Origin of the sequence: Sphingomonas sp. UYEF23, from assembly GCF_040546165.1 — a bacterium.
GTDB lineage: Bacteria > Pseudomonadota > Alphaproteobacteria > Sphingomonadales > Sphingomonadaceae > Sphingomonas > Sphingomonas glacialis.
In genome coordinates this window covers 166,034-223,704 of record NZ_JBEPNG010000005.1, presented here as the reverse complement: position 1 = coordinate 223,704, position 57,671 = coordinate 166,034, and the positions used below count along the sequence as shown (strand labels likewise).

Sequence of the window (57,671 nt, the reverse complement as noted above, 5' to 3'; positions counted from 1 at the left end):
CGGCGGATCGTTGACCGGCGTCACCGTGATGGCAACGGTCGCGCTCGCGGTGCCGCCCTTGCCGTCGCTGATCGCATAGGCGACCGTCGCTACGCCGTTGAAATCGGCATTGGGGGTGAAGGTGATCGTGCCGTTGGCGTTGAGTGTCACGCGGCCGTCCGGCGAGCTCGCCGACGTCACCGTCAGCGTGTCCGCGTCGACGTCGCGGTCGTTGGTGAGGACCGACACCGTGACCGGCGTGTCCTCGTTCGTGGTCGCCGTATCGTTGGTCGCGACCGGCGGATCGTTGACCGGAGCGACGATCACGGTTGCCGTGGCGCTCGCGGTGCCGCCGGCGCCATCGCTGATCGTGTAGGTGATCGTCGCCGTGCCGTTGAAATCGGCGTTGGGCGTGAAAGTGATCGTCCCGTCGGAATTGATCACGACCGAGCCGTCGGGCGAGGTGGCCGTGGTGACGGTCAGCGGATTGCCGTCGATGTCGCGATCGTTCAGCAACACCGCCAGCGTCACCGGGGTGTCCTCGTTGGTCGCGGCGGTATCGGCCACAGCCACTGGCGGATCGTTGGCCGGCACGACGGTGAGCGCGACCGTCGCTGTCGAAAATCCGCCGTTGCCGTCGCTGATCGTATACGTGATCGTGTCCGTGCCATTGAAGTCGGCGCGCGGCGTGTAGGTCAGCGTCCCGTTCGGGTTGATGACGACGGTGCCGTTGTCGGCCGCGGCAGTGGCGACGCTCAGCCGATCCCCGTCGGGATCGCTGTCGTTGGTCAGGACCGCGATCGTGACCGGCACATCCTCGGTGGTCGAGGCGCTGTCGTTCGCGGCACGGGGCGCAGGGTTCGTCACCGTCCAGTTGAACGATGTCGACACGGTTCCGCCGGCCCCATCGCTGGCGGTGACGGTAACGGTGTAGACACCTCCGGTGCCGCCCTGACTTGCAGACCGATCGATCGTTCCACTGATGACGCCGGTCGCGGCATCCATGGTCAGGCCGACCGGTAGATTGGCCGCGCTGTAGGTCAGCGTATCGCCGTCTACATCGCTGAACGATGCGGCTGTGGGGAGCGTAACGGACGCGCCGTCGGCGTTGACCTGTGGCGCGAGCGCGGCGACCGTCGGCGCGTCATTGGCCGGAGCGACCGTGATCGTGACGGTTGCGGTCGAGAGGCCGCCTTGGCCGTCGCTGATCGTATAAGTGATCGTGTCGCTGCCGTTGAAGTTCGCGGCCGGGACGTAGGTCAGCGTGCCGTCGATATTGATCGTGACGGCACCGTTTGCTGCTCGCGCGGACACCACCGAAAGGCTGTCGCCATCAGGATCGCGGTCGTTGGTGAGCACCGAGATGGTGACCGGCACGTCCTCGGTCGTCGCCGCCGTATCGTTCGCTGCGACAGGCGCTGGATTGGTGATGACCCAATCGAAGCTCGTCGATACCGTCCCGCCATTGCCGTCGCGGGCGAAAACCGTGACGCCATACACGCCGCCGACTCCGCCCTGGCTCGCAGCCTTGTCGATCGTGCCCGCAATCACACCCGTGTTCGGATCTATCGAAAGGCCCGACGGCAGTCCCGTCGCCGTGTAGTTTAGCGCATTGCCGTCGACGTCACTGAAAGCGACAGCGACCGGGACGGACACGGCAGCGGCATCGACGTTGGACCGCGCCGGCAGCGCTGCCGCCGTGGGTGCGTCGTTGACCGGCGTGATGGTAACCGCGACCGTCGCGGTTGATGTCCCGCCCTGTCCGTCGCTGATCGAGTAAGTGATCGTGTCTGTGCCGTTGAAATTGGCCACGGGCACGTAGGTCAGCGTGCCGTCTGGGTTTATCGTGACGGTGCCGTTGCCCGCACTTGCCTGCGTCACGCTCAGCGGATCCCCGTCCGGGTCGCTGTCATTGGTCAGCACCGTCACCGTCACCGCCGTATCCTCTGCGGTGGAGGCCGTGTCGTTCGTGGCGGTCGGTGCCGGATTCGTCACCACCCACACGAAAGTCTGGGTAATCGCCAGCCCGCCGGGATCGGTAGCGGTGACGCTGACCGAGTAGACCCCGCCCGCCACCTGGCTGGCGCTGCGATCGATCGTCCCGGAAATGACCCCGGTCGCTGAATCGATCGACAAGCCGTCGGGAAGACTGGCGGCTGTATAGCGAAGCACGTCACCGTCGCGATCGCTGAAGAAGCCGGACGTGGCCAGCGAAACGCTGGCACCGTCGATGTTGCTGCGATCGGGAAACGGCCGAGCGTTAGGCGCATCGTTCGTCGGGGTAACGGTGATCGTCGCCACCGCAGTCGAGAAGCCGCCCTTCCCGTCGCTCACGCGATACGTGGCCGTGGCGATTCCGTTGAAATCGGCGTCGGGCGTGAAGGTCAGCGTGCCGTCATTGTTGAACGCAGCCGTTCCGTGCGTCGCGGACAATAGCGTCGGGGTCAGCGGGTCGAGGTTGGGGTCGGTATCGTTGAACAGCACGTTGAGCGTGACCGGTGTATCTTCCGCAGTGGTGGCCGCGTCGTTGTTCGCCTGCGGTGCGACATTCTTCACCGTCCACGTAAAGCTGCTCGTGACCGTTCCGCCATTCCCGTCGGCTGCGGTCACGAACACCGTATAGACGCCGTTCGCGTTCGGTCCCCCGGTCGACGCGTTTGCAGCCAGCGTGCCGCTGATCGTGCCGGTGGCCGGGTCGATCGTCAGGCCGGCAGGCAGCCCACTGACCGAAAATACCAGCGGATCGCCCTCGAGGTCGCTGAAGGCAGGTCCGACGGGGAAGGATACGCTGCCCGAATCGACGCTGAACAGGCCCTGCAGGCCCGCGCTGACCGGCGCATCGTTGACCGGATTGACCGTGACCGCGACCGTCGCCGTGGCGATGCCGCCCTGCCCGTCGCTGATCGAGTAGGTAATCGTGTCAGAGCCATTGTAATTCGGATTTGGCGTGTAGGAGAGCGTCCCATTGGCGTTGATCGTGACGATCCCATGCTGCGCGATCGCGCTGGTGACGGTCAGCGCGTCGCGGTCGGGGTCGCTGTCATTTGCCAGCACCGCGATGGTGACAGCGGTGGCCGGATCCTCGTTCAGCGTAATCGCATCGTTCGCGGCCACCGGCGGCGGATTTGCAATCATCCATACGAAGGTCGAGGTGGCGCTGCCCCCGGCCCCATCATTGGCGGTGACGGAAACCCGATAAATCCCGCCGCCGAGCTGGCTTGCGTTGGCGGCGAGCGTGCCGCTGATCACGCCAGTCGCCGGATCGATCGTCAGCCCTGCGGGCAGACCGGCGGCAGAGAAGGTGAGCGTGTCGCGGTCGAGGTCCGAGAAATTGCCCGCGGTCGCGACCGAGACCAGCGTCCCGTCGAGATCGGACTGGTTGGGCAGCGGCGTATCGACGACCGGCGCATCGTTAACCGGCGATACGGTGACGGTAACGATGGCCGTCGATGTCCCGCCCTGGCCATCGCTAATCGCATAGCTGATCGTCGTCGTGCCGTTGAAATTGGCGGCCGGCAAGAAGGTGATCGTTCGGTCCGCGTTGATGACGACGGTACCGTCGGGTGAATAGGCACTGGAGATCTGAAGCGGATCCCCGTCCGGATCGGTGTCGTTGGCCAACACCGCGATCGTGACGGGAGTATCTTCCCGCGTCGTGGCGCTGTCGTTCACGGCGGTTGGCGCAGGATTGCTCGCGCGGAAGGTGAAGGTCGATGAGGTGGTCCCGCCCGCCCCATCGTTCGCCGTGACGGTGACGCTGTACACACCGCCGTTTAGCTGGCTGGCCGAACGGTCGAGCGTGCCGCTGATCACGCCGCTCGTCGGATCGATCGCAAGGCCCGCTGGCAAGCCTCCAGCACTGAAGGTAAGCGTGTTGCCATCGACGTCGGAAAAGCTGCCCGCGGTCGCCAGATTGACCGGCGCGCCGTCAGCCTTGTCTACGTTGGGAAGCGGCGTACCAACGACCGGCGCGTCATTCACCGCAGTGACGGTCACCGCCACCGTTGCCGACGCAACCCCGCCCTGGCCATCGCTGATCGTATAGCTGATCGTCGTTGCACCGTTGAAATTGGCGGCGGGGACGAAGGACAGTGTGCCATCCGGGTTGATCGTCACCACGCCATCGGGTGAGGTGGCGGACGTGATCCGAAGCGGGTCGGCGTCGGGGTCTCTGTCATTGCCAAGCACGGTGATGGTCACAGGCGTGTCTTCCGCCGTGGTCGCGCTGTCGTTCGTCGCGCTCGGCGCGGGATTGGTCACGGTGAAGCTGAAAGTGGTCGCGACCGTTCCGCCATTGCCGTCGCTGGCCGTAATGGTGACGGTGTAGACGCCGCCGCCAACTTGGCTGGCCGAGCGGTCGATCGTTCCGCTGATGACGCCGGTTGCCGGGTCAATCGCGAGCCCGGCCGGTAGGCCTGCCGCCGCAAAGGACAAAGTGTTGCCGTCGGGATCAGAAAATGCGCCCGCAACTGGCAGCGAGAAAGCAGAACCATCGGCCTGCGTGACGTTGGCCAACGGAGTCTTGACGACCGGCGCATCGTTGACCGGGTCAACCGTAATGCGCAGCGTCGCGGTCGAGGTGCCGCCCTGGCCATCGCTGATCGAATAGGTAACCGTCGCCACGCCGTTGAAGTTTGCGGCGGGCGTGAAGGTGATCGTGCCGTCGGGATTGATGGTCGCCACGCCATCGGGCGAAGTCGCGCTGACCACGGTCAGCGGGTCGCGGTCCGGATCGCTGTCGTTGGCGAGCACCGCCACGGTGACCGGGGTATCCTCGGGCGTGGTTGCGCTGTCGTTTGTCGCGGTCGGTGCGGGGTTGGTCACCGTCCAGCTGAAGGTCGTGCTGACCGTCCCTCCATTGCCATCGCTGGCGGTCACCACCACCGAATAGGTGCCGCCGCCAACCTGGCTGGCCGATCGATCGATCGTACCGCTGATCACGCCGGTCGCCGGGTCGATCGACAGACCGGCGGGCAAGCCGGTGGCGCTGAAGCTCAGCGTGTTACCGTCCACGTCCGTGAAGCTGCCCGCGACAGGCACGCGGATCGTGCTGCCATCTGCGCCGGTCTGCGGCGCGATTGGCGTCGCGGTGGGGGCATCGTTGACGGGGGTCACGGTGACCGTCACGGTCGAGGTCGAGAAACCGCCCTGGCCGTCGCTGATCGTGTAGGTGACCGTGTCGGTCCCGTTGAAATTGGCGTTTGGCGTATAGCGTACCGTGCCGTTGGCCAGGACCACAACCGTCCCGTTCGCGGCCGACGCCGATGTCACCGTGAGGGCATTGCCGTCGACATCGGTGTCGTTCGCGAGCACCGGCAAGTCGACCGGCGTATCTTCGGCCGTGGTGCCGGTCGACGGATTGGCGACGGGCGCATCGTTCACCGCGGCGACGGTGACCGCAACCGTTGCGGTCGAGCGACCGCCATTGCCATCGCTGATCGTGTAGCTGATCGTGGTGGCGCCGTTGAAATTTGCGGCAGGGGTGAACGTCAGCGTCCCGTCGGCATTGATCGTGACGGTGCCGTTGGGCGATGTCGCCGCGCTCACCACCAAAGTGTCCCCATCGACGTCGCTGTCGTTCGGCAGGACCGCGAACGTGACGGGTACGTCCTCATTCGTCGTGGTGCTGTCGTTTGCCGCGACCGGCGCGTCGTTGACCGGCGTCACGGTGACCGCGACCGCGGCGGTCGAGCTGCCGCCATTGCCGTCGCTGATCGCGTAGGTAATCGTGTCGGTGCCGTTATAGTTTGCATCCGGCGTATAGGTCAGCACACCGTTCGCGCCGATCGATACCGTGCCGTGCAGCGCGGTCGCGCTCGTCACCGTCAACGGGTCGGCATCGGGATCTGTGTCATTGGCCAGCACGACGACCGCGACCGCCGTATCCTCGGCCGTGGTCGCGGTGTCGTTGGTCGCGGTTGGGGCTGGGTTGACGATGGTCCAGGAGAAGGTGCGGCTGACGGTGAGACCACTCGGATCGGTCGCCGTGACCGTGACCGAATAGACCCCGCCCGCGCCGCCCTGGCTGGCGTTGGCCGCCAGCGTTCCCGACAAGATGCCCGTAGCCGGATCGATGCCGATGCCGGACGGGAGCCCCGCTGCGGAAAAGACGAGCGTGTCGCCATCGCGGTCGGAGAAGAAATCCCCGACATTGACCGACGTGCTCTGGCTGTCCTGATTGGCGAGCGGCGGAATGGTGACGGCATCGGGCGCGTCGTTGACCGGCCCGACCGTGATCGTCGCGGTCGCGGTAGAGAAGCCGCCATTGCCGTCGGTGATCGTATAGCTGACCACCGCGGTCCCGTTGAAGTCGGGGGTTGGCGTGAAGGTGAGCGTACCGTCGCGATTGACGACGACGGTGCCGTTGGTCGCGCTGGCCGACGTGATCGTCAACGGATCGCGGTTCGGATCGCTGTCGTTGGTCAGCACAGCGATCGTGACGGGCACGTCCTCGGGCGTCGAGACGTCATCATTGACCGCCGATGGCGGGAAGTTCTGCACCGTGTAGAGGAAAGTGGTGGTGACGGACGCGCCCGACGGATCGGTCGCGGTGATGGTCACGACATACGGCCCCTTCGCCGCCGTGCCCGACTCGAGCGCGCCGCTGATGACGCCCGTAACAGGGTCGAGCGTCAGCGTGGGGGGCAGATTCGTCGCGGTGAAGGTGAGTTTGTCGCCGTCGGGATCGCCGAACGACGATGCGATCGAGATCGAGACATTTGTCCCATCGTCACCATTTTGCGGCGGAATTCCGCTGGTGACCGGTGCATCGTTGACGGGATTGACGGTCACCGTGACGCTCGCCGTCGAAAAGCCGCCTTCGCGGTCGGTGATGCGATAGATGATCGTGTCGCTGCCGTTGAAATTGGGATTGGGCGTGTAGAGCAGCGATCCGTCGGCGTTGATCGTCACGGTGCCATTGCCCGCACTCGCCGCGGTTACGGTCAGCGGGTCGCCATCCGCATCGGGATCGTTGGCAAGCACCGGAATCCGGACCGAGGTATCCTCGTTCACGCTCGCGCTGTCGTCGGTCGCGACGGGTGCCGGGTTGGTGACCGCCCAGGTGAAAGTCTGCGAAACGCTGCCGCCCTTGCCGTCATTTGCCGTGACGGTGACCGAATAGACGCCGCCGTTCGACTGGCTGGCGCTATGATCGATCGTGCCCGAGATGACGCCGGTGGCCGCGTTGATCGTCAGCCCGGCGGGAAGCCCCACTGCGGTAAAGGCGAGCGCGTCGCCCTCGGGGTCGGCAAAGGCACCGCCGACCGGCAAGCTGATCGCTTGGCTGTCCAGATTGGTTTGGTTGCCGATGCTGCCCGACACGACCGGCGGATCGTTCACGGTTGCCACCGTGACCGTGACCGTCGCGGTCGAGGTTCCGCCTTGGCCATCGCTAATCGTGTAGGTGATCGTGTCGGTGCCGTTGAAATCGGCGTTCGGAACGTAGCGCAAGCTGCCGTCGGGGTTGATCGTGACCGTGCCATTGCCAGCGCCGGCCGTGATGACCGTCAGCGGATCGCGATCGGGATCGCTGTCGTTCGCCAACACGTCGATTCGGACCGGCGTGTCTTCCGACGTGCTCACCGAATCGTTCGTGGCGACCGGCGGCGGGTTGGAAACGGTAAAGCTGATCGTCTGCGAAACGGTTCCGCCATTGCCATCCGACACGCTGATCGTCGCGGTGTAGACGCCGGCGTTGGTCTGGCTGGCCGCGTTGGAGACCGTGCCCGATATCACTCCCGTGACAGGGTCGATGCTCAGCCCCGGCGGAAGGCCGGTGGCGGAAAAGCTCAGCGCATTGCCGTCGACATCGGAAAAATTGCCCGCAACCGGCACCGAGACCGCGGCGCCATCAGTGACGCTGCGCGGCGCTATCGGCGTCGCGGTTGGCGCATCGTTGACCGGGGTGACGGTCACGGTCAGCGTCGCGGTCGCCGTGCCCCCCTGGCCGTCGCTGATCCGGTAGGTGATCGTCGCCGTGCCGTTGAAATTTGTCGGCGGCGTGTACTGAATTTGGTTACCCGAAATGACCGCCGAGCCGACCGACGCAATCGCCGACACCACGGTCAGCGGATCGATGTCGGGATCGCGGTCATTGGCGAGCACGTTGACCGTGACCGAGGTGTCCTCGCTGATCGTCACCGCATCGTTCTGCGCGATCGGCGCCGGATTGGTGATGGTCCAGGCAAACTTCTGGTTCGCGCTAAGCCCCCCCCGCGTCGGTCGCCGTCACCGTCACCGCATAGACGCCGCCGTTGCCGCTCTGGCTCGCCGACCGGTCGATCGTCCCCGAGATAACGCCGGTCGTCGCGTTGATCGTCAAGCCCGCCGGCAAGCCGGTGGCGGCATAGCTCAGCGTGCTGTTGTCGACGTCGCTGAATGCGCCCGCGGTTGGCACGGTGATTCCGCTCTGGGCGTCCAGATTGGCCTGTGGCGGCAGCGCGCCGACTGCGACGGGTGCGTCGTTCACCGCGGCCACCGCCACCGTGACGGTCGCGGTCGAGCTGCCGCCCTGTCCGTCACTGATCGTGTAGGTGATCGTGTAGGTGATCGTGTCGGTGCCGTTGAAATTGGCGTTTGGAACGTAAAGCAACGTCCCGTTGGAATTGATCGTAACCGTGCCGTTCGCCGCGCTCGCCGAGACGACGGTCAACGGGTCGCGGTCAGGATCGCTGTCATTGGCGAGGACGTTGATCGTGACAGGCGTATCCTCGCTGGTCGAAGCGCTGTCGTTGGCCGCCGTCGGGGCGGGGTTGGTGACGGACCAGGTAAAGGTCTGCGTGGTTGCCAGCCCGCCAGCATCTGTTGCAGTGACGGTGACCGAGTACACGCCCCCGTTGCCGCCCTGGCTCGCCGAGCGATCGATCGTTCCCGAGATCACACCCGTCGCGGTGTTGATCGATAGGCCGGCCGGCAGGCCGGTCGCCGCATAGCGCAGCGTCGCATCGTCGATGTCGCTGAACCCGCCAGCGGTTGCGACGACGATGCCGGCCTGCGCATCGACATTGCTCTGTGGCGGCAAACTGCCGACGCGAACCGGCGCGTCATTGACCGCAACCACCGTGACCGCAACCGTTGCCGTGGCGGTGCCGCCCTGGCCGTCGCTGATCGTATAAGTGATCGTGTCGCTGCCGTTGTAATTGGCGTTTGGCGTATAGCTGATCGTGCCGTTGGCATTGACCACGACGCTGCCCTTGCCGGCCGAAGCCGAAACCAGGGTGAGCGGATCGCCATCGGGATCACGGTCGTTCGCAAGCACGTTCACGGTCGTGCCTGCGGTATCCTCGTTCACGATCAGCGCGGCGTCGTTCACCGCGACCGGAGGCGGATTGGTAATCGTCCAGGTAAAGCTCTGCGTGGTGGAAAGCGATCCATCCGAGGCCGTGACGCCGACCGTGTAGACACCTCCAGCGACCTGACTTGCCGATCGATCGATCGTGCCGGTGATAACGCCCGTGCTGCTGTTGATCGAAAGGCCGTTCGGCAGACCCACGGCGCTATAGGTCAGTGCCGGACCGTCGACATCGGCAAAAGCGAAGGCTGTGGCGACGCTGATGCCACTTGCCGCATCGACATTGGACCGTGGCGGGAGGACGCCGACCGGCGTCGGCGCGTCGTTGACCGCGGTGATCGTGATCGGGACGATCGCGCTCGACGTTCCGCCGCGACCATCGCTGATCGTGTAGCTGATTGTGTCGGTGCCGTTATAATTCAAGTTCGGCGTGTAGTTCAGCGTGCCATTTGCATTGATGGTGACGGTGCCGTTCGGCGCGCTCGCAGCGGTGACCACCACATTGTTGGTCGAGGTCCCGGGAACCGGCTTGTCGTCGATGTCGGTATCGTTGGTCAGCACCGCGATGTTGGTGATTGCCGTGTCTTCGGCGGTCGTCAACGGGCCGTCATTGACCGCGATCGGCAGGTCGTTGACCTCGATCACCTTGATCGTCGACACAGCCACGTTGGACGAGAAAGTGGAATTGGCAAAACTGACGTTGATAGTGCGGTCGACGGTGGCGGGCCGCTCGCTGGTGTTGCGGAAGGTCACTGCGCCGAGCGCAGCCTGATAGGACGCCGAACTGGCGGCGCCGGTGAAGGTGATTGTGCTGCCGGTGACCGCATAGGAAATGCCGCCGGAGACTGTGCCCGAGGTCGCAGTGGATCCGTCGATCAGCAGCTGATCACCGCTTTGCGCATTCGCAAGCGACACCGTCAGCGACGTGACCGAGCCGATCGGATTCATGATCGTTGCATCGGTATTGGCGATGCGGATACCGGTACCGTTTTCCACGAACGTGGTGAGATAGCTTGATCCGGTCGCGGTGCTATCGCCTGCGTCGAGATCGAGCCGCGGGATCGAGGTCGTCACCCCGCCCGAACCAAAGGCGAACTCGCTATTGCCGTCGTGCGTGAAGCCGGCCTGCGCCGATGCCGCGCGATCGACCTGATAGGTGATCGTCCAATTGCTGGTATTGGTCCAGTTGAACTTGGCCGCCGAGATCGGCAGCGGCGGAGCGGCAAGCTCGTTCTGCGTACCGAATGCCGTGACCCTGCCAGGCACGTTTGTCGTGAAGCGCACGTCGGTCACGGCCGCCGACTGGAACGACGTCAACGTATCGGTCGACACGACGACGCTTTCGCGCGTGATCGCGCTGGGGTTTGCGCCGGTGCCGTCGAGATCGGCAATCGTATAGCTGATGTCCGCCGAGATCGGCGTGTTCGTGCCAGCCAGCACCAGTTCCCAGCGCACCTGCGCCGAGGCCACGCCCGTCGTCGGCCCGCCCGCCGTCGCGAGCAGGAAGCCGGGATCGTTCGTCGTGTTTACGGGACGGTCGAAATTGATGACGTCGGTGGACAAGGTGCTCGACACCACCACCGCACGCAAATCGACCGCTTGTCCGCCGACCGTGCCGGCGTTCGTCCACACAGCATAGCCGGAACTGATGCCGACCGACCGCGATGCGCCGACGATGGTCGAAAAACCCGTACCGGTCGCGCTGTTCGCCACCTCCGTCCCGGCGGCGGTATAGACCTTGAGCACGGTCGAGGTCGGATTGATCGAGATCAGCGCAGTGGCGAGCACTCCATGCCAGTCGTAGGCGGTAAGGACGGTGCTCTCGACCGTGCCGAGCTTGGCTTCGAGGATCCAGTTGCCACCGCGCATCGCGGACCCGGTATCGTCGATCGAGGCCGCGACATCGGCGGCGGTCTTGGTGGCAATGGCATCGATCAAGTCCTGGCCCGACTGGCCCGCCCCGACGTCGCAGCCGTAGATCAGGATGTCGGCATCAGCCGAGAGATGCGTACCGATGGCGCTGAGCTGCCCGGCCAAGGCCCCCATCGCCGACGCGGCGTCCACCCGAGTCGAGCCAAGAAAGAACGCCCCCTCAACGCCGTGGCTGACGATGTGGATCGCGCCGACGTTGGTGTAGCCCGACAGCGTATCGCCGATCTGGCCAAGGCCGTCACCGCCCGCGTCGAGCACCACGACCGTGCCCTGCGAACGCCACTGTTCGACAAGCTGCTGATAATCGCTGATCGAGGAATCGATGAAGATGAAGCTCCGTCCGCCAGCATCTTCCAGCGTGGTGTCCGGCGACACGATCACCCCGGTCTCTCGCACCACCGAGCTTTGTAGCCAGACTCGCAGGTCGGTCTGGTCAAGGTTGTCACTGTGCGTGCTATCGACAGCTCGTGCGGGAAGCGCGGGATCGAACGCGGTCCACGCCGATTGTGCGGCCGCGGCGTCTGCAAATGCCAGTTTAGCCAGCAAGTCGCCGCCGCCAAATGCGTTGGTGTCGAAGGTCTGGGCATCGAGCGCGGTAATAATCGCTGCGCCATCGAACATCATTCGCGGTTCGAGCGCGATGAGGCATGCGTCGCTGCTTGCGCCGCCCAACATTAATCTTGCCGTGCGCACAATGCTCGACGCCATTATGTCATCTCCCCCAAAACACCGTGACTACGCAAACAGACACGCCGTGACACAATGGTGACAGAAGACACCGATCATGTTAGTTGGTATTTAAAACACCAATCAACTCCACTGCGCTATCTTAAAATTCTAACATTCGATTCTGATTATGCAATCTGTTATTTGTCTTCGGGAAACGTAAATATTTTGTATGAGAAATGCAGAGAAATACGACGAAGCGAGGCGGGTTTGAGCTTTCGGCACCGTCTCCACGCCCTACCCGACGGGCAATTGGAGCGAACTCGAGTGGCGCGCGCAGCACACCGCGTGCGGTGCCGGTCCAGAGCACAAAGTTCGTACATCTGCTGAGTTGCGTGATGCGCCGGGCGCAGTTCCGCCCGGGGGTCCGCTCTCACTCGCCCACGCGGCAGAGACCTTGGTCGGACCGTCACCATAAACGAATCCAAATGCAGATGCAGATGCGGGGAAAATTGACGGAACGATAGCAATCGGTACCGCATTGCCCCGACTGCTTCCTCATGACATGCTGCCACCCGAGATCGCTGCGGGAGAGTATGTTGAGCAACCATCGCAAGCCGGTGCAAGCGCGGTCACGCAAGACCTACGAACTGTTGCTCTCCGCCGCCGAGACGCTGCTCGAGGAGGTCGGCGTGGAGCGAATTTCGACCAATCTGATCGTCCAGCGCGCGAACCTGACCGCGCCCGCGTTCTACCGCTATTTCGATGACAAATATTCCGTGATCGAGGCGCTGGCCGAACGGCTGATGCAACGACAGAACACGGCGCTGACCGCGTGGGTCGCGCGCTATCGCGACAAAGGCTATGACGTGCTGGTCGATCGTGCCGAGGAACTGGTGCGCGAGATAGACACCATCACCCGGCAGCAGCCTGGCGCGATCTGGATCATGCGAGCGCTCCGCGCGGTCCCGCGGCTCGCGCATGTCCGGCTCGCCTCGCACCATTTCGTAACCGACCTGCTGACCGACGTTTACGCCACCTACTTGCCCAGCGTTCCGCGCGAACGGATCCGCCGCCGGACCCGACTTGCCGTCGAGATCGCCTATTCGGTCGACGAGATGCTCAAGGAGGATCGCAACGATGAGGCGGAGGTGTTCGAAGACCTGAGCTATATTTTCCGCTCGCTCTATTATCATCCCGACCTCGCGGTGCCGCCGCCTGCACGCGATGCGAGCGCGGAGACAATTCCCGCGCTGTCATAAAAACGATATTAAAGACTATCATACGCGGCCTCGACACGAATCAGTTGGGGCGCAGACATGATCCATTCCATCGCTCGTTCTGCGGTGTTCCCCACATTGTTGGCCGGCACCGCGATCACCACGCCGGCGTTGGCGCAACAGGCTAGCGACCCTAAAGCGGCAGAGCCCGACAAGACTCGCGTAGCCGATGGCGACGACATCGTCGTGACCGGCCGCGCCGGCACGTCGCGCCAGCGCAAGGTCGAAACGAGCTATGCGATCTCGACGATTTCGGACCAGGACCTGCGCGTCCGCGCGCCGATCGGCGTCGCCGAGGCGCTGAAACAGGTTCCCGGCTTCTACAGCGCGCCGACGTCGGGCGAAGTCTCGGGCGGGGTGCGTGTGCGCGGTATTCCGAGCGACGGGTATCAGACCGTCGCGCTGCTCGAGGACGGCATCCCGATCCAGGGTGATCCCGGTCTCGGTTGGCTCAACGGCGACCAGTCGCTGCGGATCGACCAAAGTGTCGAGCGGATCGAGGTGGTGCGCGGCGGGCCGTCGGCGATCTTCTATTCGAATGCGCCCGGCGCGGCGATCAACTTCATCACACGCAAGGGCGGCGACACGCTCGAGGGGCTCGTTCGCTACGAGGCGGCAAGCTACAATTCGCACCGTGTCGACGGCTGGATCGGCGGACCGATCGGCGCGAGCGGGTGGCATGTCTTCGCTGGCGGCTATTACCGCGTCTCGGACGGCCCGCACAATTCGGGCTTCACCCAGGATCGCGGCGGCCAGTTCCGCGTCAACGTGTCGAAGGCGTTCGAGCGCGGCGACATCACCTTCGGCGTCAAGCGGATCGATGAGCGCGTCGGCTATTGGGGCGGCGGCATCTATCAGGCCAACGCCAATGGCACGCCGAGCAACGTCGTCGGGCTCGACAACAAGGTCGACAATATCGTGGGCCCCGACACGCGCTATTTCAACTTCCTGACGCCGAACGGCGCGGTCAAGTTCGACGATGGCGTCGGCAGCAGCGTCAAGCTGACGCAGTTCAGCTTCCAGGCACATTACGACATCAGCGACGCCTTCAAGGTCGAGGAGAATGTCCGCTATCGCACGAGCTGGACGCAGCGCAACAGCATCACCCCGTACACCGTCGCCGCATCGGCGAGCGCGCTGCTGACCAGCACCTTCGGCAAGCCCGCGGCGGGGACTGGCTATGCCTTGCTGTATCGCGACAGCGGGGCTGCGTTCAATCTCGTCAACCAGAACGGCAACGGGCTCGCGCTGATCGATCTGGCGCGCACGCACACCGTGCCGCTCGACGAGTTCATCACCGACACCCGGCTGGTGGGCAAGCTAGATCTGCTCGGCACGCACAATCTCGCGTTCGGCGTCTATTATGCGCGCGAGCAGGAAGATTATAACGCGCTCAGCGCCGCCGTGCTGACCGACGTGAAGGCGCATGCCGAAGTGCTCGATGCCTATCTGGTCGATGCAAAGGGCAACAAGCTCTTCAAGATCAGCGACAATGGCGTGATTCAATATGGCGCCGAATTTGCAAATGCGAGCGGCAGTTCTGACAATATCGCGGCCTATGCCAGCGACGAGTGGCAACTGACCCCAAAGTTCCGCCTCGAGGGCGGCGTGCGCTACGAGCAGATCAAGACGCGCGGGCAGGTCGAAGGCACCAAGAAGGTCAATCTCGGCCAGAGCCCGACCAGCGCCGATGACTCGGTCGGCGTCGGCACCGGGGTGTTCACGCCCTTCTCGCGCAAATACAATCATGTCGGCTGGACCGCCGCCGCCAATTATCAGGCGCGCCCGTTCTTCGGCGTGTTCGCGCGCTATACCGACACGTTCCGGCTGCCCGCCGTGTCGAGCTTCATCACCAACGCCAATGCGGCGCCCGTCGTACAGACGCTCAACATGCTCGAAGGCGGGATCAAATATTCGCGCGGCAAGGTCGATCTCTACGTCACCGGCTTCCGTACGGTGTATAACAGCTACGCGATCAGCGACTATCAACGGCTTGCCAGCGGCCTGTTGTCGCCGGTCACCGTCTATGGCGACACCAAGACCACCGGCACCGAAATCGAGGGGACGTGGCGGCCGACCAACTGGTTCGATCTCCACGCGTCGTGGACCTGGCAGGACAATCGCTTCAGCAAGTTCGTCTACACCAACAGCGCCGGCGTGCTGACCGATTATTCGCACCACAAGGTCAACGGCGTGCCCGACAACACCTTCCGCATCACGCCTGGCGTGACGCTGTTCGACCGCAAGGTCCGGCTCCAGTCGGACGTCAACCATGTCGGCGCGCTCTATACCGATGTCGCCAACCAGATCCGGCTGCCGAGCTATTGGTCGGTCGATTTCGCCGCGCAGTTCCAGCTCACCCCCAAGCTGCAATTCGGGCTGATCGTGGCGAACGTCACCAACGCCTTCGGCCTGGTCAACGGCAATCCGCGCGCGGGCACGATCGACAGCAGCCAGGCCGGGCAGCCGGTCTATATCGGCAGCTCGCTCTACCAGCGGAACTATCGTGGGTCGCTCACCTACCGCTTCTGATGCGTCTGCGCGGCGTGAGCGATCACGTCGCGCGTCGCTTTGCTTCGAAAGGATCCTGCCGTGCGTATTGGTCTCCCCCTGCTGGCGCTCGTCCTGGCGCAGACTCCGCTACTCGCCGCGCCGGGCGACGCGCCGCGCATCCCGCCTGTCGCCAGCCTGAGCGACGGGCAATGGCTCAAGGGCGATCTGCATCTGCATTCGCGCCACAGCAAGGATTCGACCAACAATCCCGAGGCGAAGATCATCAAGTTCGCCGAGGATACCGGCTTCGACTATCTCGGCATCACCGATCACGACAATCACGTCGCGGGCGACGTCACGCACAACACGTGGAGCGACCCCGAATTCACCTCCAAATCGGTGATCCTGCTCTACGGCGCCGAATGGACCACCGAGCGCGGCCACGGCAACGTCTTTTCGGCCAAGCCCTACGACCATCGGCGCCTGTTCGACGTGCGCGACGCGCGCGATGCGAAGATCCTCGCGGTCAAGCAATCGCTCGGCATCCATCTTTCGGGCAACCATCCCGCGGGCAAGGACCATTGGGGCTTCAGCTTCGACTTGCTCGATTCGCTCGAAGTGTGGAATTCGGCGATCTGGCCCAACAACGCCGCGGCGATTCTGATCTGGGACGACATGCTCAAATCGGGCCGCAAGCTGACCGGACGCGGCGGCAGCGACTCGCATCACGGTACGCCCGACACGCCCGAACAGAAGACGTCGCACACCGCCGAGCGCAGCGCCAATTACGTCGGTACACCGACCACCTGGGTGTTCGCCAGGACGCGCGACGCCAAGGGCGTGGTCGATGCGCTGACCAACGGCCGCGTGTCGATCAGCGCCAACCCGTACGACCCGCGCGTCGAGCTTCGTGCCGATCGCGACGGCGACGGGCGGATCGACATGATGATGGGCGACAATGCGCGCCCGACCGGCAAGCCCGTCACGTTCCAGGTGCAGCTCGTCGGCGGTGGCGTGAAGGGTGCGGTCTATCACATCCGCGTGATCAAGAACGGCGAGCCGCTCGGCGCCTATGACACCGATCCCGCAAGCAACGCCGTCAGCTTCACCGATACGCCCGCCGCCACGGGGCGCAGCTATTACCGCGTCGAGGTCGAAGGCCCGCAAACCCCCTATCCGCAAGTGCCGGTATCGACCGTGCTGAGCGGCAAGATGATCGCGCTGTCGAACCCGATCTATTTCAATTTCGATCCTGACTTTTGAACCTGCCTGTCAGGCGGCGTTACCGATCGGCGATTGTGGATCTGTGCTCGGCGGCGCGAGGCCTTCGAGCACGGTCGGGATCAGTTCGGAGACCGTGGGATGGATCGGCACCGCCCAGCGCAGCACGTCGATCGGCTGATCGGCGTTCATCATGTCGAGGATGCCGTGGATCGCCTCGTCGCCGCCCGTCCCGAGGATCGCCGCGCCAAGAATACGCTTGGTCTCGGCGTCGGCGACGATCTTGATCATCCCCTTGGTCTCGCCTTTTTCGACCGCGCGGCCGACGCGCGTCATCGGGCGGGTGGCCACCAGGATCGGCCGGCCTGTCTCCGCCGCCTGCGTTTGCGTCATGCCGACGCGCCCGAGCGGCGGATCGATATAGAGCGCATAGCCCGGGATCCGGTCGCTGACCTTACGGTCCTCGCCGTCGAGCAGATTGGCGGCGACAATCTCGAAATCGTTATACGCCGTATGCGTGAAGGCGCCGCGCCCGTTGCAATCGCCGAGCGCCCAGATGCCGCAGACATTCGTCTGCAAACCGTCATCGACAGTGATATAGCCGTGCGCGTCGGTCTTCACGCCCGCCGCATCGAGCCCGAGATCGTCGGTATTGGGCCGCCGCCCGACCGCGAGCAGGACATGACTCCCGACCACGACGGGCGCGCCGTCATGGCAATCGACCGAGACCGCCACCCCGGCGTCGTGCGGCGCAAAGCCGATGCAGGTCGCCCCCGCGCGCACTACGATCCCTTCGGCCTCGAGGATCTGGCGGACCGCATCGGAAATCTCCGGATCCTCGCGCGCGATCACGCGATCGCCGCGCTCGACAACGGTTACAGCCGCGCCGAAGCGGCGGTACATCTGCGCGAATTCGAGGCCGATATAGCTGCCACCGACGATCACGAGATGCTCGGGAACATGCGCCAGCGCGACCATGTCGGTATTGTCGAGGTGCGGCACATCGCCGACCCCCGGCATGTCGGGCACCGCGGCGCGGCCGCCGACGTTGAGAAAGATCCGCGGCGCCGAGAGCGCCTCGCCATCGACGTCCACGGTCGTCGGCCCGGTCAGGCGCGCATGGCCGCGGAGAAACGTCAGTCGCTCCATCTTTTCGAGCCAGCGCTCGTTGCCGCCACGCGCGTCGAGCGTCACCTTGCGCGCACGCGCCGCCACCGCGGGCATGTCGATCGTCACTGGCCCGACCTGTACCCCGAAATCGGCGGCACGGCGCGCGAGATGCGCGGCATAGGCGCTCGCCACGAGCGTCTTGGTCGGCATGCAGCCGGTGTTGACGCAGGTTCCGCCGACGAGCTTGCGCTCGATCAGCGCCACGGTCATGCCCGCCGCGGTGAGCCGCCCGGCGAGCGGCGGCCCGGCCTGCCCGGCGCCGACGATGATCGCATCGAACGCGCGGGTCACAGCGCGAAGACCACGGCAACGGCCAGCGCGAGCGCGATGGCGTCTTCGACCAGCGCGGCCGGAAGGTCGCGCCCGAATGCGCGTGCCAGGCGCGTGCGCAGCGCGGCCCCGCCGAGCGTGCCGACCACCGCGCCGAGCAGCCCAAGCCCGAGCCCGACCAGCGGCATCGCGCTCGCCACGCCGATCGCCGCGCCCGACACGCCGCCGCTCACCAGTCGCGCCCCGAACGGTCCAGCCAGTTTCCGGCTCGGCGTGGTCGGCAAGACATCCCCGACGAACTCACCCAGCGCGAGCAGCGACGCGATCCACGGCGTGAAGCGCCAGCCGAAAAAGGCGAGCCAGCTGCCGTCGAGCGCCAGCCCGCGCGCCGCGGCGGCCCAGGCGATCGCCGCGGGCGCGAGCATCGTACGCGACCCCGCGACGATACCGATCAGGAACGCGAGCACGATCATAAAGCGAGTCCTGCGCGAGAGAAGGCCTGTCCCTCCCATGCGCGCCGCGCGCGGTCAAACGAGTCCTAGCTTTCCTCGATGCGGCGCTCGCCCTCGGGGAGCAGCGAGAGTTCGCGCCAGTCGATTTCCTCCTGCAGGCGATAATAGCTCTCGTCACCGATCGCGTCGTCGACGCGAAGCGCCTCGAGCCGTTCGCGCTCGGCAGCGATCCCCGTGAGGCCGACCTTGCGATAGGGCTTCTCCACCGAAGTGCCGAACAGCGCATAGGCATAGCGGAACTGCTCGGGATCGCGCCCCGGCGCACCGTCGAGCGCCGCAGCGCCCGCCGCCGCCAGATCGCGCCGCGCGTCGGCGAGTTCGCGGTCGACATCGTCGACCGAGTCGAGCCCGAGCCAGCGGATCAGCGGCGCAAGCGTCATTCCCTGGACGATCAGCGTCGCGAGCACGACCGCAAAGGCGGTGAGCACCACGACATCGCGCTGCGGGAAGTTCGCCGGCAGCGCAAAGGCGGTCGCGAGCGTGATCAACCCGCGCATCCCGCACCACGAGACGAACACACCCTGCGCCAGCGTCGGCGGGGTGAGATCGCCGCGCACTGCCGCAAAGCGCCGCGCGAGCAGGTTCCACGCCATCACGACGACGATCCGCGCGCCGATTACCGCGAGGATCACGACGCCCGCGACCGCGAGCGAATCCCACAAATGCGCTGCCGTCATCCGCCCCACGATCAGCCGCGCCTGCATCCCCATCAGCAGGAATGCGAGCACGTTGAACAGAAACACCACGGTCGCCCACACCGCAAAGCTGTGGACGCGCATCCGCGGCGACCCGCTGCCGCCCGACCGCGCGATCGTCATCGCGCAGCCGACCACCGCGAGCACGGGCGAGAGGTGCAGATGCTCGGCGACGATCCACACCGCGAAGGCGTTGATGAATTGCAGGATGTTGCCGCCGAGCGTCCCCGCGACGAACTTGCCGAGCCACTGGAACACGAACGCGCTGGCGATGCCGAACACGATCCCGCCCGGTGCCGCGAACGCGAGCTGCAGCGCGACCCCCGAGCCGAAGCCGCCATTCGCCTGCACCGCGAGCGCCGCGCCGAACAACAGCAGCGCGGTCGCATCGTTGAACAGGCTCTCGCCCTTCAACACCGCGATCGTGCGCTTGGGGAGCGAGACCGTGCCGAGCACCGCGGTCGCCGCCGCCGCATCGGGCGGCGCGACGATGGCGCCGAGCGCCACCGCCGCGGCGAGCGGCAGGCCGACGAACGCGACGCCGATCCACGCGACCGTCGCGGTGGTGACGAGGATCGCCCCGACCGCGAGGATCGACAGCGGGCGCCACAAGCGCTTGGCCGCATGGAGCGGAAAATCGAACGCCGCGTCGAGCAGCACCGGCGCGATGAACAGCGCAAGCACGGTGCCGGGGTCGATCGCGATCGTCGGTGCACCCGGGACGAAGGCGATGACCACGCCGCCGAGTGCGAGAATCGCGGGATACGGCAAGTTCAGCCGCCGCGCTGCCTGGAGCGAGACGATCGCTGCGAACAGCAACGCCAACAGGCTTTCGAAAAAGGTCATGGCGCGAGCGTATCAAGCCGCGAGCGCCGTGTCAGGCACGGCGCATTCCACGCGGCGGGCGCCTCTCGCCGCTTAATGAAGCAAGCCCGCAGCGCGCAGCGCACGCGCGATGATCGCCTGCACCGCGTTTGCCGAATCCTCGGGCTGCGGCGTTCCGCGTCCGGCGGGTCTTTTGGGCGTGCGATCGTTCGGCCGCGTCGCCTGCGCCTCGCTCGTCAATCCCCAGGCATCGGCGATCATCCGGCTGCTCGAAAGCCCGACATCGAGCATATAGGGACCGGCCTGCCCCAGCTGCTCGGGCCCTGATGGATCGATCGGCACGCCGTGGCCCATCCCCGCGACATTCCACTGCTCGACCGCGGCGCGCCCCGATGCATCGCGCCACACGCGCTTTTGCCAAGTCGCGCCGGTCTTTGTCTCGCTCGGTGCGTCGGGCAGGCCGTGCACCGTCCGCCATTGATCGGCGAGTTGGTCGGCATTGGCGGGGACGACGGTACGATCGGCATCGCCGTGCCAGATCGACACGGCGGGAAGCCGGTGCGCCACGCCAGGCGCAGCACCGCGCACCACATCCGCCGCAACGGCCGCACTGTCGGCACCGTGGCCGCGCATCCGGTCGAGCGCCTGCAACATGCTCGTCGCGCCGCCATAGGGCAGTCCGCCGATGATCGCGCCCGCCGCGAACAGATCGGGATAGGTGGCGAGCATCACCGCCGTCATCGCGCCACCCGCCGAAAGACCCGTCACGAAGATCCGGCTGCGATCGAGGCGGTGCGTCGCGACCATCGTCTCGATCATCTGCGCGATCGATTCGGCTTCACCCCCCGTACGCGCGATGTCGCTGCGTTCGAACCAGTTGAAGCACAGGTTCATGTTATTGGCGCGGCGCTGTTCGGGATACAGCAGCGCAAAGCCCGCGCGATCGGCCAGCGTCGACCAGCCACTGCCCTGGTCATAGCCAGCGGCATTCTGCGTGCAGCCGTGCAACACGACGACCAGCGGCGCATTCGGGCGCAAATCGGGGGGGAGATAGCAATGCGCCTCGAGCGCGCCGGGATTGCTTCCGAAATTCTCGAGCAGCGCGAGGCGGCTCGGCACTTCGGGGGGCTGGGGCGCGTAGGGATACGCCGCCATGCGCGCGATAGTGTCTGAAATGCGCCGCATGATCGGCCTCTTGGGTAACGCCTGCAGGTGCGGGCTGGCCCCAAGAGATAGGGATTATGCTGCACTGCACAATAACAAAGGTTTGGAAAATACGGCACAGGGGTTGTGCCGCCCAAACCGCCACCATCGATTATTCGGTCGGATCAGGACATCCGCGCAAGTTGATGGCGTCGTATTGAGCGAGCAGCCGGCCGACTTCGGCGACGGTGGTCTCGAGCTCGTGCCGATGGCGTTCGGTCACGTCTTCGGTGGGAATGCCGTTGCGGCCGTCATGAACCGAGAAGCCGTTTTCGATCAGCCAGAGCGCGTCGCTTGCGCGCGAGCGTTGGCGGCGCAAATGCATCGCCCATTGCTCGATAAGGCCCGAGGGCACGAGGCGATCGATTTCACTCAAGATCTGTCGTTCGATTGTCTTCATCCCCACGCAGCGTGTCGCCACCGTGCCCGAGCGGCACGATGGCGACCTGGCATTACTTGCCGCGCAGCGTGTTCATCACGGCGAGGCCGAGCACGCCGACCAGAGCTGCCGTAGCATACGGCCGGTCACGCGCGAAGGTGCGGACCTTGTCGACCAGCGGGCCGGGGTTCGAGACGGCGTCCATTGCCGCGCCGGCGACCTGCTTGGCATTGCCGACGACCTGATCGGCGACGCCCGAACCCTGCAACGAGGTGTCGCCCGTCAGCTTGCCTGCGGCTTCCTTGATGGTGCCACCGAGATCCTGAGCTTCACCCTTGAACGACGTGCTGTTCATAACTGACCTTTCCATGCGCTCTGCCGGTCTTGGCGCGCGTGCGGCGATAACGAGCGTTTGGCATAGAAGGTCCATCCACCGCCGCACTGCGCTGGAAAAGCCGCGCATCGTTCCTATTTCTCCGTATCGACAACGGGATACGGACATGGCGAACGGTTGGGCGCAGGACGGCGCGGTACAGGATCAGATCGACGATACAGTGGCGGACGCCGTTTTGGCGGCGCGCGCGCAGCTTCTGGCGGGCGAAGCGGCGCGCTATTGCGAGCAATGCGGCGATGATATTCCCGAAGCGCGCCGCGAGGCGCTGCCCGGCGCACGCACCTGCATCGCGTGCCAGGCCGAACGCGATGCAAAGATCCGCAGCGGCGGTATCAACCGGCGGGGCAGCAAGGACAGCCAATTGCGCTGATCCCGCGTATCCCCAGGTCGCTTCCACCATCGCCGCGAACATCCCCCTGCGAAACGGCGTTTGCAGTCGCGCGCGACATTGCCGATAGGGCCACACCGCGATCGGCGACGGTAAGGGGTGAGATGACGATAAACGGCTTGAAGGCGCTGGCCATGCTGCTGGCGCTCTGCGCGGTTGCCCCAGCGGCAGCCCAGCCGCGGCAGCGCACGATCCTGTTTATCGGCAACAGTTTCTCGCAAGGGGCCCATTCGCCGGTGCGCAACTGGCATGCCGGCAGTGTCGTCGATCTCAACCGCGACGGTTATGGCGGCGTGCCGGCCTTGTTCAAGGAATTCACCGAGGAGGCCGGGCTTAATTACGCGGTCAGCCTCGAGACGCAGGGCGGCCAGTCGCTGGCGTTCCATTTCGATGAACGCCGTGCCTTGTTCGAGCGCGCCTGGGATGTCGTCGTGCTGCAGGAATTCAGCACGCTCGACCGCGAACGGCCGGGTGATGCAAGCAGCTATCTGCGCAGCGTGCCGCGTCTGGTGGCGCTGTTCCACGGCTATAATCCGGCGGTGCAGATCGAATTGATGGCGACGTGGAGCCGAGCCGACGAGACCTATCGCCCCAAGGGTCACTGGTACGGCCGCCCCGTCACCGCGATGGCGCTCGATCTGCGCGCCGCCGCCAATCGCGTGCGGGCGGCGACACGCGGCGTGTCGGGCGTGTTACCGGTCGGCGAGGCGTGGAATCGCGCGATCCAGACCGGCGTGGCCGACGCCAACCCCTATGACGGCGTGGCGTTCGGCAAGCTCGATCTGTGGAGCTACGACCAGTATCATGCGAGCGTCTATGGCTATTATCTCGAAGCGCTGGTCGTGTTCGGCCGGATCACCGGGGTCGACCCGCTGACGCTCGGCAAGGATGAAAGCGCCGCCGACGAGCTTGGCCTGTCCCCCGCGCAGGCGACCGCGCTGCAACGCGTCGCGCACGACCAGCTCGCTGCCGAGGGCCGTCCGCGACGCTAGCCGAAGCGGCTAGGGGCGGACTTCGCCCTGATCCTCGCCGTTCCAGTAATGCACCCGTTGGGCGTGGACCTTGATCAGCACGAGGCCCGGCGTGTCGACACCCTGTGCAAACCAGCGCTCGAGATCGGGGTTCCAATGCTTCGCGAACACCGCTTTGTCGCGGATCAGTTCGGCCTGGCCAGCCACGGCGATGAACAGCGGCGGCTTGCCGAGTAGCCCCGAATTGCCGTGCAGCGTCAACCCGACCTTGGGGTTTGCCGCAATCTCGTGGACGCTATGCGTGTCATCAAGCGCAAAGAAGTAGCTGTCGCCGTCATAATCGACATCGGCATTGTTGCTCATCGGTCGCGCGGCGAGACCACCATCGGGCGCAACCGTCGTCAGCATCGTGAAGTCGATCTTGCGCATCGCTGCGGCAAGATCCTTTAGGGTCATCGTCACTGGCGGCTCTCCTGCTGGTTTGACAGGATAACCGGCCGTAGCGACGCGGGTTCCGCGATCGTCTCGAGCAAAACGGGCCGGGCGCCGGGCGCGAGCAGCGGACGTCGACAATCGACCCACCGTCACCCCCGTGAAACCCGGAAACTATCCCGATCGCGCAAAAGGCGCCTGACGCTCATTGCGCGGTAAGCCGCAGGATCCGCGCGCGTTTCGGGCGCGGGCGGAGCGAGTCCTGCGCTTTCCAATAGAGCGCGATCGCACCGATACGCAGCAGATCCGGCGCGCCCGACCCCGGTTGGCCCGTACCCGAAACGCTCCGCGCCCGCCGCACGCGCATTCCTGATGGCACGCGCCGCCAGCGCGAGGCGAGGTCACCCGCTGCGCCGCGGCCGTCCGACCGGATCATGTCGCGGCGACAGCGGAGGCAGTGGCTGAACGCGAAGCGTTGATTGCGTTGCAGATTGAGCGCCGGCACATGGCCGAGCAGCAGACACAATATCGCCATGAGTGACCTCCTTGGTGACCTGATGGGTTTGTAATAACGCTGCGAGCGTGACGAGGTCCGACGGCCCATGCGCGAGCACGCTTTCGAGATCCCAAAGCTCGAAGCACGCGCCGCTCGCTACCAGCAGAGCCGCAGTCCCGATCCCGCCGCGCTCGCGCATCGTCGCGGGAAGCTGCAACATCCCGTCGGGCGCGAGGGGCGCCGTATCGACAAAACCATAGGTCCGGCGCAGCTGATGGTGATCGTGAAATGCGCGCGGAGATTTGGCGAACCGCTCGGCAATTTCGAACTGGCGTTGCAGGACGTAGACTCGATCGAACGCGATGAGGCAGGGCGATTCCTCGTGCAGGCCAATGAACAGGAATTCGTCGATGCAGCGGGATCGCGAAGTTTCGAAGAAGCGGCGCGGCAACATCAATTCGCCGCCAGGCGTAACTTCGCACAGCGCGCTGCCAATGTACATTTCTTGCATCGCCTGATCCCTTGCCTAAGCAAGAGAATGGTTAACGCCGAAGGCCGATACTTTGAAATATCGTAAGATTACCAATCTGATTCCCCCATGAGAGATAAATGCTTTGTTTGTTAAGATCCTACCGCCCTGGAAATGACGACTTCGACGCGCATTGTATTTTTACCATATCAACACCGGCGACCGAGCCAGAGCATCGGAGAAGTGCCGGAACTGCCCAAAAAGGCCTGATGTCTTGGTGAATAGAAACATCTTCGACACCCCGAACCGCCCCCCGGCGTCCCTTCGGATCAGGCGCCGGAGCAAAGCGCGTTCGCTGTCGGTCGGGAATTTTTCATTCGCCTTCGCGCATTCGGCCGACACGACACGATCAAATGTCGACTCGATTTTGCGGGTCTTTGCGCATATGGCCACGCCGCAGCGCTCCCGGAGAAGAGCGCCGACGTCACGGATACGGTCGATCAACGAGACCGTTGCCATAAAGTCACACACCCAAACCATCGCGCTTCGACCGAGGAACTCTGACGTTCCCGCCGGGTTGAACCGCCACTTGTCAGCATTTCAGAGGCTCACCCATGTACAAACTTCTCACCGCGTCGCTCGCAGCGACCCTCCTTTCGGCCGTTCCCGCGCTCGCGCAGGACGCCGCCGCACCGATGGCAACCCAGGACACCACGGCAGCAACCCCCGCCGAGGCAGCAGCCAAGAGCACCTCGGGCAGCTTCCGCGGCTTTCGCGTCGAAGGCAATTTCGGTGGCGATCGCTTCCAGTCGCAGGGCGTGCACCGCGACAAGTTCGGCTACGGCGCGTCGGTCGGCTTTGACGGCCAGCTCGGCGAGCGTTTCGTCGTCGGTCCGGAAGCGACCTACTGGCGTTCGAACAACTGGAGCGAGAACTGCACCGGTGCCGCCGGCGGCGCACTGTGCACCAAGTCGTTCGAGGAACTGGGCGTTGGCGTCCGCGCTGGCATCCAGGCGACCCCGCAGTTCCTCATCTTCGGTAAGGGCGGCTATGTGAACAACCAGCAGCGCAAGCGCTTCACCTCGCCCGTCGCCGGTCGCAGCTTCTACGATCGTTACTCGACCGACGGCTATCAGCTTGGTGGTGGCGTCGAATACGGCATGGGCAGCCGCTTCTCGGGTCCGCTCTCGGGCCTCTACGTCTCGGCGCAGTACGTCTATTCGCAGTATTCGGACCACACGTCGCGTCAGCGCATGATGGGCGGCGTCGGCCTCCGCTTCAAATAAGGTCGAATCGGGCAGCGGCGATCACGCCGTCGCCCGGATCGGATCACGTCGACGGGCGCTCTCGCAAGAGAGCGCCCGTTTTCGTTTGCTCAGCGACGCGAGCGGAATCAGCCGGTGATGCGGAGCGCGCGCCGGCCAGTGACGTCGTGCCGCTCCTCGATGCGCGCACCGGGAATAGCCACGCCCCGCTCCTCGCCGTGTGGAAGCACGACCGTCAGCGGATACGCATTGGCGGCAGCGATGGTGAGCGTGATCGCGTCGGCGGTACACTGCCCGGTAATGCGCCAAACACGCGGTTCTTGGCGTGTTTCGTCATCCTCGAAGGCGCTGACGGTAAAATCGCCCTCCCCCGCTGGCGGGAACAGCCACAACCCGCGATCGCGTGGCGCGGGCGCGAAGCCGCCCTGCGCAAGATCGACGAACATCGCCGAACCGGCGCGCGCGAACAGCGGCGGATTGCCCGCCAGCGGCGCGGCGACCTCGATCACGGTGCCGCCGGCATGGCGCGTCCCGCTCCACACGTCGTACCAGTCGTCGCGCCCCGGAAGCCGCACGGTGCGCGTCGCGGCACCGTGCTCGACGACGATCGCCGCGAGCACGTCGCGCCCGAGCATATGGTCGTCGCCGTCGATCCAGGCCGCCGCATCGCCGGGATGATCGAGCCATACCGGCCGGACGATCGGCTCGAAATCATGGCTGTAGCGCAGCAGGAGATCGCCGAAGAACGGCAGCAGCGTCTGGCGGAGCGCCATCAAACGCTGGATCGCGGGGAGCGCCTCGGCATGCATCCACGGTTCGTTGACGCTGCGGTCGTCGTTCCAGCTGTGGATGCTGAAACGCGGCATCAACACGCCGGCTTGCACCCAGCGCACCAGCAGTTCGGCATCGGGCGGCGGTCCGGCAAAGCCGCCGACATCGTGGCCACTGTTCGAGATCCCCGACAGCGCGAGCCCGAGACCCATCTTGAGATTGTAGCGCAGCGTCTTCCAGTCGGTGCGATTGTCGCCCGACCAAGTCTGTGCGTAGCGCTGCAGGCCGGTCATCCCCGACCGCGTCACGACATAGGGCCGCCTGCCCGGCGCATGCGCGATCTGCGCGGCACGCGATGCGCGCATCATCAGCAACGCCTGCAGCGGCAGCGCTTCGGCCGCCGCACGCGGGGTGCCGAAGCCGTGGATCCGCGCGCGCGCGTCCCACACTTCATATTCGTTATTGTCGTTCCATGTCGCTTCGATGCCGGTGTCGAGCAGTGCTGTTGTCACCTGCGCCTTCCACCACGCCGCGGTCGCCGGGTTGGTGAAGTCGAGATAGACGCCGGGCGCATCCCAGAATTGCGCCTGAGTTTCCACGCCATCCGCGTCCGCGACGAGCAGCCCGCCCGCCCGGACCTCGTCGATCAGCGGATGATCGAGCAGCATCGCCGGCTTGATGTTGGGGACGAGCCGCACGCCCGCATCGGCATAGCTTTTGACGAAGGCGGCGGGATCGGGAAACTTGTCGCGGTTCCAGTGGAAGACGTAGCGCTTGTCGCCGATCGACGTGTAGCCCGACGACAGATGAAACGACGTGCAGCCGATGTCATGCTCGGCAAGCTTGGCGGTGAAGCTCTGCATCTGCACCGCGGCATCGGGCGCATCGGTGTAGGTCATCGTCGAGCCCGAATAGCCGAGCGACCAGGCCGGCATCAGCGCCGGGCGCCCCGTCAGCCAGGTAAACCGTTTGGTCACCGCGAGCGGGTCGGGACCGGCGATCATCCACAGATCGACATCGCCGTGATCGGCGACGACGTGGCGGTAAGGCCCGTGATAGTTATCGAGTTCGCGACCAAAATCGTAGGTCACGCGCGCGAGCGTGTCGTGGAATTCGCCGTGGCAGCGGCCGGCAGCATCGGCGACGAGCACGTAGGGAATCGCCTTGTAGAGCGGGTCGCTCAGCTCGGCGTCATAGCCCATCGGATCGAGACTGGTGAGGCGAAAGCGGCGGCCGGTGCGGTCCATCGCGCCCGCGCGTTCGCCGAGCGCATAATGGCGATCGCCCGCGCGGCGCTCGAGAAAGTGGTGCGCGCGGCCGTCCCACCAGCCGAAATCATACGCCTGGGTCGGGCGGTCGGCGGCGATCGGCTGCCAGGCCGCGCCGTCATGCTGTTCCCAACGGCAGTGCAAGCCGTGGAGCGCGATCGTCACGCGGATCCGCGCGGTCGCGACGACGAGCGTGCCGTCGGTCTCCTCGACCAAAGCCTCGGGGCAAGCGAAGCCCGCGACGTCCATCCGGTCGCGCCCGGGCTCCGCGATATCCTCGGCCCCCGCAGCGATCGCCCAGCTCGGCGGGCTCGTCACCGTGCCGTTCGCGAGCAGCAGGAGGCGGACGATATCGTCCTCGAGCACGAACAGATGCGCCACCGCGCCAGTATCGGCGGTCAGCGTGATCCGTCCGCGCGTGCGCTCGGTCAGCGCGAACAGCGGCGGATTGGCGATCGTGGCGTGTCTCATGCCAACTCCCTCGACTCAGGCACTTCGGGTAACGTCAGGCGGCTGACGAAGACGATCAGCACCGCTGCACCGATCAGGTCGAACACGGCGAGCGCGCCGAACAACGGCGCATAGCCGACCGTATCCGCCAGCTGACCGATCAGCAGCGAGAAGAGCAGCCCGCCGATCCAGCCGGCCTGCCCGACAAACCCGTTGGCGGTGCCGACTTCCTCGGGCGTGAAGACATCGGCCGACAGCGTGTTGATCAGCACCGAGATCATCTGGTGCGCAAAGCCGCCGATGCAGAACAGCGCAATCGCAGTGTACGGGCTCGCGGCGAGGCCGATACAGCCCGGCGCGATCATCAACACCGCGGCAAGGCTGATGCCGAGCACGCGTGACGGGATCAGCCGCATCCCGAAGCGCTTGATGAAGAACGGCGACAGATACCCGCCGAGCACGCCGCCGAGATCCGCCGCGAGAAACGGCAGCCACGCGAACAAGGCGATCTGCTTCAAGTCCATCCCGCGCTCGGTCGCGAGGTAGAGCGGGATCCAGAAGCTGAAGGTCTGCCACGCGGGCTCGGCGAGGAAGCGCGGCACCGCGATCACCCAGAATTTCGCGCTCCCCAGGATCTCCTTCGCGCTCGCGCGGCGCGCCGGGACGAGCGGGCGGTCCTGCGCGATCATGGCGCGTTCCTCGGGCGTGATCGACGGATGGTCGTTCGGCGAGCGATAGAAAGCGTACCACGCACCCGCCCACACCAGCCCGACCGCGCCGGTCACGACGAAGGCCAGCCGCCAGTCGCCCCACAGCGTCACCGCGACGACGATCGGCGGCGCGATCAGCGCGCCGAGCGACGTGCCGGCGTTGAACCAGCCCGTCGCGACCGAACGCTCCCGCGCTGGAAACCATTCGGCGATCGCCTTCATCCCCGACGGGATCGCCGCCGCTTCGCTCATGCCGAGCAAGGCGCGGAAGAAGGCAAGGCTCAACCAGCCGCCCGCCAGCGCGCTCAGCATGTTCGCGGCCGACCAGGCGACACCGAAAAAGGCGAAGCCCGCGCGCAGCCCGAAATGATCGACGATATAGCCGGCGACGGGCTGCATCACGGTGTAGGCAAGCTGGAACGCGCCGACGACATAGCTGTATTGCTGCGTCGACATCGCGAAGCTCGCCTTCAGCTGCGGCGCGAGCACGCCGAGCGAATTGCGGGCGAGATAGTTGGCGATCGTGCCGACGCAGATCAAACCGACGATCCACCAGCGCAGATGCCGGATCTTCATGCGCTCAGTGTCCACGCCAAGCCGTGCAAAGCGTGCTGATCTTTCGCCGGACGTGTTGTGTCGGCATCGGAATCTCGCCCCCACGCGGTGGCGATGACGCGCGCGTCCAGGATCTTCACGATGCGTCCCTCCCCGACATTATGTCGAGGAAGCTAGACAGATCGGTCCGCGCTGTCCATGCTGGTAAGGCCAGATTGGCCAGGGAAGAATTCGGTATCCAAGATGTTGCAGATGTTGCGCTCTTCGCAAAGCTCGGTCACGATCGCATGATGAATGACCAGCCGCGCCGCGTCACAAGGCTTTACGAACAGGTCGCATCCGACGTCCGCGCCGCGCTCGCCAGCGGGCGCTATGCGATCGGTGATCGACTGCCGTCCGAGCGCGACCTTGCGCTGCAGTACAAGGTGTCGCGCCCCACGGTACGTGAGGCGATCATCGCGCTCGAGGTCGACGGCATGGTCGAGGTGCGAACCAATTCGGGGGTGTATGTCGCCGCGCTGCATCCGGCGGGTGGGGTGCTCAGTGAAACCGATGTCGGCGGCTTCGAGCTGCTCGAAGCGCGGCGGCTGATCGAATCGCAAGTCGCGGGGCTTGCGGCCGGGCAGATCGACGCCGAGCGCCTTGCGCGGCTGCGGTCGCTGGTGCGCGAGATGGAGAATGTCGATCTCGTCACCGCCGAGGTCGCCGATCGCGAATTCCACCTCGAGATCGCGCGTTCCACCGGCAACAGCGCGCTCGAGATCACCGTCGCGATGCTGTGGGACACGCGCAGCCGCTCGCCGCAATACCGGCTGCTGACCGAGAAGGTCCGCACCGCCGGGGTCGCGCCGCGCCAGTCCGAGCATCTGCGGATCGTCGAGGCTCTGGCCTCGGGCGACGCGAGCCGTGCGCACAATGCGATGTGGGACCATCTCGGGCGCGTGATCGACGCCTTGCTCGAAGCGACCGAAGTCGAAGCGATCGAGCGCGCCCGCGCGGACGTCGATGCCAAGCGGCGGCGCTTCCGCGACAAGGTGGCGGTGGCGAGTTCGGGCTGAGCTGCGCACCGGGGCGATACCGTTGACGGACCCGCGCTCGGCCTGTCGTAGCCGTCACCCCGGCCTCGTGCCGGGGTCTACCGGGATGCGCTGCACTGCGCTGGCAGCATTTGCGGCACGGTGGGCCCCGGCACAAGGCCGGGGTGACGGAGGTCCGATCGTCCAACCCTACCGCGTATAGGCCGCAGCCAATGCGAGCAGACCCTCGGCCTGCTTCAAGTGCGGCAGATCCACCATCCGCCCATCGAGCCCAACGGTCCCCACGCCCGGCGCCGCTGCAAACGCCGCGACGATCCGCTGCGCGTGTGCGATCTCCTCGGGCGACGGCATGAAGCTCGCGTTGATCGCGGCGACTTGCGCGGGATGGATCGCGAGGCGGCCGGTAAAGCCCTCCGCCCGCGCTGCGCGCGAACTCTCGCGCAATCCCGCCTCGTCGCGGAAATCGACATAGAGCGTATCGATCGCCTGCACCCCCGCCGCCTTCGCGCCGAGCAGCGTGAGCGAGCGCACCAAGCGATAGGTCAGCGCCCAGCCGCCGGCGGGATCAAGATTGCTGCTCGCGCCAAGCGCGGCGGAGAGATCCTCCGCGCCCCAAGTCAGCCCGAGCAAGCGATCGAGCCCCGCCCCCGCATACGCGCCAAGCGTGAACGGGGCTGCGGCGGTTTCGGTCGCCACCGGCACGATCCTGATCGATCCCGGCGCGACGCCGGCCTGCGCCTCGAGCGCGTCGAGATAGTGCGACAGCCGGCGGATGTCGTCGGGCCCGTCGCATTTCGGCAGCATGATGCCATCGGGCGCGGCGCCGACCACCGCGACCAGATCGTCGAGCGCGAGGCCGCTGTCGAACGGATTGATCCGCACCCACAACTGGCTCGCGCGGGTGCCGCGCGGGCGCTCGCCGACGAACGCGGCGACCAGCGCCCGGCCCGCCGGCTTGTTCGCCGCCGCAACCGAATCCTCGAGATCGAGGATCACCGCATCGGCGCCACAAGCATCGACCTTGCCGAGCTTCTTCTCGCTGTCGCCGGGGATGAACAGCCAGGAGCGCAGCGGCGTCATGCCGGCCGCCGCCGCTGCAGCCCCGAACGCTTGCACGAGGCGACCAGCTCGTCGCGCTGATTGTAGGCGCGGTGGATGAAGGTCACGATCCCGGCATTGGGGCGGGACTTTGACTCGCGCAGCTCGGCGACCTCGGTCTCGATCCGCAGCGTGTCGCCGATGAACACCGGCGCGGGAAAGCGTACCTCGTCCCAGCCGAGATTGGCGACCGCGGTGCCAAGCGTGGTGTCGCCGACCGACACGCCGACCATCAGCCCCAAGGTGAAGGTCGAATTGACGATGATGCGACCATAGTCGCTGTCCTTCATGTACTCGGCATCGAGATGGAGCTGCGCGGGGTTATGCGTCAGCGTCGAGAAGAGCAGATTGTCAGTCTCGGTCACCGTCCGCCGGATCGCATGGGCAAAGGTCTGCCCGACCTGCAACTCCTCGAACCACAATCCTGCCATCGCTCTCCGCTCCTTTGCCTCGCGATGGATTAGGCAGGAATTGCGCAAAACGCCATCGCCTCGACGCGGCCGCAGCTCTGCGGGTACCGGGCGTTCGTCGTGGCATGGCCGAATGCGCCGATCGCGCGTACGGGAAGCAAATGACCGCACAGATCTTGATCGTCGACGATGAATCCGCGATCCGCCGCCTGGTGCGCGGCGCGATCGAGCGCGCCGGGCTGACCGCCGACGAAGCCGCCACCGCCGCCGACGCGCTGACGCTGGCGCATCGCCCCGGGTGCGCGCTGGTGCTGCTCGATCTCGGCCTGCCCGACCGCGACGGGATCGAACTCGTGCCGCTGCTCAAGGCGATGGACCGCGCGGTGATCGTCCTTACCGCGCGCGATGCGACCGCGGAGAAGGTGGCCGCGCTCGATCTCGGCGCCGACGATTATGTCGTGAAGCCGTTCGACACCGAGGAATTGCTTGCCCGGGTGCGCGGCGTGCTGCGGCGGCACAATGCCGTGCCGGCGGGCGGGAACCTACTGAAGGTCGGACCAGTCGAGATCGACCTCGCGGCACACCAGGTGTCGCGCGACGGCGCCGCGGTGAAGCTGACGCGCAAGGAATTTGCCCTGCTCGCCGAGCTCGCGCGGCATGCCGGCAAGCTCCTGACGCACGCGCATCTGCTGCGCGTGGTGTGGGGCGACGGGCATCTCGACGATGTCGAATATCTGCGTGTCGCCGTGCGCGCGCTGAGGTTGAAGCTCGAGCTCGATCCGGGCGCACCCGCGCTGCTGCTCAACGAGCCCGGAATCGGCTATCGGCTCGTCGCCTAGGCGCTCACTCCGCCGGCGCGACGATCGCGGTGCGCTGTTGCCGGCCCCAACTCTCGCGCCCCGTCAGGAACGCGTGCCAGCCCCACACCGCACCGGCATGGCGCAGCAGCTGGAAGCTGAACGGCTCGAGGAGCGCGGCGATCAGCGCGGGGAACAGCGCGAGCCCCTCGCGCTGCCCGGTCCAGCGCTTGTACATGCCGAGCGACCAGAGGTGGAAGGTCAGGTCGATCGCGATCTTGGCGAGCATCACGAGCAGGATCGGCAAGGCGAGCGTGAAGCGTCCGCTGACCACCAGCCCGACGAGGATCGCGAACGCAGCGAGCCCGTAGATCGGCTGCACCGTATCGAGCGCCTTGACCGGCAGCATCGCGGTGCCGAGCCAGCCGAAGCGCCGCGCGCCGACCATGTCGCGGTTCCAACGCTGCGTCTGGAGAAAGCCGCCGAACCAGCGCCGCCGCTGGCGCAGGAATGCCATCGGGCTCGCCGGCGCATCGGTCCGCGCGAGCGCGCCGCCGACCACGCGGATCTTCCAGTCGCGACCATGATCGGCAGCATGGCGATAGAGCCGGTGGATCAGCTCGTAATCCTCAACCATGCAATCGGGGTCGAACCCGCCGACCGCGACCACCGCCTCGCGCCGGAACGCGGCGAACGCGCCCGAAATTAGCAACAGGCTGTCGAGCCGCTCCCAGGCGTGGCGCGACAGGAAGTTGCGGACGTATTCGTAGGTCTGGAACCACTCGAAGAAGCGGCCCTGCAGATCGCGCCCGCAGATCGGCGCGAGCACGCCGGTCGCCGCGACGAGCGTCGGCTCGGCGGCAAACGCCGCGCGCATCGCGGCGATCGCGCCGGGTTCGAGCAGCGTGTCGGCGTCGACCGTCAGCACGACTTCGGTATCGACTTGCACCATCGCCGCATTGAGCGCGCGCGCCTTGCCGGTATGGCGCAGCCGCAGCCAGCGCAGCGACGGCAGGATCGCCGAGGGCGGCGTCATCGTGCCCAGCGGCGGGACGGCGAGCCCGTAGCGCCGCTCGAGCACTTCGGCGGTCGCATCGCTCGATCCGTCATCGGCGATCAGGATCAGATCGGGCGGCGACGCTTGCCCCGCGAGCCGATCGATCGCCGCGGCGATGACGCTCGCCTCGTTATGCGCCGCAACGATGACGCCGAAGCTGGGCGAGGTGACAGGCGTGGGGTGCGGTGTCTGACGCAGATCGCGGATGTTCCACGCGGTGAACGCGAGCAAGGCCGTGTCGTAGAGGATATAGGCGATCCCGATCGACCAGACCGCCAGGCTCTGCCGCATGAACGCTTGAACGAACAAACCGAGGAACAGCAGCGGCCCGATCGCGCCGATCAGGCGGCTTGCGAGCGGCACGCGGCGCGGGGTGAGCCGCGGGGATTCGGCAACGAGCGTTTCGGCGAGCGAGGTCATTGCGGGGGCGTTACCGATAGTGGATGAACAAGCGATGACGCGCCTAGCGCGGCCACGACCGGGCCGCTAGGCTCCGCCCTACCAAATCGCGAGGAGCCGGTCGATGTTACAGCGCTACACCCATGTCGCGATCGTGCTCCACTGGATCATCGCGGTGCTGATCGTCGCCAATGTCCTGCTCGCCTGGACATGGCCGAATCTTGCCGACGTGCAGGTGCGCCCGGCGATCGACCTGCACAAGTCGATCGGCATCACGATCCTCGGGCTCGCGCTGCTGCGGATTCTGTGGCGCCTCGGCCACCGCCCGCCGCCGCTGCCGCAGGGCTATGCGCGCTGGGAAGTCGCCGCGTCGCATATCGTGCATTGGGGGCTCTACCTGATCCTGTTCGCGATGCCGCTGACGGGGTGGATCATGGATTCGGCCTATAAGGATGCGGCGAGCCATCCGATGTTCCTCTACGGCCTGTTCGAATGGCCGCGCCTCGGCTTCATCATGGCGCTCGATCCGGCGACGAAGAAGGCGGTGCATGACGGGTTTGGCGAGGCGCACGAGATCATCGCTTATGCCGTCTACGCGCTGGTCGCGCTGCATCTGGCGGGGGCGATCAAGCATCAGTGGCTCGATCGGTCGCAGGAGCTGCAGCGGATGTGGTTCGGTCGGCGGTAGACCCGCGCAACCGTCACCCCGGACCTGTTCCGGGGTCTACCGGGATGCGTGTTCTGACGCCTAGTGCGTGCGTCACGGTGGACCCCGGCACGAGGCCGGGGTGACGTCGGAGAGTGGGCGCTACCGCTTGGTGAACACGGCCTTGGGCAGCATCACATGCACGCCCTTGTTGCGATCGACCAGTTCGGTCACCTCTACATCCCCCGCGACGCTGATCAGCATGTACGCGTCATCGCGCGTCATCCCCTTCGCGGCCACGAGAAAGTCGATCATGTTGCGCAGCGCTTTGCGCGTCGCGTTGCTGAGATCGTCGTCGAACCCCATCGCGATATAGTGCGTCGGGGTCTCCGCGCGCGGATAGGGGGCCTTCTCGCCCTTGTGCAAGATGAACTGCAGCGTCCCCGTCAGCGAGGTTTCGAGCGCGGTGATGTCGACTTCGCCATTGCCCTGTGCGGCATGGCCGTCGCCGACCTGGAACAGCGCACCGCTGGCATGGACCGGCAGGAACAGCGTCGTCCCCGCGACGAGCGCCTTGTCGTCCATATTGCCGCCATTGATCGTCGGCGGAGCCGAATCATAACGGCCGAAGGAAGGCGGCGGTGCCACCCCCATACTGCCGAAGAACGGCCGGAGCGGGACATCGACGCCCGGCGCGAACCGTCCGAGCATCGCCTTCTTGTCGAGCGGGACGATCTTCATCCGCGCATAGGGGAAATCGTCGGTCAGAAACCCCGCGCCATAGCGAAAGGCGTTGTAGGCATAGGGGATCGCGAGATCGATCTTGAGGATGCGGATCTCGAGCGTGTCACCGGGCTCGGCGCCGGTGATCGCGATCGGGCCGGTGAGCACGTGCCCGCCCGGCCCGCGCTCGCTCGCTGGGACGCCGGCATAGACCGCGCGCAACGCGGGCTCGACATCGGCGGGCGCGACGCCCGCTTTCTCGAGCCCTGCCGGGCTGTTGGTCAGCAGCGTATGGACGACGACGGTGTCGCCCGACTCGATCGTCAAGACGGGCTTGGAGGTCGCGTCGTAATGCCCCCAAGCGACGGTCTGCGGCGTGGCGGGCAGATCATGCGTCTTGGCCGCCAGCGGGCTCGCGACGGCCAGCCCGATCAATCCCATCCAGTATCGCATATGCCACCCCTGTTTACCCGTTCGGGCAAAGGTGGCGCACGCGACGCTCAGCGTCCAGCGAGGATCGCGTCGATCGCCTCGGCGACGCCGTCTTGGTCGTTGCTCGCCACGACATGCGTCGCCTTGGCGCGGACCGCCTCGGGCCCCTGCCCCATTGCGTAGGACACGGCGGCGCGGGCGAACATCGGCAGGTCGTTCGCCTGATCCCCCAGCACCGCGATCGCGTCGAGCGGAACGCCGAGCGTCTCCGACAACGCAGCGACGCCGTCGCCCTTGTTGCCGGCAAGTGCTGTCACGTCGAGATAATAGACCTGCGACTGCGCGATCGTCGCGCGGTCGCCGTAACCCTTGGCCTGTCCGGCGAGCGCCTTGAGCAGCTCGGCATCGTCGCTGACGAAGGTCAGCTTGTCGACGCGGTCGAACAGATCGGTGAAGTCCTGCCGCACGACCGGCGCCTGGTTCGACGCCAGCTTCTCGCTGCCGACATGCCCGCCCTGATCGGTGCTGGCATACCATTGATCGTCGGCGAACACCCATATGTCGACCGCTGCGCCTTTAACGACGTCGAACACGCCCTCGACCACCGCGCGCGGGACATAGTGCTGGCTCGTCACCGTGCCGTCGCGGGTGAACACCGTGCCGCCGTTGAACGCCCCCATCGGCGCGTCGATGCCGAGCAGCTCGGCGATCGGCATCATCCCCGAACGCGGCCGCGCGCTGACGATCGTGAACCCGACGCCCGCCTCGCGCAGCCGTGCGACCGCGGCCTTGACGCCGGGTGTAACCTGCTTCTGCTTGTCGACCAGCGTGCCATCGACGTCGGAGACGACGAGCTTGACGCTCATTGCGGCATCTCGACATGCCCGCCGAAGCCGAAGCGCATCGCCGAGAGCAACTTGTCGCCGAAGGTATGATCGACGCGGCTGCGATAGCGCGCAAACAGCGCGGCGGTCAGCACGTTGGCCGGGACTTTCTCCTCCATCGCGGCGTCGATCGTCCACTGGCCCTCGCCCGAATCGGCGACGCTTCCTGTGAATTGTTCGAGGTTCTGGTCCTTGGCGAGGCCGATCGCGGTGAGATCGAGCAGCCACGACGAGATCACCGAGCCGCGGCGCCATACTTCGGCGATGTCGGTGAGGTTGAGATCGAAGCGCTCGTCCTCGGGCAGCTTGTCCGACGCCTTGCCCTTGAGGATGTCGAAGCCCTCGGCATAGGCCTGCATAAGGCCGTATTCGATGCCGTTGTGCACCATCTTGACGAAGTGCCCGGCACCGGCCGGCCCGGCATGGATATAGCCCTGCTCGGCGCGCGGATCCTCATTCTCCTCGATCCGGCCCGGCGTGCGCGGGATCGTGCCGATGCCGGGGGCGAGCGCTGCGAGGATCGGGTCGATCGTGTCGACCGCTTCCTTCGATCCGCCCACCATCATGCAATAGCCGCGCTCGAGCCCCCACACGCCGCCCGACGTGCCGACATCGACGTAGTGCGTGCCCTGCTCGGTCAGCGCCTTGGCGCGGCGGATGTCGTCCTTGTAGAAGCTGTTGCCGCCATCGATGATGATGTCGCCCTTGGTGTCGAAGCCGCCGATCGTCGCGATCGTCTGTTCGGTCGGCTCGCCCGCCGGGAGCATCACCCAGTAGATGCCGGGTTTGTCGAGCTTGTCGCGCATGTCCTCGAGCGAGGTCGCGCCGATCGCGCCATCGGCGACGAGGCCCTCGACTGCGGGGGCGTTGCGGTCGAACACGACCGTCTCGTGCCCTGCGCGCATCAGCCGGCGCGCGATGTTGCCGCCCATGCGGCCCAAGCCGATGATCCCGATCTTCATGTGGACAATCCTTCGATCAAAAAGCGGTACAGCTTCCCCGGCGGAGGCCGGGGCCCAGTCGCGCAGACAGTGATCGTGAAAGGCTGTCTGCCGCCAGGACCGTGTCTCGACTGGGCCCCGGCCTCCGCCGGGGAAGAAAATGGTAAGGTCAGGCGTGCGCGGGGTGCTTTGCCGCGATCGCGCCGAGCAGGTCGTCGAACGCCTTGGAGAAGGACGCGACGCCCTCCTCGACCAGCGTGTCGGTAACGCCGTCGAGGTCGAGGCCGAGCCGCTCGGCCTCCGAGATGACGTGGCGCGCACCGGCGACATCCTGGCCGAGCGTCGCCGCCGCGGTGCCGCGCTCGCGATACGCGTCGAGCGTCTTGGGCGGCACGGTGTTGACGGTGTCCTTGCCGATCAGCGTGTCGAGATACAGCGTGTCGGGATAGTCAGGGTTCTTGGTGCCGGTCGACGCCCAAAGCAGCCGCTGGACCTGCGCGCCCTTGGCGGCGAGCGCCTGCCAGCGGGCCGACGCGATGAACTCTTCATACCAGGCATAAGCGAGCTTGGCGTTGGCGATCGCGACCTTGCCCTTGAGCGCCTTGGCGTCGTCGCCACCGACGCCGGCATCGATCTTGTCGTCGATCTTCGAATCGATCCGGCTGATGAAGAAGCTTGCGACGCTGGCGATCTTGTCGATCGGCTCACCGCGCGCGGCGCGCTTCTCGAGGCCCTCGACATAGGCTTCGGCAACCGCCTGATAGGCGTTCTGCGAGAAGAGCAACGTGACGTTGACGTTGATCCCGGCATCGATCGTCGCGGCGATCGCGGGGACGCCGGCGGGGGTGCCGGGGATCTTGATCATCAGGTTCGGGCGGTTGACCGCCTTCCAAAGTTTCTGCGCCTCGGCGATCGTACCATCGGTGTCGTTGGCGAGATAGGGCGAGACTTCGAGGCTGACATAGCCGTCCTTGGCCTCGAGCCGGTCGTAGACCGGGCGCAGCGTGTCGGCGGCGGCCTGGATGTCGAGGATCGCGAGATGCTCGTAGCGCTCCATCGTCGGCGCATCGGGATGGGTCTTGTCGAAGGCGGCGAGCTCTGCGTCGTACGCGTCGCCGTGCCCCATCGCCTTTTCGAAGATCGACGGGTTCGACGTGACGCCGGTCAGCGAATCCTCGTCGACCATCTTCTGCAGGCCGCCCTCGGCGAGGAACTTGCGGTCGACGAAGTCGAGCCACACGGCCTGACCCAGATTTGCGAGATCGTTCAAACGGCCCATCAGTGCTTCTCCGAAAATCTGTGTCTTGCGCCCTTGTAGCCCTGCATTTGGGCACGGCGGTTACGCGAACAACCCCGTGGGGGCGAATAGTGTTGGGTCCCCTCCCCGTCATCCCCGCGAAGGCGGGGATCCCGCTGCCTTGCCCCGAACTGGGAAGAAGAAGCGGGACCCTCGCTTTCGCGAGGGTGACGGGAGGGTAGTCCCTGGTTTCCCTACTTCGCCGCGTTGACCATCTCGGTCGCGAGCTTGACGGCATGGTCGACGGTGAAGCCGAACTTGTCCTGCAGCTTGGCGATCGGGGCCGAAGCGCCGAAGGTCGACATGGTGATCGTCTTGCCATGCGTGCCGACATAGCGGTCCCAGCCGATCTCGCTGCCCATCTCGATCGCGAGCCGCGCGGTGACCGCCTTTGGCAGGACCGACTCCTTATAGGCTTCGTCCTGGCTCTCGTAGCGATGCCAGCTCGGCAGCGACACGACGCGCGACGCCACACCTTGTGCGACGAGCTTGTCATGCGCGTCGAGCGCGAGCGACACTTCCGAGCCGGTCGCGATCAGGATGACCTGCGGGTTCTCACTGTCGGCCAACACGTAGCCGCCCTTCATCAGCCCCTCGGCACTGGCATATTTCGACCGGTCGATCGTCGGCAGCGCCTGGCGCGACAGGATCAGCGCGGTCGGGTGGTTGGCCGACTGCATCGCCGCCTTCCACGCCCATGCGGTCTCGTTGGCGTCGGCCGGGCGGATCGTGTCGAGGCCGGGGATCGCGCGGAGCGAAATCACCTGCTCGATCGGCTGGTGCGTCGGGCCGTCTTCCCCGACGCCGATCGAATCGTGCGTGAAGACATAGGTCGCGCCCAGTTCCATAAGCGCGCCGAGCCGGATCGGCGGCCGCATGTAATCCGAGAAGACCAGGAACGTCGCCGAATAGGACCGCAGATAGGACAGCGCCATGCCGTTGACGACCGCGCCCATACCATGTTCGCGCACGCCGAAATGGAGGTTGCGCGCGTCATAGCTGGCCGCCTGGAACGAACCGCCATTGTCGATCAGCGTCTTGGTCGAAGGCGCGAGATCGGCCGAGCCGCCCATCAACCACGGCACCTTGGCGGCGATCGCGTTCATAACCTTGCCGCCGGCATCGCGCGACGCCATGCCCTTGGCATCCGCCTCGAAGGTCGGGATGTCGGCATCCCAGCCCTCCGGCAGTTGGCTCGTGAGCAGCGCATCGAGTTCCTTCGACAGCTCGGGGTACGCATCGGCATAGCGCGCGCGCATTTCATCCCAGGCTTCGCGCAGCGGCGTGCCGCGATCCGCGACCGCCTTGTGGAAGCCTTCCTTGACGCCGTCCGGCACCAGGAACTTCGCCTCGGGATCCCAGCCATAGGCCTTCTTGGTGTTGGCGATGTCGTCGAGCGTCATGCCCTCGCCGTGCGCCTTGGCGGTGCCCTGGATCGAGCTACCATAGCCAATGATGCTCTTCACCACGATGAAGGTCGGCTTGTCGTCGCAGGCCTTGAAGCTGTCGAGCGCCGCCGCCATCGCTGCGCAATCGTTGGCGTCGTCGACGTGGAGGACGTGCCAGCCATAGGCCTCGAAACGCTTGCCGACGTCCTCGTCGAACGCGAGGTCGGTGCCGCCCTCGATCGAGACGTGGTTCGAATCGTAGACCCAGCACAGGTTCGACAGCTTGAGATGCCCGGCGAGGCTGGCGGCTTCGCTCGCGACGCCCTCCATCATGTCGCCGTCGCCCGAGAAGACGTAGACGTCATGGTCGAACAGCTTGAAGCCGTCGCGATTGTAGCGCGCGGCGAGCCAGCGCTCGGCGATCGCCATGCCGACCGAATTGCCGCAGCCGGCACCGAGCGGACCCGTCGTCGTCTCGACGCCAGTGGTGTGGCGATATTCGGGATGGCCCGGCGTCTTCGAGCCGAGCTGGCGGAACGCCTTGATGTCGTCGAGGCTGACCGCGGGAGCGCCGGACTTCTTGCCATCGCGATCGATCTCCTCGACGCCGGCGAGGTGCAGCAGCGCGTAAAGCAGCATCGACGCATGGCCGACCGACAGCACGAAGCGGTCGCGGTTGGGCCAGTCGGGGGTCGACGGGTCGGTGCGCAGGAACTTGGTCCACAGCGTGTGGCCGACCGGCGCGAGCGCCATCGGCGTGCCGATATGCCCCGACTTTGCGGTCGACACCGCATCCATCGACAGCGTGCGGATCGTGTCGATCTGGAGTCGCTCGGGGCTGCCATCCTCGTGGAGCGCGGTTGCGGGGTTCGCTTGGGTCTGGGTGTCGGCCATGCAGGGGGTCGCCTTTTAGTGTGGTCGCTGAACGCTCGCGCGTCGGTCGGGTTGCCCGGGGTTGAAGATAAGGATCGCGCTTTAGTCGCTCGCGCGGCCGCGTTCTAGCCGCGTAACGACTCCGTCGGTCGCGATATAGGCGGCGTCGACCTCGGCGAGGAACAGACCGTGACCGAGTGCCCCCGGAATCGCGTCGATCGCCGCGGCGAGCGCAGTATGATCGATGTCGGCGGGGAAGCGGCAATCGAGGATCGGATTGCCCTGGTCGCTGGTGAAACCCGCCCGCAGCATTGGCGTGCTGCCAAGCGCGGCAAGGCGGCCGGCGACGAACGCCTGGGCGAAGGGTAGGATCTCGACCGGGATTTTCGCCACGCCGATCTTGGCGACGCGCTTCGATCCGTCGGCGATCACGATCATCCGGTCGCTCGCGGCAGCGACGACCTTCTCGCGCAGCATCGCACCGCCGGCGCCCTTGATGGCGTTGAGGGCATCGTCGATCTCGTCGGCGCCATCGATCGTGAGGTCGATCCGGGCGGGCATCTCGATGAGCTGGATGCCGGCCTCGCGGGCGCTGGTTTCGGTGGCGAGGCTGGTGGCGACGGCCTTGATCTCAAGGCCGGCGCGAACCTGGTCGCCGAGCGCCGCGATCGCGAACGCGGCGGTCGAGCCGGTGCCGAGCCCGACGATCATCCCGGCGCGGACTTCGGCAATCGCGGCGAGCGCGGCGAGGCGTTTGTCGGACTCGTTCATGGCGGCACCCCTTAGCCGCTTCGTCGCGAGCTTGTCGAAGGCCGTTCTCGCCTTTTGCCCTCGATGAAACGCGAAACCCCACCGCTTGGGCCTCTCCTCCCTTTCAGGGAGGGGAGAAGAAACTTTCTCCTAGCCCCAGCCCAACGCGCGCGGCAAAGCCTCCACCCATGATCGAACGAATCCTCGGCATCCTCGCCACTTTCACCATCGGCGTCATTTCGAGCGGCGGCTATCTCGGCATCGCACTCCTGATGGCGATCGAGTCGGCGTGCATTCCGCTGCCGTCCGAAATCATCATGCCGTTCGCGGGCTATCTCGTCTCGACCGGGCGCTTCGACCTGTTCCTCGCAGCTACCGCGGGCGCGATCGGGTGCAATCTCGGGTCGATCGTCGCCTATGAGATCGGCAAGCGCGGCGGGCGGCCGCTCGCCGAGCGGTGGGGCCGCTACGTGCTGGTCGGCCCGGGCGAGCTCGATGCCGCCGATCGCTTCTTCGCGCGCTTCGGCAATATGGCGGTGCTGATCGGGCGGCTGCTGCCGGTGATCCGCTCGTTCATCGCCTTCCCGGCAGGCGTCGCGCGGATGCCGCTGGTGCCGTTTCACGTCTACACCTTTCTCGGCTCGTGGCCGTGGTGCTTCGGGCTTGCCTGGGTCGGGATGAAGCTCGGCGATCAGTGGAACAAGAGCCCGGCGATGAAGGCGGCATTCCACAGCGCCGATGCGGTGATCGCGGTCGTGCTCGTCGCCGCGGTCGCTTTCTATATCTGGCACCGCGTGCGTGGCTTGAAGCGGCCCTGATTCGACACGACATCTTTGTCGACCGCCAAAGCGTAACTTGGCGCGTGCATGACGCGAATGGCGTTATGTCCTGGCCTCAGAGGTGTTTCGATGTTCAAGCCCGTCCTGATCACTGCCGGCCTTGCCGGAATCGCGCTCTACGCGCTCGGCGGCGGCACGGCGAAAGCCGAGCGCGCGGTGCCGATCCCCGTCTCCAAGACCGACGTCACCGCGAGCGGCCCGCAGACCGCGGTGTTCGCGGGCGGCTGCTTCTGGGGGATGGAAGCGGTGTTCGAGCATGTGAAGGGCGTGAAGAGCGTCACTGCGGGCTATGCCGGCGGCACGCGCGAGACCGCGACCTATGACCAGGTCTCCACCGAGACGACGCAGCATGCCGAGGCGATCCGCGTCGTCTACGATCCCGCCAAGGTCAGCTATGCGACGCTGCTGCGCGTCTATTTCTCGGTCGCGCACGATCCGACGCAGCTCAACCGCCAGACGCCCGACAGCGGCTATAGCTATCGCTCGGCGATCTTCCCGCAGAGCGCGGCGCAGCGCGGCGTTGCTGCGGCGTATATCGCACAGCTCGGGCAGGCGCATGTGTTCGGCAAGCCGATCGTGACGAAGATCGAGAACGGCTCGTTCTTCCCGGCGGAGGCGTATCACCAGAACTTCTTCGACCGGAACCCCAACCACCCGTATATCGTGACCTTCGACAAGCCGAAGGTGGCGGCGTTCCGCGCGGGGTTCCCGCAACTGGCGAGCTGATGTTCTGAGCCCCTCCCCTTTACGGGAGGGGCTTTTCTTGTCCCGCTACGCCGCGACCTTGAACCGCAGCAACTTGTCCTCGACCGGGATCAGCGCTTCCGCCCCCGGCCCGACCGCGCGGATGATCTCGGGGTGATCGACGTCGAGCCCGCCGGTCAACGCGCCGAATGCGGGCAGGATCAGCTTGGTCGGTGTCGCGACGAAGCAGATCCGCGAGACGTTGCGGCCGCGCACGCGCAGCCGGAGTTTGGGATGGAAATGCCCCGACAGCTCGGGCCGCGTCTCGCGCGCGCTCGCTTCGTGGCGGAGCACCAGCCCGTCGACCACCGCCTCGTCGACCACCACGCCGCCGCAGCGATCGACCAAGCCGGCATCGTGCCCCGCATCATGATTGCCCGTGATCCACGTCCAGCGCGCCGCCGAGGTCAGGCTGCGCAGCGTCGCCTGCGCCGCGGCGGGCAACCGCTCGCAGCCCTTGGGGTCGTGGAAACTGTCGCCCAGGCACCAGATCTCGCGCGGGCTGAGCGCGTCGACGACCGCGCTGAGATCGGCAAGCGTCGCGAGCGAATCGTAGGGCGGCAGCATCTGCCCGCGCTTGGCGAACCAGCTCGCTTTCTCGAAGTGGAGATCGGCCACCAGCAGCGCCTGGCGCGCCGGCCAGAACAGCGCACCGTTGCGCAAGGCGAGCAGGGAATGCCCCCCGAAGGCAAGCGGGGCGAACGAAAAGGGAACCATGACCCCGCCTATGTCGCAATCGATGCAACCATGCAACGCTGTCCGGCCGAGCGACGGTCCCGTTCGGTTAAACCGCTTGCGCAAAGGCGTAACGGGCGTAAAGCGCGCCGTCCTCTCCGGCGAGCCATTACCCCCTTATGACCTCTGCCACTGACAGCATTGTCGCCAAAGCCACCCCGCACCCAGCGCTCGTCGCGCTGACGATCGGCGCGATCGGCGTGGTGTTCGGCGATATCGGCACCAGCCCGCTCTACGCCTTTCGCGAGGCGCTCAACCTGACCGCCAAGGACGGGCTCGACCCCGGCGAGATCCTCGGCGTGCTGAGCCTGGCGATCTGGTCGTTGATCCTCGTCGTCACCGTCAAATACGTCATCTTCCTGATGCGCGCCGACAATCAGGGCGAGGGCGGCGTGCTCGCGCTGACCGCGCTGGCGCGGCGCGCGCTCGGCAAGCGCTCGCTGATCGCGCTCGTGCTGGGCGCGGCGGGCGCGTCGCTCTTCTATGGCGATGCGATCATCACCCCGGCGCTGTCGGTGCTCTCGGCGGTCGAGGGGCTCAAGACGATCCCGGGGCTTGGCGACGTGTTCTCCGACTCGGTGATTCTCGGCGTGACGATCGTCATCCTCGTCGCTTTGTTCTTCATCCAGAGCCGCGGCACGGCGAGCGTCTCGGCGCTGTTCGGGCCGGTCTGCATCGTCTGGTTCCTCGCGATCGGCGCGCTCGGGCTGTGGCACATCACCGACGAGCCCTCGATCCTGCGCGTCGTCTCGCCGCATTACGGCGCGATCTTCCTCGCGACGCACGGCGTGACCGGGCTCTTCGTGCTCGGCGCGGTGTTCCTCACCGTCACCGGTGCCGAGGCGCTGACCGCCGACATGGGCCATTTCGGCGTGCTGCCGATCCGCATCGGCTGGTTCGTGCTCGTCTTCCCATGCCTGATCCTCAACTATCTCGGGCAAGGCGCCTATGCGCTGAGCGCGCTCGAGGCCGCTGCCGCGGCGGGCAAGCCGTTCGTCAACCAGGACTGGTTCTTCCTCATGGCCCCCGAGGGCCTCCGTCCGTGGCTGATCGGCCTTGCGATGATGGCCACCGTCATCGCCAGCCAGGCGGTGATCACCGGCGCCTATTCGCTGACGCAACAGGCGATCCAGCTCGGGCTCCTCCCGCGGCTGCGCATCCGCCAGACCTCGGCGACGCAGGCCGGGCAGATCTACCTCCCCTCGATCAACTGGCTGCTGCTGGTCGGCGTGCTGGTGCTGGTGATCCAGTTCCGCACCTCCTCGGCGATGGCTGCGGCGTATGGCATCGCGGTGACGGGCACGATGGTGGTGACGACGCTGCTCGCGTATATCGTCGTGCGGCATCGCTGGAACTGGGGGCGCCCGCTCGCGCTCGCGGTAATCCTGCCGTTCCTGACGCTCGATCTGATCTTCTTCGGCGCGAACATCCTGCGCGTGATCGAGGGCGGCTGGGTGCCGCTGGTCGTGGCCGCAGTGATCGGCCTCGTCATCTATACCTGGAACCGCGGGCGCGGGATCGTCCGCGAATTCGAGTTGCGCCAGAGCGTCCCGCTCGCCGACCTGGCGGCAGCGCTCGCCAAGCGCCCGCCCGAGCGCGTCGAGGGGACCGCGGTGTTCCTCACCGCCAACCCCGACAGCGCACCGGGCGCGCTGCTGCACAACCTCAAGCACAACAAGGTGCTCCACGAGAAGAACCTGATCTGCAGCATCCGCACCGCCGACCGCCCCTCGGTCGAGCAGGACGAGCGCGCCGAGATCCGCCCGGTCGACGCCAATTTCACGATCATCGTGCTGACCTATGGCTTCATGGAATCGCCCGACGTGCCGCGCGACCTAGGGCTCGAGGCGGTGAGCCACAAGAAGTCGCTCAACCCCGCCAAGACGAGCTATTTCATCGGCCGCAACACGATCAAGCCCGCCGCCGACCAGGGCATGCCGCTGTGGCAGGACCGGATCTTCATGTTCCTGCAGAGGAATGCGAGCGACCCGACCGACTTCCTGAAGATCCCGCCAGGCAAGGTGCTCGAGCTGGGGGAGCAGGTTACCGTCTGAACCGAGCCGCGCTTCGGTCCGCCGTACCGCAGCGCGACCGGCCGACGCAACACGCCCCCCGCCGGCATGGCCGACGGGGGGCGGTTCGCAGCGCAAGGGGTCGCGGCGCGCCTTACGGCCGCAACACCACCTTGATCACGCCGTCCTCCTTGTCGCGGAACTTCTTGTACATCTCGGGCGCATCCTCGAGGCTCGCCGGGTGCGTCACGACGAAGCTAGGGTCGATGTCGCCCGCCTCGATCCGCGCGAGCAGCGGCGCAGTATAGGCCTGGACGTGGGTCTGGCCGGTCTTGATCGTCAGCCCCTTGTTCATCAACGCGCCGAGCGGGACCTTGTCGCCCATCCCGACATAGACGCCGGGGATCGACACCGTGCCGCCCATCCGGCAGCTCATGATCGCCTCGCGCAGCACGTGGATGCGATCGGTGGCGAGGCCGATCGTCGCCTTGGTCTTGTCGAGCACCGCATCGAAGCTGCCATGGCCCGAAGCTTCTGCGCCGACCGCGTCGATGCAGCTGTCGGGGCCGCGGCCCTTGGTGCGGAATTGCAGCTCGTCATAGACGTTCTCGGTCTCGCTGAAATCGATCGTCTCGGCGCCGCCGGCCTGCGCCATCAGCAGCCGCTCGGGCACTTCGTCGATCGCGATGACGCGGCCCGCACCCAGCATCAATGCTGAGCGGATCGCGAACTGGCCGACCGGGCCGCAGCCCCAGATCGCCACCGTGTCGCCGGGTTCGATCTGCGCATTCTCGGCGGCCATATAGCCGGTCGGGAAGATGTCGGAGAGGAACAGGGCTTGTTCGTCGGTGACGCTGTCGGGCACCTTGATCGGGCCGATATCGGCCATCGGCACGCGGAGGTATTCGGCCTGGCCGCCGCAATAACCGCCGAGCATGTGGCTGAAGCCGAACAGGCCGGCGGGCGAATGGCCCATCGCCTTGATCGCTAGCTCGGCATTGGGGTTGGTGCGCTCGCACGCCGAGAACAGGCCCTTGCGGCAGAAGAAGCAATCGCCGCAGCTGATCGTGAAGGGGACGACGACGCGGTCGCCGATCTTGAGGTTGGTCACTTCCGAGCCCAATGCGACGACTTCGCCCATATTCTCGTGGCCGAGGATGTCGCCGGCCTGCATCGTCGGCTGATAGCCGTCGAGCAGATGGAGGTCCGAGCCGCAGATCGCGCAGGCCGTGACCTTGATGATCGCATCGCGCGGATGCTGGATTTCGGGGTCCTTGACTGTGTCGACGCGAACGTCGCCTTTGCCGTGCCATACCAATGCGCGCATGTTTCGTCTCCGAGTGTTCGATGCTTCCGCCGGGGGTGCGGAAGACTGTTCAAGCGGCCCAACGCCTCAGGCGACGAAATGGGGGGCGTAAGCTGTTGTTTTTTGGGGTGAGCCGGATCAAGTCCGAGACGAAGCCCGTGCTGCGCACCTTAGGGTAAGGCGCGGATTCTCTGCCCCCTACGTCACCCCGGCCTCGTGCCGGGGTCCACCGGGACGCGCGGCCTGCCGGCGCAGCACGCGCGGGCGGGTGGGCCCCGGCACAAGGCCGGGGTGACGGTTTGGGGGTGTGGCGGATCGGGCGCTAGCCGGCGTAGGCCTTGACCAGATCGAACAGGTAATCCCGCCCGTCATAGAGCGACTTCACGTTCATCCGCTCGTTGAGCCCATGCGCGCGGTTGAAGTCGCCGGTCATGAAGATGCCCGGCACGCCGTAGACCGGGATGCCGATCCCCTCGAAGAAGATGCCGTCGGTCGCGCCGGTCGACATCAGCGGCAGGATCGTCAGGCCGGGGAAGTGCTTCGCCGCCACCGCCTGCGCCGGGCCCATCACCTTGGGGTCGAGGCTCGGCGGCACCGCGACGGGGCGGATCGGCGCGTTGGCGCTGACCTTCACCGCGGTGCCGGCGAGCGCCTGGAGCTTGGCGAGCGTCCCCTCGACGGTCTCTCCCGGGAAGATGCGGCAGTTGACGTTGGCGGTGGCGCGCTGCGGGAGCGCGTTCTCGGCATGGCCCGCGCTGAGCAAGGTCGCGACGCAGGTGGTGCGCAGCGTCGAGTGGAAGGTCTTGTCGGTGCTGACGATCTTGTCGGCGGCAGTGTCGGCGGGGTTGGCGACGAGCTTGAGCATCGCGTCGCGCATCTCAGGCGGTTGCGCTGGCGCGGCGCCCGTGAAGAAGGCGCGCGTCGTGTCGGTGAATTTGATCGGGAATTCGTAAGACCGGATCGCCTCGAGCGCGTCGGCGAGCTGGTAGATCGCGTTGGTCGGCACCGGCTGCGAGCTGTGGCCGCCGGGGTTGGTGGCGGTAAGCGTGAAGTTCTGCGAGGCTTTCTCGCCGACCTGCATGAACATCGCGAGGCGCTTGCCGTCCTCGGTCATCTGCCCGCCGCCGCCTTCATTGAGGCCGAATTCGGCGGCGATCAGGTCGGGCTTGTTCTTGGCGAGCCACTGCGCGCCGTTGAAGGCGAAAGTGGTCTCCTCGCCGCAGGTCAGCGCGAGCTTGATCGTCCGTTTGGGGCGGTAGTTCTCGGCCTTGAAGCGGATCAGGCTGTCGGCCCAGATCGCCGCCATCGCCTTGTCGTCGGTGCTGCCGCGGGCGTAATAGTAGCCGTCTTCCTCGATCAGCTTGAACGGATCGCGCGTCCAGTCCTCGCGCTTGGCCTCGACCACGTCGAGATGCGCGAGGAGCAGCATCGGCTTGGCCTTGGCGTCGCTCCCCTTGAGGATCGCGACGAGGCCGCCTTCCTTGGGATGATCGGGCACACTGAAATAGGTCAGGTCGGCGTCGGCGAAGCCCGCCGCCTTCAATCGCGCGCCGATCTGCGCGGCGGCGGTGGTGCAGCTTCCCGAGGACAGCGTGGTGTTGGTCTCGACGAGCTCCTTGTAGAGGCCGAGATAGGCCTTCTGGTCGGGGCGGTCCTGCGCGGTGGCGACACCGGCGAGCGCGGTGGTGGCGAGCAGACTGGTGGCGAGAATCGTGGTGATGCGTGCGAACATGGACAGCCCCCTGTGTTTGACGGGAGGCTAGCGTGGTCGCGCGGGAACGCAACGGGCGACTAAAAGCCCCTCCCCTTCAGGAGCGTCAGGTGAACCGCGCCCCGCGCGGTTCAGGTCAGGCCGGGGGCCTGACCGACCTGACACTGGGTTGGGGTGGGGAAGTCACGAGCGCCGATCTCTGCGAGGCGTCCCCCACCCCCATCCCCTCCCCTGAAGGGGAGGGGCGAAGAGGGTTATGGCACCTTGGGCTGGGCGAGGCGCAGTTCGCGATTGGCGAAGTCGATCCGCACGCGGCCGAACAACCGCAGCGCATCCATGCCGAGCAGCAGCGCAGGCCGGTCGTGCAGCCCGAGCCGCGCAAAGGGGGCGGCATCGACGAACGCCACCTGCAGATTGGCAAAGCTGATCTCGCCGAAGTGCACGCGATCGAGCAGCGCCTGCTCGGCCTGGAGCGACGCGCCGGTGACGCTGAGCACGCTTACCGCGGTCACCGCGCTGCTCGACGGCGCGGCGAGCCGCCGCAGCGCGAGATTGCCCATGCTGGTATCGGCGCCGGTGTCGATCACGACGCGCACGGTGCGCCCGCGATAGCTCGCATCGGTGACGACGAGCTGGCCGAGCAGATTTTTTGCGCGGATGACGATATCGTCGGGGCCGAAGCGCTCCTTGCGCAGCCGCTTGGTCGAGGGGATGACGGTCATCGTCTGCGCGGCGAAGTCGATCGTCACGGCATGGCCTTGCAGCGTGTCGATCCCGACCAGGCCGGCGGCGCCGAGATTGCGCGCAACGAGCGCGGGCGCCTCGATCCCGCGCGTCGACAGCCGCGCGCCACCGCCCGGCGATCCGATCTGCAGATCGGGGATGACGACGGTGCCGAATTGCGCCGACCCCGCCATCGCGGTGACATGGACGCTCTTCCCGGGCACCAGGCCAAGCTTGGCGGCGAGTTCGCGCGCGATCACGGTCCGCTCGGCGCCGGTGTCGACGATGAAGCGATACGGGCCGGCCGGGCCGATCGTCACCGGCACGGTCATGCGAAGGCCCTCGGAGACGAAATCGAGCTGCTCGGCGGGGTTTTGCTGCAGCTCATGCTGCGCAACAGGCGAGGCCGCTGGGGTCGGCACAGGCTGGGGCTGGGCCAGCGCCGCGGCAATCGGGACAGCGACAAGCAGCACCGGGTTCATGGCGACAAACTACGCCCGTTTCGGCCGCACGACAAGCCGATCAGTCGAGCCGCATCGCCTCCTCGGCGAGCGCCTCGGCCTCGATCAGCAGCGCGTCGTCGGCGAGTCCCGTGGCAATCTTCTCGCGGCCGATCAGCGTGAGCACGGGCACCGCGAGTGGCGACACGCGGTCGAGATCGACGTGGAGCATCGTATCGACCGCGCGATCGAGCAGGTCGGCCAAGCGCCCGACATCGGTCATGCGCGCGCGCGCGTCGGCCCAGGCGGCTTCGAGCAGCAAATGGCCGGGCTCGTATTTGCGCAGCACGTCGTAGATCAGGTCGGTCGAGAAGGTGACTTGCTTGCCGGTCTTGCGCTTGCCGGGGTGCTGGCGCTCGACGAGGCCACCGATCACCGCGACCTCGCGGAAGGCGCGTTTGAGCAGCGCCGAACTTTGCACCCAGTCGACGAACTCGTCCTCGAGAATGTCGGGCGAGAAGAGCGCTTGCGGGTCGGTGATCGGCTCGAGCCCGTAACAGGCGAGCGCATAATCGTTCGAGACGAAGCCGAGCGGTTTGAGCCCCATCGTCTCCATCCGGCGCGTGACGAGCATCCCGAGCGACTGGTGCGCGTTCCAGCCCTCGAAGCTGTAGGCGACCATGTAATGCCGTCCCTCGCGCGGGAAGGTCTCGACGAGCAATTGCCCGGGCGCGGGAAGCGTCGAGCGGCGCTGCTGCATTTCGAGCCATTCGCGCACGTCGTCGGGAAAGCGCGGCCATTCGGACGGATCGGCGAGGAAACCGCGGACGCGCTGCGCGAGGTTGGTCGACATCGCCATCCGCGCGCCGCCATAGGTCGGGATTCGCGCCGGGCGCGCGGTCGCGCGGACGAGCAGGTCCTCGGTGTCCATCCCCATCACTTCGAGGCTCATGCCCGCAAAGAAGAAGGTGTCGCCGGGGCTGAGCGTCGCGGCAAACCCCTCCTCGACCTTGCCGAGCGAGCGGCCGTTCTTGAAGCGGACGGTGAGCATCGTGGCCTCGACGATGATCCCGGCGTTCAATCGATGCTGCGCAACAAATTTGGGATGGCTGACGCGCCAGCTGCCATCAGCATCCTGCGTCAGCCGCTTGAACTTGTCATAGGCCTGGAGCGCATAGCCGCCGTCGCGGATGAAGCCGAGCACGCGGCTGAAGGTCGCATCGGTCAGCGCGGAATAGGGCAAGGCCGAGCGGATCTCGTCGAGCATCTCGGCTTCCTGGAACGGCGCGGCGCAAGCGCACGCCATGATATGCTGTGCCAGCACGTCGAGCCCGCCTTGCCGGAAGATGTCGGGGTCGAGCTCGCCCGCATCGACCGCGTCGAGGGCTGCACGCGCTTCGAGATATTCGAAGCGGTTGCCTGGGACGAGTACCGCCTCAGAAGCCTCGTCCATGCGGTGATTGCTGCGCCCGATCCGCTGCAGCAATCGCGACGATCCCTTTGGGGCGCCCATCTGGATGACGCAGTCGACATCGCCCCAATCGACCCCCAGGTCGAGGCTGGCGGTGGCGACGAGCCCGCGCAGCTTGCCATCGGCCATCGCGCCTTCGACTTTCCGCCGCGCTTCGAGCGACAGCGAGCCGTGGTGGATGCCGATCGGCAAGCTCATCGCGTTGACCTTCCACAGATCCTGGAAGATCAGCTCGGCCAGGCTGCGCGTGTTGCAGAAGACGATCGAGGTCTTGTGCGTCTCGATCTCGGCCATCACTTGCTCGGCGGCGTAGCGGCCCGAATGGCCCGACCAGGGAACGCGGCCCTCGGGCAGCAGGATCGCGATATTGGCGGGGACGCCGGGCTCGCCCTGCACCAGATCGACCGTATCGATATCGCCATCGGGGGCGAGCCAAGCGCGATAGCCGTCGGCGTCGGCCACCGTCGCCGACAGCGCGACGCGGCGCAGATCGGGCGCGAGGCGTTGTAGCCGCGCCATGCACAGCGACAGCAGATCGCCGCGCTTGCCGGTGGCGAAGGCGTGGACTTCGTCGACGACGATCGTCCTTAGGTTCTCGAAGATCAGCCCGCTGTCAGGGTAACTGAGCAGCAGGCTGAGCGATTCGGGCGTGGTCAGCAGGATCTGCGGCGGCTTGATCCGCTGGCGCGCCTTCCGGTCCGAGGCGGTGTCGCCGGTGCGCGTCTCGACGCGGATGTCGAGGCCCATCTCGGCTACGGGCGTGAGCAGGTTGCGCTGGACGTCGACCGCGAGCGCCTTGAGCGGCGAGACGTAGAGCGTGTGGAGGCCTTGCGTCGGGGTCTCGATCAGTTCGGTTAGCGAGGGCAGGAAACCCGCAAGCGTCTTGCCAGCACCAGTGCTCGCGACGAGCAGGCCGTGATGGCCCGCCCGCGCGACGTCGAGCATCGCCAACTGGTGCGCGCGGGGAGCCCAGCCCTTGGCAGCGAACCAGTCGGTGATCGGGGCGGGAAGGTCGGATACGCTCACTCCCCCGATATGGGGTGCGCGACGCGGCAATGACCAGCCCCGCGCGCGCGCGCGTCACCGAATTGCGCGATACTCGCTGTAGCTCGTGCTGGTTTGCATCGTGCCGGCCTTGCCCATCATCGCGCCCGTCAGCGCGCTGGTCGCGTCCGACGGGACGACAATGCCATCGCCGAGCAGACGATAGCGCTGGTCGACCGTGATGCTGCGCAGCGAGGCGACGAGCATCACGCTGAAGCTCTTGTTCGACGTCATCCGCACGCGCTCGACGAACGGCACCGCGCCGCTGGTGTTGACCAAAGCCTCGACCTGCGTATCGGCCGACGCGTCGTGCGAGCCGATCTTGAAGGTGCCTGCGGGCAGCCGGGCAAAGCGGTAGAGCACGCCGCCGCCGACCTCGCTGCGCGTCGCGGGGCTGCCGAACCACGCCGCCAGTTCCGCATAGGACGGGATCGGCCCGTGATTGGCCTTGCGCGACTTGGCGATTTCCTTCGGCGTAGGCGCACGGCCGTCGATGCTGATCAACGACCAGCGCTCGGCGGGCGCGCGGCTGGGGTCGAACTGCTCGACATAGGTTTTCCGCGGAGCGCCGGTCCGCTCGAACGCGAGCGTGCGGCGAAAGGCATGACGCACGGTCGGCGTGGCGCGGGCGGTCGCGACGATCCGGGTCTGCAGCGCGTCGGCGTGCGCGGCGGTGACGGGCATGGCCGCTGCCAGCGCGATCATGCCGAGGCCAAACATCTTGCTGTTATGGCGGGTCGGCAGGGCGGAAGGTAAAGGGACGCGAGTCATGCCGTACCGATCCTACAGCAATGGGGCCAATCCAAGGCGCACCCAAATCCCGCTACCCGCGCGGAGAGGGAGATTTGGAACTCAAACGCGTCCCACCCATATAGCCATGATGGCAAAGCTCGGCGACTGGATCGAACCCCACCCGCACGGAATCTACGTGAAGCCCGCCGATGTGTGGATCGATCCGTCGCGCCCCTCCCCCGTCGCGCTCGTCACGCACGGCCATGCCGATCACGCGCGTGGCGGGCACGACGCGGTGTGGGCGACGCCCGAGACGCTTGCGATCATGGACGCGCGCTATGGGCCGCAACCCGGCAACCCCGTGGCCTATGGCGAAAGCCACACCTTCGGCGACGTCAAGGCCACCTTCGTTCCCGCGGGGCACGTGCTCGGCTCGGCACAAATCCTGCTCGAATATCGTGGCGAGCGAGTCGTCGTGTCGGGCGATTACAAGCGCCGCGCCGACCCGACCTGCGCTGGCTTTCAGCCGGTCAAATGCGACGTGTTCATCACCGAGGCGACGTTTGGATTGCCCGTCTTCCGCCACCCCGAGACCGGCGACGAGATCGACAAGCTGACCGCCGCGCTCCACGCCAACCCGACGCGCTGCGTGCTCGTCGGCGCGTATGCGCTCGGCAAGGCGCAGCGCGTCATCGCCGAGCTGCGCGCACGCGGGCATGACGCGCCGATCTACATCCACGGTGCGCTCGAGAAATTGTGCGCGCTGTATCAGGCGCACGGCGTCGAGCTTGGCGAGTTGCGTCCCGCGACGGTCGCGAACAAGGCCGAAATGATGGGCCATGTCGTGATCGCGCCGCCCGGTGCGATGGCCGACCGCTGGTCGCGCCGCCTGCCCGATCCGATCACCGCGATGGCATCGGGCTGGATGCGCGTGCGCCAGCGCGCGGTGCAGCGCGGCGTCGAGCTGCCGCTGATCCTGTCGGACCACGCCGATTGGGACGAACTGACCGACACTTTGACCGAGATCGCGCCCAAGGAAGTGTGGGTGACGCATGGCCGCGAGGATGCACTGGTGCATTGGTGCCAGACTCGCCAGATCAAGGCACGCGCGCTCGCGCTGTCGGGCTATGAGGACGAGGACGACTGAGCGATCGCGCTGGACGGTTTTTCCCGACGAGATTAGAGATCGAATCAATTTTCGGGGGAAAGCAGCATGGTACGACGGTCAATTCGAGCAGGCGTCGCAGCTGCGATCGTCTGTGCCGCTACCCCGAACGTGGCGCACGCCAGCAGCTTTGGCGACACACTCTCGAAATGCCTGGTCGATCACAGCTCGCCCGCCGACCAGACGCTGTTGGTGCAATGGGTATTCTCGGCAATCTCGGCGGGCCCCGCGGTGAAGGCGCTGTCGACGATCACACCGACGCAACGCGAAGATTTCAACCGCCGGACCGGGGTGTATTTCAATCGCCTGCTGACGGTCGAATGCCGACCACAAGCGATCGAAGCAATCAAGTTCGATGGCGTGTCGTCGATCGAAACAAGCTTTGGTGCGCTCGGCGGCGTCGCGATGCGCGGTCTGATGGGCGATCCGCTGGTGCAGAAAGAGCTCCAGCAATTGGGCAGCTTCGCCGACCCCAAGGCGATGGCCGCGCTGATCGTCGAGGCCGGAAACCCTAAAGCGGCGACCCCGGCCAAATAAGCACAAAGCCAGCGGCTTCGCCTGAGGCAGATCGACACGAGCAGGATTTGGCACCGCCTCGCGCGGTGTCAGCGACGTGGCGATCGCCGCGAGGGTTGGCGTGCGCGCTCCAAATGGCTCCGATTTCAGGCGCTTACCGGGCCGAAAACCGCTTGCGACACTGCAGATTCACATAAGTGAATTTATTGCTTCACATATCTGCAATATATGTCATCATTCTGTAACAGACTAATGTGGAGACTGATGATGACCCTGAAATTCGCTATCGCCATCCTTGTCGCAGGCGCGGCCGTCGTTCCGGCCGCAGCGGCGCCAACGCGCGATCCCACCGCTGCCGTGCGCACGCTTGAAACCGTATCGCAGCTCTCGCCGAACGACGGTGGTGTCGCGATCGAGCTCGCCGCCGCCTATCAGCGCGCCGGCCGCACCGCCGACGCCAATACTGCGCTGCGTCGTGCGCTCACGCTCGACAATGCGATGCTCGAAACGCCGACCGGCGATGCCGTCTGGTCGCACCAGGTCGCCAAGCGCGCGCTCGCGCGCGACGTTGCGCTGACCGCGCGTTGAGCTTGTGGCCGGCCTGACTTCGGTCGGGCCGGCTCGCGCTTTCGATTAGGCGCGCCCTTTACGCGCCCCCGTTATGCGCCCTCGAGCGCCCGCGCCCGCCGGCGCTGCACCGACGATCCGATCCCGAGCGCCTCGCGATATTTCGCGACCGTGCGCCGCGCGATGTCGAAGCCCTTGGCGTTGAGCAATTCGACCAACGTGTCGTCCGACAGGATCTTGTCGCCCTCCGCCCCGATCAGCGCCTTGATCGCCGATTTGACCGCTTGTGCAGACACCGCCTCGCCGCCTTCGGACGACTGGATCGCCGAGGTGAAGAAGTATTTGAGCTCATAGAGCCCGCGCGCGCACGACAGATATTTGTTGCTGGTGACGCGCGACACCGTCGATTCGTGCATCTCGATCGCGTCGGCGACCTGGCGCAGCGTCAGCGGCTTCAACTGCGCGACGCCGTGGAGGAAGAACCCCTCCTGCTGCTTCACGATCTCGGCGGCGACCTTGATGATCGTGCGCTGGCGCTGGTCGAGCGCTTTCACCAGCCAGTTGGCACTGGCGAGCATGTCGCCGAGCCACGCCTTGCTCGCCTTGTCGCCGCGTGCGCTCGACAGTTCGGTATAATAGCTGCGGTTGACGAGCACGCGCGGCAGCGTGGCTGCGTTGATCTCGATTCCCCAGCCGTCCTTGCGCTTGGCGACGAACAGATCGGGCACCACGGCCTGGGTCGGTTCGCCGCCGAAACGGCAGCCGGGCTTGGGATCATAGCCGCGGAGTTCGCGGATCATGTCGGCCAAGTCTTCGTCATCGACGTTGCACAGCCGGCGAAGCCGCGT

Annotated in this window: 45 protein-coding genes (2 of these 45 running past the window's edge); 16 read left to right on the top strand and 29 right to left on the bottom strand. The window is 66.1% G+C overall.

The genetic code is table 11. The annotated features are described in order from the left end of the window. Both ABIB28_RS11660 and ABIB28_RS11655 read right to left on the bottom strand, forming a co-directional pair. A protein-coding gene (locus tag ABIB28_RS11660; protein WP_502958240.1) for an Ig-like domain-containing protein crosses the window boundary here: on the bottom strand, positions 1-8,139 show its 5' portion. The gene continues 5,769 nt to the left of window position 1, outside the view; the window shows 8,139 of its 13,908 coding nt (coding positions 1-8,139); the start codon lies at positions 8,137-8,139; its stop codon lies off the left edge, out of view. A 43-nt stretch (positions 8,140-8,182) separates the two neighbouring features. Further along, positions 8,183-11,824 (bottom strand): Ig-like domain-containing protein, encoded by a 3,642-nt coding sequence (locus ABIB28_RS11655; RefSeq protein ID WP_354288251.1) that lies wholly within the window; start codon positions 11,822-11,824, stop codon positions 8,183-8,185. A gap of 641 nt (positions 11,825-12,465) precedes the next feature. Here ABIB28_RS11655 and ABIB28_RS11650 point away from each other — a divergent pair. From ABIB28_RS11650 to ABIB28_RS11640, 3 genes are read left to right on the top strand one after another with little or no spacing between them, the layout of a single operon-like run. Next, entirely contained in the window at positions 12,466-13,131 is a 666-nt protein-coding gene (locus ABIB28_RS11650; protein ID WP_354288250.1) for a TetR/AcrR family transcriptional regulator, read from the top strand. A 57-nt stretch (positions 13,132-13,188) separates the two neighbouring features. Then, the gene (locus ABIB28_RS11645) at positions 13,189-15,681 is read left to right on the top strand and encodes a TonB-dependent receptor (protein ID WP_354288249.1); all 2,493 of its coding nucleotides are present in this window, start codon (positions 13,189-13,191) and stop codon (positions 15,679-15,681) included. A gap of 60 nt (positions 15,682-15,741) precedes the next feature. Beyond that, complete coding sequence (locus ABIB28_RS11640; RefSeq protein ID WP_354288248.1) at positions 15,742-16,905, top strand: CehA/McbA family metallohydrolase; 1,164 nt, start codon at positions 15,742-15,744, stop codon at positions 16,903-16,905. A gap of 9 nt (positions 16,906-16,914) precedes the next feature. Here ABIB28_RS11640 and ABIB28_RS11635 read toward each other — a convergent pair whose 3' ends face one another. The 6 genes from ABIB28_RS11635 to ABIB28_RS11610 all read right to left on the bottom strand — a co-directional run bounded on the left by ABIB28_RS11635 (position 16,915) and on the right by ABIB28_RS11610 (position 22,272). Next, a complete protein-coding gene (locus ABIB28_RS11635) occupies positions 16,915-18,324 on the bottom strand; it encodes an FAD-containing oxidoreductase (protein WP_354288247.1) in 1,410 nt (469 codons plus the stop codon). Then, positions 18,321-18,776 (bottom strand): DUF4126 domain-containing protein, encoded by a 456-nt coding sequence (locus ABIB28_RS11630; protein WP_354288246.1) that lies wholly within the window; start codon positions 18,774-18,776, stop codon positions 18,321-18,323. The genes ABIB28_RS11635 and ABIB28_RS11630 overlap by 4 nt, the downstream gene beginning before the upstream one ends. Before the next feature lie 65 nt (positions 18,777-18,841). Then, positions 18,842-20,356: a cation:proton antiporter gene (locus tag ABIB28_RS11625; RefSeq protein WP_354288245.1), complete on the bottom strand. Its 1,515-nt coding sequence runs from the start codon at positions 20,354-20,356 to the stop codon at positions 18,842-18,844. 72 nt (positions 20,357-20,428) lie between these two features. After that, entirely contained in the window at positions 20,429-21,520 is a 1,092-nt protein-coding gene (locus tag ABIB28_RS11620) for an extracellular catalytic domain type 1 short-chain-length polyhydroxyalkanoate depolymerase (RefSeq protein ID WP_354288244.1), read from the bottom strand. A 130-nt stretch (positions 21,521-21,650) separates the two neighbouring features. Beyond that, positions 21,651-21,914, bottom strand: coding sequence for a hypothetical protein (locus ABIB28_RS11615; RefSeq protein WP_189677103.1), 264 nt, complete (start codon positions 21,912-21,914; stop codon positions 21,651-21,653). Positions 21,915-21,990: 76 nt separating this feature from the next. Then, the gene (locus tag ABIB28_RS11610; protein WP_133191764.1) at positions 21,991-22,272 is read right to left on the bottom strand and encodes a CsbD family protein; all 282 of its coding nucleotides are present in this window, start codon (positions 22,270-22,272) and stop codon (positions 21,991-21,993) included. Between the two features lie 145 nt (positions 22,273-22,417). Here ABIB28_RS11610 and ABIB28_RS11605 point away from each other — a divergent pair, with 145 nt between their 5' ends. Next, on the top strand, positions 22,418-22,681 hold the full coding sequence (locus ABIB28_RS11605) for a DksA/TraR family C4-type zinc finger protein (RefSeq protein WP_133192187.1): 264 nt from the start codon (positions 22,418-22,420) through the stop codon (positions 22,679-22,681). Between the two features lie 122 nt (positions 22,682-22,803). Further along, a complete protein-coding gene (locus ABIB28_RS11600; protein ID WP_354288243.1) occupies positions 22,804-23,691 on the top strand; it encodes a DUF4886 domain-containing protein in 888 nt (295 codons plus the stop codon). Between the two features lie 9 nt (positions 23,692-23,700). On the opposite strand, the gene ABIB28_RS11595 is transcribed toward ABIB28_RS11600, so the two are convergent. Together ABIB28_RS11595 and ABIB28_RS11590 are read right to left on the bottom strand one after the other, a co-directional pair. After that, on the bottom strand, positions 23,701-24,126 hold the full coding sequence (locus ABIB28_RS11595) for a pyridoxamine 5'-phosphate oxidase family protein (protein ID WP_133192186.1): 426 nt from the start codon (positions 24,124-24,126) through the stop codon (positions 23,701-23,703). Between the two features lie 181 nt (positions 24,127-24,307). Then, positions 24,308-24,637, bottom strand: coding sequence for a hypothetical protein (locus ABIB28_RS11590; RefSeq protein ID WP_354288242.1), 330 nt, complete (start codon positions 24,635-24,637; stop codon positions 24,308-24,310). Positions 24,638-24,704: 67 nt separating this feature from the next. On the opposite strand from ABIB28_RS11590, the gene ABIB28_RS11585 reads away from it, so the two are divergent. Continuing rightward, the gene (locus tag ABIB28_RS11585) at positions 24,705-25,175 is read left to right on the top strand and encodes a hypothetical protein (protein WP_354288241.1); all 471 of its coding nucleotides are present in this window, start codon (positions 24,705-24,707) and stop codon (positions 25,173-25,175) included. 93 nt (positions 25,176-25,268) lie between these two features. Here the strand turns inward: ABIB28_RS11585 and ABIB28_RS11580 are convergent, their stop codons facing one another. After that, positions 25,269-25,571: a hypothetical protein gene (locus ABIB28_RS11580; RefSeq protein WP_354288240.1), complete on the bottom strand. Its 303-nt coding sequence runs from the start codon at positions 25,569-25,571 to the stop codon at positions 25,269-25,271. A 110-nt stretch (positions 25,572-25,681) separates the two neighbouring features. Here ABIB28_RS11580 and ABIB28_RS11575 point away from each other — a divergent pair, with 110 nt between their 5' ends. Beyond that, positions 25,682-26,353 carry an outer membrane protein gene (locus tag ABIB28_RS11575; protein ID WP_354288239.1) on the top strand — a complete coding sequence of 224 codons (672 nt, stop codon included), beginning with the start codon at positions 25,682-25,684 and terminating at the stop codon, positions 26,351-26,353. Between the two features lie 107 nt (positions 26,354-26,460). On the opposite strand, the gene ABIB28_RS11570 is transcribed toward ABIB28_RS11575, so the two are convergent. Beyond that, on the bottom strand, positions 26,461-28,842 hold the full coding sequence (locus tag ABIB28_RS11570; protein WP_354288238.1) for a glycoside hydrolase family 31 protein: 2,382 nt from the start codon (positions 28,840-28,842) through the stop codon (positions 26,461-26,463). Beyond that, on the bottom strand, positions 28,839-30,107 hold the full coding sequence (locus tag ABIB28_RS11565; RefSeq protein WP_322160754.1) for an MFS transporter: 1,269 nt from the start codon (positions 30,105-30,107) through the stop codon (positions 28,839-28,841). Before ABIB28_RS11565 ends, ABIB28_RS11570 begins: the two co-directional genes overlap by 4 nt. A 269-nt stretch (positions 30,108-30,376) precedes the next feature. On the opposite strand from ABIB28_RS11565, the gene ABIB28_RS11560 reads away from it, so the two are divergent. Next, the gene (locus ABIB28_RS11560) at positions 30,377-31,144 is read left to right on the top strand and encodes a FadR/GntR family transcriptional regulator (protein WP_133191757.1); all 768 of its coding nucleotides are present in this window, start codon (positions 30,377-30,379) and stop codon (positions 31,142-31,144) included. Positions 31,145-31,312: 168 nt separating this feature from the next. Here ABIB28_RS11560 and ABIB28_RS11555 read toward each other — a convergent pair whose 3' ends face one another. Next, positions 31,313-32,203, bottom strand: coding sequence for an HpcH/HpaI aldolase/citrate lyase family protein (locus ABIB28_RS11555; RefSeq protein WP_354288237.1), 891 nt, complete (start codon positions 32,201-32,203; stop codon positions 31,313-31,315). Then, positions 32,200-32,652 carry a MaoC family dehydratase gene (locus ABIB28_RS11550; RefSeq protein WP_133191755.1) on the bottom strand — a complete coding sequence of 151 codons (453 nt, stop codon included), beginning with the start codon at positions 32,650-32,652 and terminating at the stop codon, positions 32,200-32,202. The genes ABIB28_RS11555 and ABIB28_RS11550 overlap by 4 nt, the downstream gene beginning before the upstream one ends. 140 nt (positions 32,653-32,792) lie before the next feature. On the opposite strand from ABIB28_RS11550, the gene ABIB28_RS11545 reads away from it, so the two are divergent. After that, entirely contained in the window at positions 32,793-33,470 is a 678-nt protein-coding gene (locus ABIB28_RS11545) for a response regulator (protein WP_354288236.1), read from the top strand. A gap of 4 nt (positions 33,471-33,474) precedes the next feature. Here the strand turns inward: ABIB28_RS11545 and ABIB28_RS11540 are convergent, their stop codons facing one another. After that, positions 33,475-34,905: a glycosyltransferase family 2 protein gene (locus ABIB28_RS11540; RefSeq protein WP_354288235.1), complete on the bottom strand. Its 1,431-nt coding sequence runs from the start codon at positions 34,903-34,905 to the stop codon at positions 33,475-33,477. A 103-nt stretch (positions 34,906-35,008) separates the two neighbouring features. On the opposite strand from ABIB28_RS11540, the gene ABIB28_RS11535 reads away from it, so the two are divergent. After that, positions 35,009-35,572 carry a cytochrome b gene (locus ABIB28_RS11535; RefSeq protein ID WP_354288234.1) on the top strand — a complete coding sequence of 188 codons (564 nt, stop codon included), beginning with the start codon at positions 35,009-35,011 and terminating at the stop codon, positions 35,570-35,572. Between the two features lie 120 nt (positions 35,573-35,692). Here the strand turns inward: ABIB28_RS11535 and ABIB28_RS11530 are convergent, their stop codons facing one another. From ABIB28_RS11530 to rpiA, 6 genes are all read right to left on the bottom strand, one after another. Then, positions 35,693-36,706: an acetamidase/formamidase family protein gene (locus tag ABIB28_RS11530; RefSeq protein WP_189677093.1), complete on the bottom strand. Its 1,014-nt coding sequence runs from the start codon at positions 36,704-36,706 to the stop codon at positions 35,693-35,695. A gap of 47 nt (positions 36,707-36,753) precedes the next feature. After that, entirely contained in the window at positions 36,754-37,551 is a 798-nt protein-coding gene (locus ABIB28_RS11525; RefSeq protein WP_189677092.1) for a Cof-type HAD-IIB family hydrolase, read from the bottom strand. Beyond that, positions 37,548-38,531: a phosphogluconate dehydrogenase (NAD(+)-dependent, decarboxylating) gene (gnd, locus tag ABIB28_RS11520; protein ID WP_354288233.1), complete on the bottom strand. Its 984-nt coding sequence runs from the start codon at positions 38,529-38,531 to the stop codon at positions 37,548-37,550. Before gnd ends, ABIB28_RS11525 begins: the two co-directional genes overlap by 4 nt. Positions 38,532-38,679: 148 nt before the next feature. Further along, positions 38,680-39,789 (bottom strand): transaldolase, encoded by a 1,110-nt coding sequence (gene tal, locus ABIB28_RS11515; protein ID WP_354288232.1) that lies wholly within the window; start codon positions 39,787-39,789, stop codon positions 38,680-38,682. A 212-nt stretch (positions 39,790-40,001) separates the two neighbouring features. Beyond that, a complete protein-coding gene (tkt, locus tag ABIB28_RS11510) occupies positions 40,002-42,089 on the bottom strand; it encodes a transketolase (RefSeq protein WP_354288231.1) in 2,088 nt (695 codons plus the stop codon). 81 nt (positions 42,090-42,170) lie between these two features. Continuing rightward, the gene (gene rpiA, locus ABIB28_RS11505; RefSeq protein WP_354288230.1) at positions 42,171-42,839 is read right to left on the bottom strand and encodes a ribose-5-phosphate isomerase RpiA; all 669 of its coding nucleotides are present in this window, start codon (positions 42,837-42,839) and stop codon (positions 42,171-42,173) included. A 167-nt stretch (positions 42,840-43,006) separates the two neighbouring features. Between rpiA and ABIB28_RS11500 the strand changes: the two genes are divergently transcribed. Beyond that, positions 43,007-43,636 carry a DedA family protein gene (locus tag ABIB28_RS11500; RefSeq protein ID WP_354288229.1) on the top strand — a complete coding sequence of 210 codons (630 nt, stop codon included), beginning with the start codon at positions 43,007-43,009 and terminating at the stop codon, positions 43,634-43,636. A 90-nt stretch (positions 43,637-43,726) separates the two neighbouring features. Beyond that, positions 43,727-44,383 carry a peptide-methionine (S)-S-oxide reductase MsrA gene (gene msrA, locus ABIB28_RS11495; protein WP_133191744.1) on the top strand — a complete coding sequence of 219 codons (657 nt, stop codon included), beginning with the start codon at positions 43,727-43,729 and terminating at the stop codon, positions 44,381-44,383. A gap of 45 nt (positions 44,384-44,428) precedes the next feature. On the opposite strand, the gene pdeM is transcribed toward msrA, so the two are convergent. Further along, positions 44,429-45,118 carry a ligase-associated DNA damage response endonuclease PdeM gene (gene pdeM / locus ABIB28_RS11490; protein ID WP_354288228.1) on the bottom strand — a complete coding sequence of 230 codons (690 nt, stop codon included), beginning with the start codon at positions 45,116-45,118 and terminating at the stop codon, positions 44,429-44,431. 137 nt (positions 45,119-45,255) lie between these two features. Between pdeM and ABIB28_RS11485 the strand changes: the two genes are divergently transcribed. Beyond that, positions 45,256-47,190 (top strand): potassium transporter Kup, encoded by a 1,935-nt coding sequence (locus ABIB28_RS11485; protein ID WP_354288227.1) that lies wholly within the window; start codon positions 45,256-45,258, stop codon positions 47,188-47,190. A gap of 112 nt (positions 47,191-47,302) precedes the next feature. Here ABIB28_RS11485 and ABIB28_RS11480 read toward each other — a convergent pair whose 3' ends face one another. From ABIB28_RS11480 to ABIB28_RS11460, 5 genes are all read right to left on the bottom strand, one after another. Continuing rightward, on the bottom strand, positions 47,303-48,475 hold the full coding sequence (locus ABIB28_RS11480; RefSeq protein ID WP_189677082.1) for a zinc-dependent alcohol dehydrogenase: 1,173 nt from the start codon (positions 48,473-48,475) through the stop codon (positions 47,303-47,305). Positions 48,476-48,776: 301 nt separating this feature from the next. Then, positions 48,777-50,186: a M20/M25/M40 family metallo-hydrolase gene (locus ABIB28_RS11475; protein WP_354288226.1), complete on the bottom strand. Its 1,410-nt coding sequence runs from the start codon at positions 50,184-50,186 to the stop codon at positions 48,777-48,779. Between the two features lie 233 nt (positions 50,187-50,419). Beyond that, a complete protein-coding gene (locus ABIB28_RS11470; RefSeq protein ID WP_354288225.1) occupies positions 50,420-51,370 on the bottom strand; it encodes an aspartyl protease family protein in 951 nt (316 codons plus the stop codon). A 40-nt stretch (positions 51,371-51,410) separates the two neighbouring features. Further along, positions 51,411-53,825 (bottom strand): ligase-associated DNA damage response DEXH box helicase, encoded by a 2,415-nt coding sequence (locus ABIB28_RS11465; RefSeq protein WP_354288224.1) that lies wholly within the window; start codon positions 53,823-53,825, stop codon positions 51,411-51,413. Between the two features lie 54 nt (positions 53,826-53,879). Further along, positions 53,880-54,614 carry a hypothetical protein gene (locus ABIB28_RS11460; protein ID WP_354288223.1) on the bottom strand — a complete coding sequence of 245 codons (735 nt, stop codon included), beginning with the start codon at positions 54,612-54,614 and terminating at the stop codon, positions 53,880-53,882. Between the two features lie 109 nt (positions 54,615-54,723). Here ABIB28_RS11460 and ABIB28_RS11455 point away from each other — a divergent pair, with 109 nt between their 5' ends. From ABIB28_RS11455 to ABIB28_RS11445, 3 genes are all read left to right on the top strand, one after another. Then, on the top strand, positions 54,724-55,722 hold the full coding sequence (locus ABIB28_RS11455) for a ligase-associated DNA damage response exonuclease (RefSeq protein WP_354288222.1): 999 nt from the start codon (positions 54,724-54,726) through the stop codon (positions 55,720-55,722). A 129-nt stretch (positions 55,723-55,851) separates the two neighbouring features. Beyond that, positions 55,852-56,277: a hypothetical protein gene (locus ABIB28_RS11450; protein WP_133191736.1), complete on the top strand. Its 426-nt coding sequence runs from the start codon at positions 55,852-55,854 to the stop codon at positions 56,275-56,277. 246 nt (positions 56,278-56,523) lie between these two features. Beyond that, the gene (locus ABIB28_RS11445; protein ID WP_354288221.1) at positions 56,524-56,844 is read left to right on the top strand and encodes a tetratricopeptide repeat protein; all 321 of its coding nucleotides are present in this window, start codon (positions 56,524-56,526) and stop codon (positions 56,842-56,844) included. A gap of 71 nt (positions 56,845-56,915) precedes the next feature. On the opposite strand, the gene rpoN is transcribed toward ABIB28_RS11445, so the two are convergent. Next, positions 56,916-57,671 carry the 3' portion of an RNA polymerase factor sigma-54 gene (rpoN, locus tag ABIB28_RS11440; RefSeq protein WP_354288220.1) on the bottom strand. Its footprint extends 750 nt past the window's final position, so 756 of the gene's 1,506 nt are visible here — the last part of the coding sequence; the start codon falls outside the window, past its right edge; its stop codon occupies positions 56,916-56,918.

Bases quoted from the DNA above. Each gene is read 5' to 3' on its own strand.
- ABIB28_RS11655 (WP_354288251.1), bottom strand. From the start codon at position 11,824: ATGTTCGATGGCGCAGCGATTATTACCGCGCTCGATGCCCAGACCTTC.
- ABIB28_RS11650 (WP_354288250.1), top strand. From the start codon at position 12,466: ATGTTGAGCAACCATCGCAAGCCGGTGCAAGCGCGGTCACGCAAGACC.
- ABIB28_RS11645 (WP_354288249.1), top strand. From the start codon at position 13,189: ATGATCCATTCCATCGCTCGTTCTGCGGTGTTCCCCACATTGTTGGCC.
- ABIB28_RS11630 (WP_354288246.1), bottom strand. From the start codon at position 18,776: ATGATCGTGCTCGCGTTCCTGATCGGTATCGTCGCGGGGTCGCGTACG.
- ABIB28_RS11625 (WP_354288245.1), bottom strand. From the start codon at position 20,356: ATGACCTTTTTCGAAAGCCTGTTGGCGTTGCTGTTCGCAGCGATCGTC.
- ABIB28_RS11620 (WP_354288244.1), bottom strand. From the start codon at position 21,520: ATGCGGCGCATTTCAGACACTATCGCGCGCATGGCGGCGTATCCCTAC.
- ABIB28_RS11610 (WP_133191764.1), bottom strand. From the start codon at position 22,272: ATGAACAGCACGTCGTTCAAGGGTGAAGCTCAGGATCTCGGTGGCACC.
- ABIB28_RS11605 (WP_133192187.1), top strand. From the start codon at position 22,418: ATGGCGAACGGTTGGGCGCAGGACGGCGCGGTACAGGATCAGATCGAC.
- ABIB28_RS11600 (WP_354288243.1), top strand. From the start codon at position 22,804: ATGACGATAAACGGCTTGAAGGCGCTGGCCATGCTGCTGGCGCTCTGC.
- ABIB28_RS11595 (WP_133192186.1), bottom strand. From the start codon at position 24,126: ATGACCCTAAAGGATCTTGCCGCAGCGATGCGCAAGATCGACTTCACG.
- ABIB28_RS11590 (WP_354288242.1), bottom strand. From the start codon at position 24,637: ATGGCGATATTGTGTCTGCTGCTCGGCCATGTGCCGGCGCTCAATCTG.
- ABIB28_RS11585 (WP_354288241.1), top strand. From the start codon at position 24,705: ATGCGCGAGCACGCTTTCGAGATCCCAAAGCTCGAAGCACGCGCCGCT.
- ABIB28_RS11575 (WP_354288239.1), top strand. From the start codon at position 25,682: ATGTACAAACTTCTCACCGCGTCGCTCGCAGCGACCCTCCTTTCGGCC.
- ABIB28_RS11570 (WP_354288238.1), bottom strand. From the start codon at position 28,842: ATGAGACACGCCACGATCGCCAATCCGCCGCTGTTCGCGCTGACCGAG.
- ABIB28_RS11565 (WP_322160754.1), bottom strand. From the start codon at position 30,107: ATGAAGATCCGGCATCTGCGCTGGTGGATCGTCGGTTTGATCTGCGTC.
- ABIB28_RS11560 (WP_133191757.1), top strand. From the start codon at position 30,377: ATGAATGACCAGCCGCGCCGCGTCACAAGGCTTTACGAACAGGTCGCA.
- ABIB28_RS11555 (WP_354288237.1), bottom strand. From the start codon at position 32,203: ATGACGCCGCTGCGCTCCTGGCTGTTCATCCCCGGCGACAGCGAGAAG.
- ABIB28_RS11550 (WP_133191755.1), bottom strand. From the start codon at position 32,652: ATGGCAGGATTGTGGTTCGAGGAGTTGCAGGTCGGGCAGACCTTTGCC.
- ABIB28_RS11545 (WP_354288236.1), top strand. From the start codon at position 32,793: ATGACCGCACAGATCTTGATCGTCGACGATGAATCCGCGATCCGCCGC.
- ABIB28_RS11540 (WP_354288235.1), bottom strand. From the start codon at position 34,905: ATGACCTCGCTCGCCGAAACGCTCGTTGCCGAATCCCCGCGGCTCACC.
- ABIB28_RS11535 (WP_354288234.1), top strand. From the start codon at position 35,009: ATGTTACAGCGCTACACCCATGTCGCGATCGTGCTCCACTGGATCATC.
- ABIB28_RS11530 (WP_189677093.1), bottom strand. From the start codon at position 36,706: ATGCGATACTGGATGGGATTGATCGGGCTGGCCGTCGCGAGCCCGCTG.
- ABIB28_RS11525 (WP_189677092.1), bottom strand. From the start codon at position 37,551: ATGAGCGTCAAGCTCGTCGTCTCCGACGTCGATGGCACGCTGGTCGAC.
- gnd (WP_354288233.1), bottom strand. From the start codon at position 38,531: ATGAAGATCGGGATCATCGGCTTGGGCCGCATGGGCGGCAACATCGCG.
- tal (WP_354288232.1), bottom strand. From the start codon at position 39,789: ATGGGCCGTTTGAACGATCTCGCAAATCTGGGTCAGGCCGTGTGGCTC.
- tkt (WP_354288231.1), bottom strand. From the start codon at position 42,089: ATGGCCGACACCCAGACCCAAGCGAACCCCGCAACCGCGCTCCACGAG.
- rpiA (WP_354288230.1), bottom strand. From the start codon at position 42,839: ATGAACGAGTCCGACAAACGCCTCGCCGCGCTCGCCGCGATTGCCGAA.
- ABIB28_RS11500 (WP_354288229.1), top strand. From the start codon at position 43,007: ATGATCGAACGAATCCTCGGCATCCTCGCCACTTTCACCATCGGCGTC.
- msrA (WP_133191744.1), top strand. From the start codon at position 43,727: ATGTTCAAGCCCGTCCTGATCACTGCCGGCCTTGCCGGAATCGCGCTC.
- pdeM (WP_354288228.1), bottom strand. From the start codon at position 45,118: ATGGTTCCCTTTTCGTTCGCCCCGCTTGCCTTCGGGGGGCATTCCCTG.
- ABIB28_RS11485 (WP_354288227.1), top strand. From the start codon at position 45,256: ATGACCTCTGCCACTGACAGCATTGTCGCCAAAGCCACCCCGCACCCA.
- ABIB28_RS11480 (WP_189677082.1), bottom strand. From the start codon at position 48,475: ATGCGCGCATTGGTATGGCACGGCAAAGGCGACGTTCGCGTCGACACA.
- ABIB28_RS11475 (WP_354288226.1), bottom strand. From the start codon at position 50,186: ATGTTCGCACGCATCACCACGATTCTCGCCACCAGTCTGCTCGCCACC.
- ABIB28_RS11470 (WP_354288225.1), bottom strand. From the start codon at position 51,370: ATGAACCCGGTGCTGCTTGTCGCTGTCCCGATTGCCGCGGCGCTGGCC.
- ABIB28_RS11460 (WP_354288223.1), bottom strand. From the start codon at position 54,614: ATGACTCGCGTCCCTTTACCTTCCGCCCTGCCGACCCGCCATAACAGC.
- ABIB28_RS11455 (WP_354288222.1), top strand. From the start codon at position 54,724: ATGGCAAAGCTCGGCGACTGGATCGAACCCCACCCGCACGGAATCTAC.
- ABIB28_RS11445 (WP_354288221.1), top strand. From the start codon at position 56,524: ATGACCCTGAAATTCGCTATCGCCATCCTTGTCGCAGGCGCGGCCGTC.